Below are 57671 nucleotides of genomic sequence, written 5' to 3' on the forward strand. Positions count from 1 at the left end.
TGGATTAATCCAATCTTATTCCTTGGTAGGGAATTAGATACGGATGAAGTCCATGTGCTCAACTTTTGGCTTGAACGCGTGACGTTGAACGTCTTGTGGCTTAACCTTAACTTCTGCGCCGTCAATCAATAGAGTGATTGCTTCGTAGAATTCAGGCTTATCCATTTGGTTGATCACGTCAGCGTGAACAAGTTCGATAGCTACAGCTTCAGCTTCGCCACCGTAGATTACAGCTGGGAATTTACCAGCGTGACGTAGGCGGCGGCTCGCACCTTTACCTAGTTCAGTACGTACTACTGCTTCAAATTTCATAGTTTTACTCTCAAATTAGTAAAAATTAACTTCACACCTCAATGCGACCTTGAGTGTGTGGTAATGCTTAAACATAAAAGTTCATGCTTAAGCGAGCGCGGATACTAACATCACATTCCAATATGAGCAAGTCAGAAGCCCATCTCAAAGTGAATTTCCTTCGATAATGGGTTCGTTTGGAGATAAAACGTTCGCTAACGCTTGTTTAGCGCATTTTAAACCCTTTTACATCGCCATTCTTATCTATTTATATCACCGCTAAATCATCAAGTTAATGAACGGAAAATGAATGTTTGCCTAAGACTTGGTTAAGGCTTAGTTCGTTAATCTTAGTGTTAATTAAACAGCAGAATGAATAGGTGAAAATATGGAACCGGTAAGCATTGTCGTAATTACGCTAAACGAAGAGAAACGCATTAGCCGCTTAATGGAAGAGTTGAGCGTGCAAACCCACCAAGAGTTTGAAGTGATTGTTGTCGACTCGAACAGTGAAGATAACACAAGAGAAGTGGCGCAAGCTTATGAAAACGCGCTGCCAAAATTAACTGTTCATCATATGGAAAACCGTGGTGTGAGCCTTGGCCGAAATACAGGTGCGTCATTAGCGCAATACAACCGGATCCTTTTCCTAGATGCCGATGTGAGCTTGCCTCGAAACTTCCTTGCGAAAGCGCTTTATGAACTAGAAGAGAAGAAGCTTGAAGTGGCGGGTGTGTACATGAGCTCGAAAGGTTTGCCGCTTGTACACAAGTTTGGTTACGGGCTATTTAACGCAGGCTTGTTTACTACTCAGTTCTTTTTCCCGACGGCGATTGGCGCATGTATTTTCTCGACTAAACGGGCGCATGATGAGATCGGCGGTTTTGATGAAGAGATCGTCCTGTGTGAAGACTGTGACTACGTAAAACGTGCGAGCAAAACATGGCGATTTAGATTCCTAAATATGACTTTTGGTTTTGACCCACGTCGTTTAGACCAAGACGGCGTTGTGAAGACAGGCTCTACTTATCTTAAAGCCAATGTAAGACGCTTCTTTAAAGGCGAAATGCGTAACAACGAGATGAACTACAAGTTTGGTCACTACAAAGAACAGTAAGCATTGAGGTTGTTATGTTTGATGGACTAGGGCTATTTCTGGGAGCATTGGGTGATGCTCTCATTGGCCCAAACCTATTTGTACCGGGAGAGCCCTTTTTTATCGCAGCGGGCTTTCAACTGTATTCAGGTGCATGGATGGCGTTGGTTTTGGTAATGCTAGGTGGTTTGCTTGGCGACCAACTCAGTTATTTCATTGGTTATAGATACGGTGCTAAGGCGCAACGAAGGCTTATTAAGTTTCGCCCTAAAACCAAGAGACTAATTGCGCGCTGCCGCTATTTGGTTGCTCGTAAAGGTACATACATCATTCTTTTTGCTCGCTTATTAGGGCCTATCGCTTGGGTAGTGCCATTTATAGCGGGTTCGCATCGTGTACCGTGGCACAATTTCAGTGTGTTGGCGCTTATCGGTTTGGCTCTTGGTGGAGGGCAGTTCATTGCTTGGGGTATGTTATTGGCGCACGGCGTTGAAAACTTTCCGTGGCTTAATCGCCTTAAGATATTTATCTCTGAGCATAATAGTTTGATCGTCGGGGTATTCGTGGTATTGGTTTTCACCATTATCGGTTATCGAATGAACTGGAGACGCTTGGTACTTAAGTCGAGTGCGCTGTTGTTAGCGTGGGTATTGTTTGCGAACTACGCCCACTTTTTTTGGAAAGCGGATGATTTTCAAACTCAGCAAGAGACGGCTCAAATAAACAAAGTAGACTGGAACTCGGTTACCTATAAAGCATTCCCAGGGAAATCGTCATTCTACTCAGCGCAAGCGATCAACGTGATTTATGTTGGAGCAACCCCAAGAGATTTAATGAAGCAATTAGGCTGGATAGAGAATCAAACCTTCTCTCGAAATGAGATTGAATGGGCTGGTTATCTTGCATTGCTTAGAGACAAAACGCCGCCAGTGTCTGATTTGTATTGGAGAGACAAGCCACAAGATATGGCGTTTCAATTGCCGGGTAATTTGATGAAGCGCAGCCATATTCGCTGGTGGCGCGCAGGTGTTGATATTAAAACTAACCAGCCTCAGTGGTTAGGTGCAATTAGCTATGATGATGGCCTTAAGGTCACCCCTTATTCAGGCATTGTGACCGTACTTCATAACATTGACCCTAACGTTGATGAAGAGCGAGATAGGCTCGCTAATCAGATACGAACGTCACTACCAGACATCGAGTTAGTTAAGCACCCATTAGCAACGGTGGAAGTGATCAATGACGATCATGACTATTATACTGATGGCCGGGTATTAATGATTGGAGCAACGACCCTTAGTGATAATTCACAAACTTTAGATGTCGCGGTGAACGATATTCAGAGTGATATATAAGGTCGAATCAACGAAACCTTTCTTCGTAGTGCTCTGGTTTTTCTTAGATATCAACAAACTCAAGCCTTGTTTGAATCCTCAATCAAACAAGGCTTTTCAATGTCTGCTTGCCATGTTTATCCAAACACCACCTTCTCTCACGCAATGCCTCGGCTATAACTTGTTCTACTTTGACTATGCTCATTAAGGGCGAGTAAGCGGCGAAAGCTAAGGACAACGTTATGCAAATGAATCCGATTGGTTGGTTTGAAATTTATGTTGATGATATGTCGAGAGCAAAAGCTTTCTACGAGTCAGTATTTAAAGTGACGCTGGAAAAGTTGAACAATGAAACGGGAATCGATGTTGAGATGTGGGTATTCCCTTGCGAGATGGAGAGTTATGGTGCCACAGGTGCTTTATGTAAGATGTCCGATGTAAAAGCGGGAGGAAACAGCACCATGGTTTACTTCTCTTGCGAAGACTGTGCGACAGAAGCAAGTTTGGCTGCGGCCAATGGCGGCAGGTTACAAGTGCCAAAAATGGATATTGGTGAGCATGGTTTTATTAGCGTAGTTAGCGATACAGAAGGCAATATGATTGGGCTACATTCGATGGGCTAATTATGTTGAAGTGAGCAGTGTTTCGTTGAACCGAGATAAAACTCAGCCCTAGCATTACGTTAGGGCTTATTAGTTTCACTTTTACTTAGCTTGTTCAGCCTTTACTTATTTTAAGCACCAGAGAAGCTTTTAAGCCGCCCATTGAGCTCTTGCTGAGCGTTAGGCTGCCTCGGTAACTGTGTGCCATTTCATTTACGATATTAAGCCCTAAGCCTGTTCCTGGAGTGGTTTCATCAAGTCGAACGCCACGTTTGGTCACTTGCTCAAGCTTCTCTTCAGGAATGCCTTGGCCATCATCTTCAATCACCAACTCAATGTTGCCATCGTCGAGTTCATTTGCATGGACACGAATAATGCTGCCCGCCCACTTGTAACTGTTCTCGAGTAGGTTACCGACCATTTCATCAAGATCGGTTTTTTCTACCGCCACTTCAATCTCAGAGTCTAGCTCGTTAATCATGGTGACTTCATTGGCGGCATAAACTTTATCAAACGCCATTGAGATCGCTTCGACACGCTCACAAGGTGAAGACTTCACCGAAAGAATGTTCATTGCGCCCGCCATGCGCGCGCGGCCAAGGTGATAATCGATTTGGCTTTGAATCTGATGAATGGGCTGTTGCAGCAGTGCTTTGTCTTCCTCTGGAAGTCGCTCTATCTCATTTTTCAGAACTGAAAGTGGTGTTTTCAACGCGTGAGATAAGTTGCCCGCGTGGTTACGAGCTCGCTCTAATAGCTCTTGATAATGAAAGAGCAGGGCATTGAGGTCAGAGACTAATGGAGAAACTTCTTTTGGGTAGTTATCGCTTAAGCCTTGTTGCTCGCCGTTTCTTAGCATCACCAGTTCGCGTTGCATCTTGCTAAGCGGTAATAGCGACCAACTGACTTGAATACCGATCAACATCAACACGCCAACAAACAGCAGCATTAGGATCAACCAGACTTGACCAGTCAGTTCGGTTAGTGTCGATTCTAGCGGATCTTCATCAATACCAATGGTGATCGTGACAGGGTCGCTCAGTTCTGGCAGGTAGATATCTTGCTCTATGTAAATCAGCTTTTCTTTCTCAGGCCCTTTGACTGATGTGTGAATCGGCGAACGCTTGATGGTGAGGTCTTTATCCCATAGCGAGCGCGATCGAATGATCTGCTCTTGGGTAGCGGCGCGCCAATAAATACCACTGTAGGGCTGGTTGAACCTAGGATCAGACAGACGCTCTGCCATGATCAGGTTACCACTGTCATTGGTTTCGATATTGGCAGTTAACTCATCCATGGTTAAGCCAAGCTGCTGCTTCATGTCATCGACGAGGTAGTCGTTAACCAGCTTCGGAATCCCGACACCTGCCGCTAATATCATCGCACCTAGCCAAAAAGCCGCAGCAAGGAGCAAGCGGCTTTTTAGACTGATGTTTTTAAGTGTTCGTTTCTTTAGATTCATGCATTTCCAGCCTGCCTTTGCTCATCGTGACTTAACGTATTGCGATGATCAGAACAGGCTATCCACTTAATTGATGGTTGCTCTTGGCGTGACTGACGACTGAGCTATTCAGCATTCAGTTGGTAGCCAAGGCCACGAACGGTTTTGATGATCTTTGGTGCGATTTTTTTGCGAATACGACCAATGAACACCTCAACCGTGTTTGAGTCGCGATCGAAGTCTTGTTTATAGATGTGTTCAACCAGCTCTGTGCGTGAGATAACCTTGTTTTGGTTATGCATGAAGTACGCAACAACTTTATATTCGAGTGCAGTTAGGCTAACCGCTTGGCCTTGCCACAATACTTTAGAACTGCGTGTGTCTAGGCTTAGATCGCCGATTTGAAGTATCGGAGCAGCACTGCCTGACGCTCGGCGCAGTTGAGCACGGATACGGGCAATGAGCTCGACCATCTCAAATGGCTTAGTTAGGTAGTCATCAGCACCTGCGTTCAAGCCCTCAACACGTTGAGTTAGCGTGTCACGAGCACTTAAGATAATCACTGGTGTGTTGATGTTTTCGTCTCGAATGCCTTTTAATACGGTTAGGCCGTCAAGCTTAGGTAGACCTAAATCGAGGACAATCGCGTCCCATTCTTCTGACGTTGCACGGTAGAGTGCGTCGATCCCATCTTGAGAAAGCTCTGGAACCCAGTCGGCTCCCTCAAGTGTTTCAATAATTTGTTGGCCCAAACGAGGCTCATCTTCAACGACTAAAATTTTCATAATTGTTCTTCTTAATTCTTGTAATGACTGTTCGTCGTGCTTAGCTCTTCGTCGTACGTAACTAGTCGCCGTGTTTAATTGCGTCTTTAAAGTTGCGGCCTTTGATCATAAGCATTTCTAACGTCTCAGCGTTGTATTCGACTTTGATGATGTTGTTTTGGTAATTGATTTTTAGTTCATACACCCAAATGTCGTCATCTTCTTCTAGTTCGACTTTAATGATTCTGCCATGAAGATCGTTTTCAACCGCGGCATACATTTCTGAGAAAGGGCGAATGTAGCCTTCTCGTACGGCTTCATAGACTTCGTCTTGATCTTCTTCAAATTCGATGCTGGTTCCTGCTTTGTGAACGTCCTGCACTAATTCATGACCATTATGATGTGAGTCAGCCCATGCACCAGCAGAAACAAATAAGCCTAAGCTTATAGAAAACAAAGAAATCATAGCTTTACTAAACATAGCGAATCCTAGAGAAGGTTGATAGCGTTCAGTATAAAAAAGTAATTCTGAACAGAAAGTGAACCTGATTAATAATGATAATTTGATACCGAAAAACTTAACGCTTAACTGGCGTAGGCTTTAATACATAACACTAACTGCCGAGTGTTAAGAACGTAAGACTTACCTTAATTCTTAACCTTAACGCTGCTGTAGTTCGTCTTCGAATATCTTGTCTCTCATTTTCCAAAAGCGACCGACTTTACGTGCAATGACGAATTGAGGTGGGCGGAATCTGTGTTGGTGAGCAACCACTTTCGTTGGTGACGCTTCTTCAAAAGGGCGGTGTCTGTCTGCAAGGTGAGGGCGAACAAACTGGTCTTTGAAGTTTTGCTTCTGCTTTTTGGTGGTTAATGACCAAAACTCATGCACTTGCGCTTGGTTTTCCCCGCGATAGGTGACCTTAAGTTGTGATTTACCTTTCTCGTCCTTAAGCACGTTGAGGTCCATTTCTAAACATTCAAATACCAAGGCATCTTTTAGGTTCAGCGCTTCTTTCAGCTTTTTGTCTGGGTCGACTAAGGTTGCATCGCATTCATGACAAATGCGCGCGGCAATGTCGTTGTCCGCACCACATTCACCGCAATATTTCGCTCGGAAGCGATAATTACAGTGTTCGCGTTCGCCCGTGTCTTCATCGGTAAAGTAGCCTTGGCATTTACGACCAAAGTGCTCAAGTAAGAAGCCATTGCTGTCTAGTTTGCCCCAAAAGTTATTATTGAAGCCGCACGCCGGGCAGGGGATGGTGATGATTTCACTGTCTGAATCGGGTTTAGGGTCGCCGACCTCTGGTTGGTAAAGGTCGTAACTGTTGCCCGCATAGTCGAGCACTAAACACTCTTTCTTACCTGGGGATAGGCGTAAGCCACGGCCAACGATTTGTTGATACAAACTGATGGACTCTGTCGGGCGCAAAATCGCGATTAAATCGACATGCGGCGCATCAAAGCCTGTGGTCAATACTGATACGTTAACTAAGAATTTGATTTTGCGTTCTTTGAAGTCGCTGATTATTTGGTCACGCTCGATCGTCGGCGTATCGCCAATCACAATTGAAGCTTCACCTGCTGGCAATAGGCCGAGGATCTCTTGCGCGTGTCTGACGGTCGCAGCGAATACCATGATGCCTAGCTTGTCTTGGGCTAGATGAATAATCTGGTCGACAATCTGCGGAGTCGCGCGTTTCGATTGCTCAATAACCATGTCGAGTTCTGCTTCTTTGTAACGACCAGTGCTCGCTGGTTTTAACTGGGAGAAGTCGTAGCTCAACACGGGTGCATCGATCATACGTGCAGGAGTTAGGAAGCCTTCGTCGAGCAGATAACGAATCGGCAGCTCAAAAATACAGTCGCGGAAGAAGCGTGGCTCATCTGAACGTACTTGACCGCGAGTGTGGTATTGATAAATCCAACCCATCCCAAGACGATATGGGGTCGCTGTTAATCCAAGCACCTTGATGCCCGAATTATTCTCGCGTAAGTGAGTGATGACTTTCTGATAACTACTGGTCTTTTCATCGGGAACACGGTGGCATTCGTCGATAACCAACAGCGAAAATTGGTTAGAGAATGAATCGAGATTTCGCACCACAGATTGCACCGAAGCAAACACGACTTGTTGGTCGGTCTCTTTGCGTCCTAAACCCGCAGAGAAAATCGAGCCTTTCAGCCCGTAACCTTCATACTTTTCATGGTTCTGTTCAACCAACTCTTTTACGTGAGCAAGTACCAACACTCGACCTTTCGCAAGCCTTGCCAGCTCTGCAATCACAAGGCTTTTTCCTGCCCCCGTCGGAAGCACGAGAACAGCCGGAGTTTGGTGTTTTCTGAAGTAATGAATCACTGATTTTACAGAATCAGCTTGGTACGGGCGGAGTGTATACATATCGCGTCTTGTAAGAAGGAAAACAAATAGTGTGAAATAGCTCAACTAATTGAGCAAAGGTGACTATAATACCCGACTTAGATTAGTTGAGGTATTCATGCGTTTAGATAAATTTCTGTGCGATGCATTAGGCGTCACTCGAAGAGAAGCAACACACTTATTAAAATCCAAGGCAGTGACAGTAAATGATGTCATTCAAAAAAGCGGTTCACTCAAGGTAACTGAAGAGTGCGTTGTGAAATGGCAAGGCAATGAACTGAATGTTCACGGCCCACGTTACATCATGCTTTATAAGCCAGAAGGCTTTGTTTGTTCGCATGAAGATGGCGCAAATCGTATCGCGTTTGAATTACTTGATGAAATCAAAATGGACAAGCTGCACTTTGCTGGCCGTCTAGATATTGATACAACAGGTCTTGTGTTGATTACCGACGATGGTAAGTGGTCTCACCGTATCACTTCGCCAAAGCACAAGTGCGAGAAGACGTACCGTGTGTGGTTGGTTGAACCTGTTGAAGACGATTACGTTGAAAAATTCAAAGAGGGCATACAGCTTAAGAGCGAAGATGGCCTAACACTTCCTGCACACCTAGAAGTTCGTGCAGAGCGCGAAGTGCTGCTAACGATTCACGAAGGCAAATACCACCAAGTTAAACGTATGTTTGCTGCTCTTGGTAACAAGGTAGAAGCACTACACCGTGAACGTATTGGCGAAATTGAGATGGACGAATCTTTAGAGTTAGGTGAATACCGTTACCTAACGCAAGAAGAAGTCGATTCAATCTGGAAGTAGTCCTTAGCTAGAAGTGCTCTTAATAAGAAATTGTTCTTAACAAGAGGTAACTTTTGCTGGAAATAGCCCTTTCGTTGTAAAGCCGACCATGGATAGCGTCGGCTGATGATGTTGACTGGTACTAGGAAAGTCTCAGCCAATCTTTGACTCGCGTACTCACGCTAGTCCCTAGCTCTATCAGTTGAACATTCGGAGAACCATGCAAACATCGACCTCACAGAGCCCAAGCTCCCAACCAGAAACACCTCAATTAGGCTTAGTGCTGTTTTTGATTCTAGGTGCGATTGGTGCACTTACTCCGCTAGCCATTGATATGTATCTGCCAGCGATGCCGACCATTGCTAAAGATCTTGGTGTGACGGCGGGTGAGGTACAAATCACGCTAACAGCTTATACCGCAGGTTTCGCGTTGGGGCAGTTGCTGCATGGCCCGTTGGCGGATAGCTATGGTCGCAAGCCTGTATTGCTTATTGGTGTGTTCTTGTTTGCTATCGCTTCGATGGTGAGTGCGACAACACACGGTATTGAAGCGCTGACTTACATCCGTACCGCTCAAGGTTTTGCTGGTGCTGCGGCGGCCGTTATCATCCAAGCGGTGGTAAGAGACATGTTCGATCGTGAAGATTTCGCAAGAACTATGTCTTTCGTTACTTTGGTGATGACAGTTGCGCCATTGGTTGCTCCGATGATTGGCGGTTACTTAGCGTTGTGGTTCGGCTGGCGCTCAATTTTCTGGGTACTGGCTATTTTTGCGGTGATCGTGATTCTAGCGGTATCGATGAAGATCCCAGAAACGCTTCCTGCAGAAAACCGACAACCATTGCGCTTTAAAACAACGATTCGTAACTATGCTCGATTGTGTAAGAACCCAACAGCGATGGGCCTTATTTTCTCTGGCGCATTCTCATTCTCAGGGATGTTTGCGTTCTTAACGGCGGGTTCTTTCGTTTACATCGATATCTATGGGGTTCGCCCTGATCTGTTTGGCTACCTGTTCGGCTTGAATATTGTTGCTATGATCTTGATGACGAGCATCAACGGTCGAATCGTCAAGAAAGTGGGCTCTCACGCTATGCTTAGAGTCGGCTTAACCATTCAACTGTTTGCGGGCTTAGGCCTGTTAGTTGGTTGGATGTTAGATATCGGTTTGTGGGGTATTGTGCCATTCGTGATGCTGTTTATCGGCACACTGTCTACCATTGGTAGTAACTCAATGGCACTGCTTTTAAGCGGATACCCGAATATGGCCGGCACAGCTTCTTCGCTTGCGGGCACGTTAAGATTTGGTACTGGTTCTGTGGTGGGGGCAATTGTTGCCATGCTACCAAGTGACACTGCAGGGCCAATGGCTATGATGATGGCAGCATGTGCAATACTGTCAGCATTACTATATTGGACATTAGGAAAGAAGGCATAATGTCAAAATACTATATTGAAATTCAGAAGTTAGTGAACGATGCGCTGGGTGAGCTGTATGCTCTGCATAAGTCTGGCAAAGCGATCGACGCACCTATCGCGAACAACCTTTATCTTGTTCGTTGGGTAACAAAAGCGATTAAATCTCAAGCTTATGATCGCGTGATTGTGCCTGACTTAGTGCGCTGGCAGAAACAGGGTCGCTCAAAAGGCAACAACTCTGATTTAACTTTTACCTTTAAACGTATTTCTGCGTTTTACGGACGTTTTTTCCCTGAAGGCGAAGAGCCTAAAGCACTAAAAGACAGTGATGTTGAAGCGTTCATGGACAAAATGTACGAGATGGGTTGGAGCGTATCGAGTGAAGATGAGCTAACGACTGGCGGTAAGATTCAATTCTTCACCAATGGCGAGCACTCTTTTGCTTTGTGTGGCAAACAGTGTGACGACTCTTTCGACGGTGAGTTGATGGTGAAGCCGATGAACTGGTTTGTTCGTGGTAACCACGCCGAGTTCATCCAAGCGGCGATGGAAGCGGGTTTCATGCTTCACAAAGTAACGGACTATAAGTCTGCGGTGAAGTATCACGGTGAATACATCGTTTACCCTGCTAACCAAGGCAACCAACTGGCCGAGATCCCAATTAGCGTTATCGGCTAGTAGCAGATTCGGGATACGAAGAGCGGAATTATCCGCTCTTTTTTGCTTCTCATAGCGCGTGTCGCTAATTTGCTGTTAAGTCTTTTCTCATCTCGTTACCCAAATCCTGCCTCTGCTTTTAATCGCTTCGCATCCCGTCACTCGAATCTCGCATCTGCTTTTATTCTTTTCGCATCTCGTTACTCGAATCCCGCATCTGCTTTTAGTTTTTCGCATCCCGTTACTCTAATGCCGTATCCGCTTTTAACCTTTTCGCATCCCGTTACTCTAATGCCGTATCCGCTTTTAACCTTTTCGCATCACGTTACTCTAATCCCATATCCGCTTTTAATCTTTTCTCATCTCGACACTCGAATCCCGCATCTGCTTTTAATCTTTTCGCATCTCGTTACTCGAATCCCGTATCTGCTTTTAATCCTGTTCTTTAGCTTGCTTCTCAATCGCCTTCACCATGCCTTTAAAAATAAACAGGTGGGCAGGCATCATCGCAAACCAATACAGTAATCCTAGAAAGCCCTTTGGATGCCACCAAGCCGAGATGTTTAGCTCGCGAGAATCACCGTGGTCAGAGACGGTAATCTCGAGTCGCCCTAAACCGGGGCCTTTCATTCCAAATAGTAGAGATAAAAACTGGTTTTCTTCACAACGAATAACCTTCCAAGAGTCGACCTTATCACCGACTTTTAGATTGGGTCCTTCTGGCATTTGACGAACCGGTACGCCGCCACCGAAAAGAACATCCAACCATTCGCGTGTGCGCCATAAAGCGTTAGCGAAGAAGTAACCTTGCTTCGGGCTTCCGATTTGTTGAGCCACGTGCCAGAGCGATTCCAGTGAAGCGCTTGAAGTGATACTTGCGCCTGTTTTCTTCGGGTAATAGCCGTATCCCGCTTGCCAGCGCTTGAAAGCGGTTTTATCAAAGCCCCACACATTGCTTTTGACAAAGTTTCCTTCAGCGTGAATGGCTTGTTCAACCATATTTTCGAACGAGATAAGCTTCTGAGGGTACTTTTCTCTGATGGTGGTCGAACTGGCGATGAAGTCGTGCTTTAAGCCTGCAAGCAGTGCTCTGCCTATGTTGGACGGTACAGAAGTCACCACGCCTAACCAATATGAAGCAATCTTTGGTGTCAGTAGCGATGTCGCCCACAGCCTGAGTGGACGATCGGCAGTTTTGGCAATATGAGCAAACTGGTTTCGGTAAGAGACAATATCCGGCCCACCAACCTCAAAGGTTTGGCTTTCGTTTGGCGTGTCTTGTGCGAGTTTTAGTAAATAATGGTTCAGGTTCTGCAAGGCAATTGGGTTGGCTTTAGAGTCAACCCACTTTGGCGCAATCATGATAGGCAAGTTGTATACGAAATCTCGCATGATCTCGAATGCCGCAGATCCTGGTCCAATGATCACGCCAGCTTGAAGTTCGGTAACTGGTACTGATCCTTTACGAAGCAGTTCGCCGGTTTTCTTTCTCGCTTGAAGGTGTTCTGAATCGCCAGTCTGAGGCTGTAAAGAACTCAGGTAGATGACGTGTTGATTCTTTGGGCCAAGAGCAGAAGCAAAGTTACGGGCTAAGTTCAGCTCATAATCGATAAAGTCGTGGCCTTCTGCCATGCCATGGACGAGAAAGAAGATAAGATCAAAGTCAGGGACTAAGGCTTGTGTCGCAGCTTGATCGGCCAGGTCAAGATACTCAAGTGATAAGTTTTCGTGAGGCTCGGTCCTAGCCTTTAAATAGTCGATATGCCTTGCTGCTGCCGTGACTTGATAACCTTGCTCAAGCAGGAGAGGGAGGAGTTGCGAACCAACATATCCAGAAGCGCCTAAAACCAGTACTTTCTTCATTGTTACTCCATTTATATCTGTGGTTAAAAACCGAACATTGATATAATAGCGCGATATTTATCTTTATTCATCAATACGTTCCGTTTAGGTCTCTCTCTATGTTGCTCTCTTCAATTATTCATCACACACGAGGTGATTTTGTTCGCAGGCTTATTGCGATTGCACTGCCCATCACCTTGCAGAGCATTATGTTTTCAAGCCGAGGCTTGGTGGATGTGTTGATGTTGGGCCAACTTGGCGAAGCAGACATAGCGGCTGTGGGTGTTGCGAGCCGAGCGATGTTCGTGACGACCATTATGCTGGTGGGTGTCACTACAGGCGGCGCTCTTCTTACTGCTCAATATTGGGGCGCGGGTAACAGACAAGGTGTGAGAGAAAGCACTGCACTGACGTGGCTAGTTTCGACACTGTTTGCTTTACTGACCATTGCGTTTTTCGTTTCATTTCCTGCACAAATCATGGGCGTGACGACTGACTCTCAAGAGGTCATTAACCTAGGCGTTGAATACATTGTCATTACCTCATTTAGCATGCTAGCGGTATCGTGTGTCAGCAGTATGGCTGTAGGTTTGAGAGCGATGCATAAACCCGGGCTAAGTACCTTCTTTAGCGGTATCGGCATCCTGTCTAACGTGTTCTTAAACTGGGTGCTGATCTTCGGTAACCTCGGCTTTCCTGCGCTTGGAATCAAAGGTGCGGCGATTGCGACGGTACTGAGTGGCGCGATTGAAGTCGCGACTTTGTTTGGTTATCTCTATTTCTCTAAGCATTTATTGGCTTTTAAGTTCTGTGATATTAAAGCCGCAGCTTCGATTGATAAGGTGGTTCGCTTCTTGAAGCTGTCTCTGCCGACCACGTTTAATTTCTTAGCATGGGCGGGTGGTTTGTTTGCTTATCACGCGATCATGGGGCAATCGGGCGTTCAGGGTCTGGCTGCGCTTTCAGTAATGACGCCGGTTGAGTCTATCTCATTGAGTTTATTGATTGGCCTTTCGAACGCGGCAGCGGTTCTAGTGGGTAACCAGCTTGGCGCGAAAAATAATGAAGCGGTTTACTATCAAGCACTTGGCTTAACAATTCTGTGTTTCTTAACCAGTATCGTTGTGGCCGTTTTTCTCTATTTCGTTCAAACGCCAATACTCAATGCCTTCAGCGCATTGACGGAAGAAACCAGAGCCCTCTCAGAGAAATTCATCCTGATCCTCAGTGTGGGTATTGTCATTCGCTCGGTACCATTGACGGTGATCGTTGGTGTGTTGAGAGCGGGTGGTGATGTGAAGTTCTGCCTCTACCAAGATTTGATTGCTCAGTGGGTGATCGGTATCCCATTGGCAGCCATCGCGGCTATCTATTTTAAGTTTCCACCTGAGTGGGTATATCTGCTTTTCCTAACGGAAGAAGTCCTCAAGTGGGGTGGGTCGCTATATCGCATGAAAACAAGAAAATGGATTAAAAACTTGATAGGAAGTTGAAGTAGGGCGCACCAATCGCATCACTTTATCGTTGGCGTGTGATCTATCTTTCAAAATACTTCCTCCTAACAGGGAATTAGTGTAGATTCTCCTTCCAAATTCTAACTAATGCGAGCTGTTTAATGTTAAAGCTGTCAGACCTATGTAAAGGCTATGTCGATGGGGGGGAGTTTCACCCTGTTTTGCAAGGTGCTGAATTAACATTAAACCAAGGTGACCAGTTGGCATTAATGGGAGAAAGCGGTTCAGGTAAAAGTACGTTACTGAATCTTATCGCGGGTTTAGACCTAGCGGATTCAGGTGAAATTGCTTTCCCTCACTTCAATATGCACGACTCAACCGAGCGTGATCGTACCGCTTATCGCAGAAACAACATTGGCCATATTTTTCAGCAGTTCAACTTACTGCCAACGCTAAATATTGCTGATAACATCCGCTTTTGCCGCCAGTTAAAAGGCTTGCCTGAAGACAAAGGTCTCTGGAGACAGATTCTCTCTGCTTTAGATCTTATGCCTTTACTTGGCCGTTACCCTGAAGAAGCGTCTGGTGGCCAACAACAACGTGCGGCCATTGCGCGTGCGCTGTATATGGAACCAAAAATCTTGTTGGCCGATGAGCCGACCGGAAGTTTAGATGAGCGTAATGCAGAAGCGGTAATGCGTTTGCTGACCTCTTTGGCTCGTCAATTAGAATGTACGTTGCTGTTGGTAACGCACAGTGAAAAAGTAGCTCTGCACATGGATGGCAGGATCCGTCTACAAGGAGGGCAACTGCATGTTATGGCCCGTAGTTAAGGCACTACTCGGTCACTATCGACGTTACCCACTGCAAATTATTTTGGTATGGCTTGGTTTAACCCTCGGCGTATCACTTTTGGTTGGTGTTACTGCTATCAACCAACACGCCAAGCAAAGCTACGCACATGGCGAAAAACTCTTTTCGAATCCTCTTCCTTACCGTATTCGACCAAAACACAACGCCAATAAAATCCCGCAAGGCTTTTATATCCACCTTCGCCGTGAAGGCTTTCAACAGTGCTCTCCTCTGGATCACCATCGTATCACTGATGAAAATGGCGCAAACTTCATGCTTGTCGGCATAGACCCTGTTTCTATGCTTCAGTTACAACCTGGTATTGCTTTAAAAGATCTCACCGCTTTGAACCTCATGAAGCCACCATACCCAATCCTTGTCAGTGATGATCTTGCTGAACACATGGAATGGCACAACGGTGATTACATCCCTTTGGTGGATGGCTCTGAACTTGGTCCTGTGGTTGTCGATCAAAATAACCTGATTAATGGTACAAGGCTGATTGCGGATATCTCCTTGCTCCGAATGCTAAAACGCAGTGCAGGGCTTTCTGTAATTGCGTGTTCAGACATGTCCACTGAGAAGTTTGAACGTCTCAAAAACATGCTACCTAATGGTTTGACGATCTCTCGTAGCTCTAAGGCAGAGCTTGAGTCGCTAACCAGTGCGTTCCACTTAAACCTAAAAGCGATGGGTATGCTGTCGTTTGTGGTTGGCTTATTCATTTTCTATCAGGCGATGTCGTTGTCGTTTATCCAGCGCCAACCGTTAGTCGGAATCTTAAGACAAACAGGTGTATCGGGCTGGCAATTGGCTAAAGCGCTGTGCTTAGAATTGCTGATATTGGTCGTACTGAGCTGGATCTGCGGTAATGTATTTGGGGTCATGTTGGCCAACCAATTATTACCAGCGGTATCTTCAAGCTTAGGCGACTTATACGACGCCAACGTTGGCTTAACGATTGACTGGAATTGGCGATGGAGCGGCTACAGCTTATTGATGGCGTTACTGGGTGCGTTCTTAGCATGTGCTTGGCCATTGGTGCGCTTGCTTAGATCACAACCGATTCGTTTGACCTCTCGCTTATCTTTGATGCGCTTTGCGGGTACGGAGTTTACTTGGCAAGCATTGATTGGCTGTGGTTTCTTGGTTGCCGCTGTCGCTGTGTATCAAGCCCCTCAGACTCAAGAAACGGGTTTTGCGATTATCGCGCTAATGCTGATCAGTGTGGCTCTATTTACCCCGTTTTTGATGTGGAAGTTATTTAACAGCCTCTCTTATTCATTGCGCTGGGTTCGTGCTCGCTGGTTCTTTGCTGATGCAGCGTCAAGTATGAGTTACCGTGGCGTAGCGACCATGGCCTTTATGTTGGCCTTAACAGCCAATATTGGTGTAGAAACCATGGTGGGCAGCTTTAGAGATACCACTGATAAATGGCTAACGCAGCGTTTGGCTGCCGATCTTTATATCTACCCAACCAACAATGCCGCTGCTCGTATGAGTAATTGGTTATCTGACCAACCTGAAGTGGATTCGGTTTGGTGGCGTTGGGAGAAAGATGTTGCGTCTCCAGTTGGTAGCATTCAGGTGGTCAGTACAGGTCCTTCTGAAGGTGAGCTAGAAGCGCTGACAATTAAATTAGGTATTCCGAATTACTGGTATCACTTGCATCACTCTAAAGGTGTGTTGATCAGTGAATCGATGTCTCTCAAGTTGGGGATTCGCCCTGGCGACTACATTGACCTCTATGACAGTCTCGGCTCTGGTTGGCAGGTTGTCGGTGTTTATTATGATTATGGTAACCCTTACCATCAAGTCATGATGTCGCATCGAAACTGGCTGTATGGGTTTGCAGGGCGGGGTAATGTCGGTCTTGGCGTAATACTCAAAGACGATGTGAATTCACTAGGGCTTCGCGGCCGATTAGAAAGCGTATTTAGACTTGGCTCTGAGCGTGTTTTCGATAACAACAATATTCACAGTCAAGCGATGCGAGTGTTTGATAGGACGTTCGCGATTGCAGATACATTAGGCAATATCACCTTGGTTATTGCCGTCTTCGGTATCTTCTTCGCGACGGTTGCGGGAGAAGTGTCTCGCCAAAGGCATATTTCCTTGCAGCGCTGTTTGGGTGTCTCGGCGAAAGAGCTGATCCTGACAGGTAGTTTGCAGTTGTTTGTGTTTGGGCTTATTTCCTCCTTAATTGCGATTCCGCTCGGATTGGCGTTAGCGAGCCTAATTGTTGATATCGTGATAAAGCAGTCTTTTGGGTGGTCACTCGAGTTACAAGTGATTCCTTGGGACTATTTGCAGACATTTGCATGGGCCATGGCAGCATTGATGCTAGCTGGTGCTTTACCAGTGATGAGAATGATTCGGAACACTCCGATGAAGTCACTGAGGGATGCGCTTTAGTATGTTTTTACGGAATACTTCAACTAAGTTAAGACAACGAATTCTGTCTTCTCTGTTATTAATCAGTTTCTTCGGCATCTTTTTAAGTGTTTGGGGTTATTACTCCTATTTCATCGATCCTGGTGAAAAGGGCGTGAATGAAGTTAACTCAATATTGGTCAATGAACACTTCAATGTGTTCGAACCTGTTTTGCCAGACCGTAATGTTTCGCTACCACAAGATTTTAAGTTCCACCCAGAGTTTCAGCACGAGTGGTGGCATTACTTTGCATCTTTGAAAGGTGATGATGGTAAAGACTATTCGGTCCAGTGGAGCTTTTTCCGTATCGCAACGGACGAACGTGAAACACCAGGGTGGCAAAGCCCTCAAGTCTATATCTCAAATGTAGTGGTCTCTTCTAAGTCCAAAGTATGGAAAGAACAGCGCATGGCTCGTGGCGGCATTGGCCAAGCGGGAATGACTAATCGTCCATTCAGGCTTTGGATTGATAACTGGAACTGGCGTGCACTCGGCAACACCCCATTCCCAGGACGCCTTCAAGTGCAAACAGACACGTTTGGACTTGAACTCGACACCATTGCAAAAGGGCCCTATGTGCTCAACGGCGATAACGGTTATCAGAAAAAGCACGACTTATTGCCTGTCGCGTCTTATAACTTCAGCGCTCCATTTTTATCGTTGAGTGGTGTGTTGAACCTAGACGGCGTTACCAAGGAAGTGGAAGGCACAGCGTGGGTACATAAAGAGTGGGGCAGTGGCTTACTTGGAGTGGGCCAACAAGGTTGGGATTGGTTTGTATTTAACCTCGATGACGGCACTGCGCTGAGCATTAACCGTTATCGTCATAACCAACAGCTGCCTTACGTATTCGGTACATTAGCAACACGCTCAGGCAAAGTATACCAATTAACGGAATCCGAAATTTCCATTCAACCATTGCAAAATACAACGTTGATGAATGGAAGACGGATGCCTTTACAGTGGATCATCAACGTCCCTAAGCATGATATCAACCTCACGACGCGTATTATACGCAGGGATATGTGGCTTCCATTTGTCATACCATATTGGGAAGGGCCAATAAGGGCGAGCGGGAGTCATGAAGCGACAGGCTTTATGCAGTTAACTGGCTACTAAAAAACACCTAAGGCTATCATTTTATAGCCTTTTTTTATGCCTGCGACTTTTAGCCGCCCCCAATGAATTGTGCATACAGGTTCGATGATCTCATCTATACTTAATTCATGGTGCATAACAACATTATGGAATATACGACGTATTGTTTAGTATTTGTAGGAAAAACCGAAGTTAAACATCCGAAGAAGTGATTATCTATCAATTAAACTTGGATATAAACTCGTGGTTATTCTTTGTTATTCGTTTATTTAAATAATAAATATAAGGGCGAAATCATGACCGACGTCATCCGTGACTTCTTTAAAATGGAATCTGCTGGCGGCATCATACTAGTCATCGCTGCGGCGATCGCAATGTTTGTAGCAAACTCACCACTGAACGAAATGTACCAAGGTGTACTTCACAGTTACGTTCTTGGTATGTCTGTGTCTCACTGGATTAACGATGGCTTAATGGCTGTCTTCTTCCTTCTAATCGGCTTAGAAGTTAAGCGCGAACTTTTAGAAGGCGCATTAAAGTCTAAAGAGACAGCAATCTTCCCAGCTATCGCAGCTGTGGGTGGTATGCTAGCTCCTGCACTTATTTACGTGCTATTTAACTCAAGTAACCCTGAAGCGCTTCAAGGTTGGGCTATCCCAGCAGCGACTGATATCGCATTCGCATTGGGTATCATGGCTCTTCTTGGTAACCGTGTACCGGTAAGCTTGAAGGTATTCCTGCTAGCACTGGCAATTATCGATGACCTAGGTGTTGTTGTTATCATTGCTCTGTTCTACTCAGGCGACCTATCAACACTTGCACTTACAGTTGGCTTCATCGCGACTGGTGTGTTGTTCATGCTAAACAACAAGCATGTGACTAAGCTGAGTGTTTATCTCATTGTTGGTGCAATTCTGTGGTTCGCAGTATTGAAGTCTGGTGTTCACGCAACATTGGCAGGTGTAGTAATTGGTTTTGCTATCCCACTGAAAGGTAATAAAGGGGAGCGTTCTCCGCTGAAACACTTAGAGCATGCTCTGCACCCATACGTCGCTTTTGCAATTTTGCCAATCTTCGCATTTGCAAACGCAGGTATCTCACTAGAAGGCATCTCAATTTCAAACCTTACAGGCATGCTACCGCTTGGTATTGCTATGGGTCTATTGGTTGGTAAGCCACTGGGTATCTTCCTATTCAGCTGGGGTGCTGTGAAAACCGGCGTAGCTAAGCTTCCTGAAGGTGTGAACTTCATGAACATCTTCGCGGTATCTGTGTTGTGTGGTATTGGCTTTACGATGTCTATCTTTATCTCGTCACTGGCATTTGGTCCAACGAACGCAGATTTTGATACGCTTGCTCGATTAGGTATCCTGATGGGCTCAACGACGGCAGCTATCTTAGGTTACTTCCTGCTAAGTATTTCTCTACCGAAAACTAAGCATCAAGAAGTAAAACTATAATCGGTAGTAGGCTCGCTTAATAGGGAGCCTACTCACTGAGTAACAAGTCAACTTCTGAGTAGCAAGAAGAGTCACAGAGTCTCCCTCGACTCATGTGACGATAAAGAACAAAAAAGCCGTGATGGGCAACCCTATCACGGCTTTATTGATCTTATAACTAAGCTGCTGTTGTTCGAACACTCGCTCTTGCTCTATATCATAGCTATATTTACATCATCGAAATCCACAGTGACAATGTCACGCTATTTTTCAAGCGTGGTGAATATGGTCCACTCCTCGACGATTTGTTCACTTAACCCTACCACAGTCGCTGTTACCTTACGGTTCAATGCGTGTGAAGTAGGGTCGTCGCCATCGCTTTCTAGGCGCTCTTCACCATAGCCGACAATTCGCACTCGCTCTGGTTCGATACCATTCGACAGTAACTCGTCTTGAACATTGTTTGCTCGTTTCTTTGATAGGTCTAAGTTGTACTCGTTAGAACCCACTTTACTCGCATAGCCTTGTATTTCAATCGAGGCACTTTTGTAGGTTTCAAGAAACTCTGCCATCGTACTGATCTGGTCTGAGAAGATCGGGTTCACTTCAAATGAGTCATGAGCAAAGAGTATTTTTAGCTGTCTGACTTCTTCCGCACGAATCGTTTCTCCACAACCATCATTGTCGACTTGTGATGTCTCAGGCGTACCTGGACAGATATCACGAGCGTTCACCACACCATCTCTATCATCGTCTTGCAGGTCTGCAATCTGTTCTGCTTCAGGTGTCTCGATATAGGCCTCTTCCTGCTGGTTTGAACAGGCAAATAAAGTCATCGTTAACACGGGAAGTAATAAGTAAGGTATTTTCATCATTAATACTCCACGGGCGTAGTCCACTCTTCTGGAATGTCGACCAGTAGAGCGTTCAATAAAGAACCTGTAGCGTTCATCACACGGTACTTAGCGTACTGCTCTGAATAGTGGGCATCTAGGTAATCTTTACGGGCTTCAAATAGTTCGTTCTCAGTGTTGAGTAAGTCAAGTAGAGTACGTTTGCCTATTCGGTATTGTTTTTCATATGCGATAACAGTTTCCGAAGCTGAGTCAACATGGTCGGATAGAAAGTTCTTTTGTTGTAACGTTAGATCCAATGCACTCCACGAGAGGCGAAGACCTTCTTCCACCTGACGATAAGCTCGATCTCTCAGATCTTTTGCTTTGTTCAGTTGGTATGCCGCAGCTTCTGAATTAGCACTGTCTGTTCCGCCGTTGTACAAGTTATATCTCATGCGAAGCATCGCGAGGGTCTCTTGACTAGAGCCTTCATCGCCACCTGCATCATCACGCCATGACTGAGATGCTTCAATAGAGAAGGTAGGGTAGTTCACGCCCTTTGACTGTTTGTATTGGAAGTGGGCTGAATCGACATCTGCGTTTGCAACTTTGATCACTGGGTGTTGGTCTAATGCATCAACAATGGCGTCCGTTAACGACAAAGGAATTTGAGAAATATCGGCTCTTGGGTAAATCAAGCCTAAAGGTTCTTGACCAACCACTCGTCTAAATTGGGTGTGTGTATCGATCAAATTATTCTGTGCGGCCAATAAGTTACCGTGAGCTTTTGCTATCCTAGCTTCAACTTGCGACACATCCGCAGTTGAACCTATTCCGGAGTTAGCCCGTTTCTTAATGTCTTTATAGATTTTTTTGTGTATTGAAAGGTTACTTTCAGACAGTGCCAGCACTTCAGTGGCCTTCACTGCATCTAGATAGATTTGGGTCACCTCCAAGGCTTTGTCTTCGGCATCCGCAATCAATTGCAAGCGAACCGACTCAGCTTCTGCGGCGGTACGATCAATGTCGTACAGAGTCGCGGAACCATCCCACAGCAATTGAGTGAGGGAAATCGTCGCTTCCTTTCTTGTTAGATCGGTATCGGGACCGTTGTTTGGTGCAGGGTTTATACCTTCGTAACCAATACCGGCGTCAAGGTCGATACTTGGCTTGTATGCTCCTCCTGAGGCATCGTTACGTTTTCGCACGCTCACATATTCGTTGAAGATGCTTTTTATCTCTGGATTCGTTGCCAAAGTAATAGCAACAGACTGTTCCAGAGTCTGAGCGGCGAGTGGTGTTGCAGCAACTAAGCAGCATAAGATGGATAATTTAAACAATTTCAAAGTAGCTCTCCTTCTACTTTCAATGTCTCATCCGTTTCCCAACCTACGTTTATCGCTGAATTGAGAGAAGGGTATTAAACGAAGCTTAGGACATTTGCAAAAAAATGCGAAGTTTGTAGGTTTTTTTTTGAATGTAAGTCGCTATTGCTATTGACTAATTTAAAAAGCACCAGATTTACCAACTTTTAGTGAGTTGATTATCAATAGCGCCACTACTAGATTTATTGTAGGAAATAGCCACAGCGCAGGGTGGGATTGGTTCCGCGTTTGGCGTGTTCTGGGCAGAAGTGGGAATATGGATATGGGAAATATCAACCTAAGTATACTAGGCCTTGTTAGCGGGAGTGTAGTACTCGACGCTCAAGGGCAAGTTAGACGTTTGTCTCCGGGCGAACAACCAGCTGCTAGTGACGTAATTATCAGTTTTGGGAATAGTGAAGAGAGCGTGCCAAGCGTATCTGCACGTTTTGTAGATAATCAAGGCCAACAGAATGCACTAGATACTGATGATGCGATCGCTCAAGTTCAGCGTGCTATTGAAGAAGGATTTGATCCAACGGAATTAGGAGATGAGTTTGATACTGCAGCTGGTGAGCAAGGCTCTAGTTTGACCAACAGCGGTAGGATTGAACGTACCGGCGCCGAAACTCAAGCTGCCACAAATTTTGAAACTGATGGGTTTGAGTCTCAAGGTTTGTCCGAAACTCAAAGTCTTGCTCTTTTTGATATCATCGCTTTTGCGCTTATTTCAGGTGAAACTAATGTTATTGAGTTTGAGCAGGATGAACCTATTGAAACTGGGGGCGCTTTAACGAGTGAAGACCCAGACGTTACCTTTATTGTTAAAGAGGTCGCTGGGGATAATGATCTCGGTACTTTTGTTGTAAACGAAGATGGTACTTGGACCTTCGTGGCCAACAGTCCTTATGATGAGCTTGCGGATGGTGAGCAAATTCAAGACTCGACGACAGTACAATCCTCCGATGGAGGCGAACAAGTCATTACAGTAACGATAATTGGTACTGATGATGCGGCTGTGGCTACTGATGACTCGGGCAGTGTGACTGAGGACATTGATGTAGATGAAATCACCAATCAATTAGTGACGTCTGGTCAGATTGTGATTACAGATGTAGACAGCGACACTCCTACTTTTTCAGCTGACGGTGAGTTTAACCTCGTAGGTTCAACAAACGAATCACAGCTAGGTGTATTGAGCATCGACCCTGATGGTGCTTGGACTTACGTAGTTAACAACGATGACGTTCAGTACTTGGATGACGATGAGTTCGTTACTGAAGTTTATACTGTGACAGCAAGTGACGGTACTACGAGTGAGGTAATCATCACTATTAACGGTGCCGATGACCCATCTGATATAACCGTAGGTGAAGGTGATTCAGATACTGGTGAAGTGACTGAAGATGTGGATGTAGACCTAGAGAGTAACAACTTAATTACTTCTGGGACACTAACGATCACCGATGTCGACGATAACGATGTCGCTGCTTTTCAACCAAACGGTGTGTTTAATCCTGAAGGATCAACCAATGATACCGCGTTAGGCATGTTGACCATTACCGACGATGGTGAATGGACTTACACCGTAGACAACGACGATGTGCAATATCTTGATGACGATGAGTTCGTTACCGAGGTTTACACAGTTACTGCGATTGACGGAAGCACAAGTGAAGTGACTATCACCATCAACGGTGCCGATGATCCGTCTGAGATTACTGTTGGTGAAGGTGATTCTGACATGGGTGAAGTGACGGAAGATGTCGATGTCGATCCTGAAAGCAATGACTTGATGGCGACAGGAACATTGACGATCACTGATGTTGATGCCAATGATGTCGCGGCTTTTGAACCCAACGGAACGTTTAACCCGGAAGGTTCGACCAATGAGACCGCATTGGGTATGTTGACCATAACCGATGATGGAGCATGGACTTACGTCGTAGACAACGACGATGTGCAATATCTTGATGACGATGAGTTCGTCACTGAGGTTTACACGGTTACTGCGATTGACGGAACCACAAGTGAAGTGACCATCACCATCAACGGTGCCGATGATCCATCGGAGATCACCGTTGGAGAAGGTGACTCTGATATGGGTGAGGTGACAGAAGATGTCGATGTCGATCCTGAAAGCAATGACTTGATGGCGACGGGAACACTGACGATTACTGATGTAGATGCCAATGATGTTGCGGCCTTTGAACCGAACGGAACGTTTAATCCAGAAGGTTCGACCAATGATACCGCGTTAGGTATGTTGACCATAACCGATGATGGCGAATGGACGTACGTTGTAGATAACGGTGATGTGCAATATCTTGATGACGATGAGTTCGTTACTGAGGTTTACACGGTTACTGCGATTGACGGAACCACAAGCGAAGTGACGATTACCATCAATGGTGCCGATGATCCATCTGAGATTACCGTTGGTGAAGGTGATTCTGACATGGGTGAGGTGACGGAAGATGTTAATGTCGATCCTGATACCAACGAACTTTCAGCGTCAGGTACTTTAACGATTACTGATGTCGACACGAGTGACATGCCCGCCTTTAAACCTAATGGTGTGTTTACCCCTATTGGGTCTACTTATGCACTTGCTTTGGGTATGTTAACGATTACTCCAGAGGGCGCATGGAGTTATGTCGTTGATAACGATGCGGTTCAATACTTGAATGATGATGACACGGTTATTGAAAGATATGTGGTAACCGCGATTGATGGTGTAGAGCATGTTATCGAGATAACAATCAATGGTGTCAATGACGCACCTGAAGCGACCAGCTTTACGGTCGTTAATGATGAGGACGCGATTATACCTATTCTCTTTGATTCTGAAGATGGCGGCATGCCAGATTATATCTCGGATATAGAAGATGACCATGACGACATTCCGCTTAATATTCGAATCGAAAGTTTGCCAACCAACGGCAGCCTTTTGTATACCGATGAAAATGGCGTCACGAGAGAAATCGTACAGTCTGATGTTGATAACGGTGAGTTGTTTGTTCCGAACAATATCAGTTTTGTAGCTGGGCCTGGAGAAATGTTTGAAATGGGCTTTAGTGGCGATCCTGAGGATATGCCAGAGCTTGTTGATGGTTTCTATAATTGGGGGGTGGAAGTTTCACCAACAGAGAGACTTATTACGCTAGATAACGGTAATACGATTACAATAACGATCGAAGATAACAATAATAAACCGTTGAAGCAGTATCAAGGCGAACAATCTCATGTTGGTTTTGGTATTGGTGATACCGATGGTAGAGGTATGAACAAACAGGAGACCTTGGTCCTCGACTTTACTAATAATCCATTAGAGGTTGTTGATTTTGGTTTAGATGGGTTGGGTGGTTCATTTAACACTGATAGTAATGTTTATGTTGAAGTGCTCTATACCTTTGCTGATGGCACTACTCAGACGGAGCAATATCAAAAAGATCCAGGAGATACAGGGAATAGCCAAATTCTGTATGATTTTAGTTATTCTTCACCAGACAATCCGATTGTTGGGATGGAGCTGTCATCGACAGGGGGCAGTTGGGAGTTACGCTATGTCCAAGGTAACGAGGCGGTAACTGAAGACCCGCAGTTTGATTATGTCGCGGTCGACTCTAATGGTGCGGAAAGCACGGTAGAGACGGTCACAATAGATATCGAAGAACCGCAGCAATATAACGTTATTAGTGCTGCGAGTAATGAACCTTTGTATGCCGAGTCAGGCAACGATCTGCTTATTGGAGATAGCGGAGACAACATCTTCACTTGGCTAGACTCTGCGCTCGACAACGGTACTGATATTATTAAAGATTTCGAGCTTTATACAGGTGGTTCTGGGGATCTGATTGACCTCAATGATTTGGTCGAAGACCCTCAAGATGAGACTCAAATGGCCGAGCTACTTGATGCGATTGAGGTCTCTGTCGACGGAGAAGATATCGCGTTGTCCATTCCAATCAATGGAGGGGATGATGTCCAAACTATAGTTGTTGAGGGGATTGCGACTGAACTGGGTGGTTCGGTTGACCTAGGTAATGACCTAGCCGTGCTGGGAGAGCTGATAAAAAATGATGCTGCTTAATTAGATAATGTGAAAGGTTCTAACGCTTAACGTAAGAAAAGCCCTCGATTTCGGGGGCTTTTTTGTGTCGAGTACCCGCTAAAGAAAAGGTATCGGAACAACACACAAAAAAAAGCCCAAACCAACGTGGTTTGGGCGGATACAAGTATAGGAGTTAATAAGGAAAATGCAGTAATTAAGAAAGCAGTGAGAAGAACAAGTTTGACGGCCTGTTAAACTTCTAAATACGCTGTTTTCTACCTAATTTATGACTCTCCATTTCTATTTCAGTTCCAAGAAAATTCATTATTTTTTTCTTTTTTTGTAAACACACAGCGATTCAATCGGTTAGTGCTGAGTTTTATTAACTGGTACGACCAATTTGTGAAAATGTGATGTTGCTTGCTTGTTAAATAAATGTACTAAGCGTATATTTCAAACAGTTGTTTAATACGAGTGATTGAAATGGCACCAAGAAGTACAACCAAAGACAAAATCTTAGATGTGGCTGAAGGCTTATTTGCTGAGCACGGTTTTAATGACACCTCTTTACGTACGATTACGAGTAAAGCGAATGTCAACTTAGCTTCAGTGAACTATCACTTTGGCGATAAGAAGACTCTGGTTCGTGCGGTACTCAATCGTTACTTAGAAGCATTTATGCCAGCACTGCAAGATGCATTAGTGAACTTAAACTTGAACGAAACGTATTCTATGAGTGACGTGTTTGAGTCGTTAAGACAGCCACTAAGAGCACTTAATGATGTTAGGCCAAATGGTACCAGCCGATTCATGTTACTCATCGGAAGAGGCTATACGGATGTACAAGGGCACTTGCGTTGGTTCATTACCACTCGTTATAGCGAAGTACTTTCTTTGTTTACGACGTCGGTAATGAAGGCGAATCCGAACCTCACTCAAGAACAGTTATTTTGGCGATTACACTTCACCCTAGGGACTTGTGTATTCACCATGGCATCAAGTCAGGCTCTGGTAGAAATTGCAGAGAATGACTATGACAGAAAGATAGATGCTAAGGCAGTGGTCGATATTCTTATTCCATATTTAGCCGCTGGCATGTCAGCAGAAGAATAAAACAATAAAAAGCGAAACATTCACAACCAATATAGTGAACAAAAGGATCTGAACTATGAGCTCTCTAAGACAAAAATGGGTAAGTGACCCAGCTTTTAAACTCTTTAAAAAAGTACTACCACCACTATCTAGCACCGAGAAAGAAGCGATGGAAGCGGGTAGCGTGTGGTGGGACGGAGAGCTGTTTTCTGGCAAACCAGATTTCACTAAGCTGCACCAATACCCAAAACCTCAGCTGACAGCAGAAGAGCAATCGTTCATGGATAATGAGCTTGAAACCTTGCTCGCTATGCTTGATGACCACCAAATTGTAAAAGAAGATCGAGACCTTCCTGAAGAGGTGTGGAACTTCTTACGTAAAGAGCGTTTCTTTTCGCTAATTATTGCGAAAGAGTATGGCGGTCGTGAATTCTCAGCACACGCTAACTCAACTATCGTAACTAAGATTGCGACGCGTAGTATCAGTACTGCGGTTTCAGTAATGGTTCCAAACTCTCTTGGTCCTGGTGAGCTGCTGTCTCACTACGGTACTCAAGATCAGAAAGGCTACTGGTTGCCTCGTCTTGCTGACGGTACAGATATCCCATGTTTCGCACTGACAGGCCCAGAAGCGGGTTCTGATGCGGGCGGTATCCCTGATGTCGGTACTGTGTGTATGGGAATGCACGAAGGCAAAGAGACACTAGGTATCAAGCTTAACTGGAACAAACGCTATATTACGCTAGCACCAGTGGCGACGGTACTTGGTCTGGCTTTCAAACTGCACGATCCAGAAAAGCTACTGGGTGACAAAGAAGACATCGGTATCACTTGTGCGCTTATCCCAGCAGATCACGAAGGTGTTGTGATTGGTGAACGTCATGACCCACTTGGTCTTGCATTCATGAATGGTCCAACGCGCGGTCACGATGTGTTTATCCCTATGGAGTGGCTAATCGGTGGCGCAGATTACGCAGGTAAAGGCTGGCGTATGCTGGTGGAATGTCTGTCGGCAGGTCGTGGTATTTCACTACCAGCACTGGGTACAGCAATGGGCCACCTAACTGCGAGAACAACTGGCGCATACGCGTATGTACGTAAGCAGTTTGGTATGTCGATTGGTAAGTTTGAAGGTGTTGCAGAGAGTTTAGGCCGTATTGGTGGCTTAACGTATCTACTAGAAGCGACTCGTACACTGACAACTACTTCACTTGATATGAAAGAGAAGCCGGGTATCGTCACGGCTATCGCGAAATATCATATGACAGAGATGGCGCGTACTATTCTGAATGATTCAATGGATATCCACTCAGGTCGTGCAATTCAAGATGGTCCAATGAACTACTTGGCTGCCCCTTACCTAGGTATTCCAGTGGCTATCACAGTAGAAGGTGCGAACATCCTGACTCGTAACCTGATGATCTTTGGTCAAGGTGCGACACGTTGTCACCCATACGTATTAAGCGAAATGGAAGCGGCAGCAAACCCAGATGAGAAGCAAGGTGCGAAAGACTTTGATAGCTTGCTGTTCAAGCATATCTCTCACGCAACTAAGAACACGTTCGGCGCGTTTGGCGCAGCACTAACTGGCTCTAAGTTCATTAAAGCCGACATGAGCGGTCCAACTAAGCCTTACTACCAAGATTTGACTCGTTTGAGCCGTGCGCTTGCAGTAAGTGCGGATTTCGCAATGCTAACGCTAGGTGGTGAACTGAAGCGTAAAGAGCTTATATCAGCACGTTTGGGTGATGGTCTAAGTTACTTATACATGGCGTCTGCAGCGCTTAAGAAATATGAAGACGAAGGTCGTCAACAAGCTGACCTGGATTACGTGCACTACGCGGTTCAACACTGTTTCCACAACGCGGCTAAATCGCTACAAGAAGCGTACAGAAACTTCCCGAACAAGATGGTGGGTAAAGTACTTAAAGGTCTAGTTTTCCCTGTCGGTAACCACTTCGAAAAACCAAGTGATAACCTGACAGTGCAACTAGCAGAAAGCTTGATGACTCCGGGCGCACACCGTGAACGTCTGACTCACCTTTGCTACATCGGCAAGGAAGAAGAGGACAGTGTTGGCCTAATGGAGAACGCGTTCAATGCGATGTACAGCATCAAGCCATTAGAGCGTAAGATCTTCAAAGCAGTGAAAGAGGGCAAAGTGGCTCGTAAAGGCTTACTGCAAGACAAACTTGCTCAAGCACTTGCTGCTGATGTGCTAACGCAAGAAGAAGTCGACCAAATTGTGGCTGCCGATAAACTGCGTTACGCTGCGATTCAAGTTGACCACTTCAGTCATGACTTTAGTGAAACTTTGACGCGAAAAGAGTTAAAACCTAAGCTAAATAGCGTTGCTTAGATAAAGAAACGATAAAAGGCACCTAATTAGGTGCCTTTTTTGTTTTTGTCGTAGAAGTCGCAATAGATGCGTTAACAAATGGTGACTTAGTCAGCAAATATCAGCTGAGTGCTCCAACCACTTGCATTTTCACCACATTTTTACAGAAATTAGATGCCATTTGCGTACGAAACTTTTATCCTTAACCTGATTTTTTAAGGAAGTTGAATATGATCATCAAACCTCGAATTCGCGGATTCATCTGTACTACAACACATCCAGTCGGTTGTGAAGCTAATGTAAAAGAACAAATTGCTTACACAAAAGCTCAAGGCCCAATCGCAAACGCACCTAAACGTGTACTAGTTGTTGGCTCTTCAAGTGGCTACGGCTTGTCTTCACGTATTGCGGCTGCATTTGGTGGCGGCGCTTCAACTATCGGTGTTTTCTTTGAGAAAGCCGGTACTGAGAAAAAACCGGGCACAGCTGGTTTTTACAACTCAGCAGCGTTCGATAAGCTAGCTAAAGAAGAAGGCCTGTATTCAAAAAGCCTGAACGGCGATGCTTTCTCTAACGAAGCGAAACAGAAAACGATTGACCTGATCAAAGAAGATCTAGGCCAAATCGATATGGTTGTGTACTCACTGGCATCTCCAGTGCGTAAAATGCCAGAGACTGGCGAAGTGATTCGTTCAGCTCTAAAACCTATCGGTGAAACGTACACATCAACGGCTGTTGATACCAACAAAGACATGATCATCGAAGCAAGCGTTGAGCCTGCATCTGAAGAAGAGATCAAAGACACTGTTACTGTAATGGGCGGTGAAGATTGGGAACTTTGGATCAACGCTCTATCTGAAGCGGGTGTTCTAGCTGACGGTTGTAAAACTGTTGCTTACAGCTACATCGGTACTGAACTAACGTGGCCAATCTACTGGGATGGCGCGCTAGGTAAAGCTAAGATGGATCTAGACCGTGCAGCGTCAGCGCTTAACGAGAAACTAGGCCAAACTGGCGGTACTGCAAACGTTGCTGTTCTTAAGTCTGTTGTGACTCAAGCAAGCTCTGCAATCCCTGTAATGCCTCTTTACATCGCTATGGTGTTCAAGAAGATGCGTGAAGAAGGTATTCACGAAGGTTGTATGGAACAGATCTTCCGTATGTTTAGCCAACGCCTATACAAAGAAGATGGCAGCGCAGCAGAAGTGGATGAAGTGAACCGTCTACGTCTAGATGATCTAGAACTTCGCGAAGACATTCAAGATCACTGTCGTAACCTATGGCCTCAAATCACAACCGAGAACCTAAAAGAACTGACTGACTACGTAGAGTACAAAGAAGAGTTCTTGAAGCTATTCGGTTTCGGTGTTGAAGGTGTTGATTACGAAGCTGAGGTTAACCCAGCTGTTGAATTTGATGTAGCTGACATCTAATTCAAACAATCGAATCAAAACGAAATAGGCGCTCATTGAGCGCCTATTTTTTTGCTCAAAAGTAGATGAGGGATTCGAGTGGCGAGATGCGAAGAGCTTAAGAGCAGATACGAGTGACGAGATTCTAGATGCGAAGAGATTTAAGAGCAGATATGGGATTCGAGGTTCGATGATCTCTAAGAATAAGTGAGAGAAAAGAAGCCATAAAAAATGCACTAATCCAAACATGAACTAGTGCATTTAAAATATCTAATCTAAAGCGCGATAACGCTGAATAAGCTAGCTAATTATGATGATGAAAGTACCTGCTAAGGTCATCAATATATTGGCTATTGCGTAAGTACCTGCGTAACCCAGAGCTGGAATGGTTGAGCGAGCGTGGTCATTAACGATGTCCATCGCTGGAGCGCAAGTTCGCGCGCCAATGATCGCACCAAACAACAGAGCTCGGTTCATCTTCAATACGTAAGCGCCAACTAAGTACGCGAAGAATACTGGCAAGACACTGACGACCAGAGCGATACCAATGACCTGCGGACCAACTTGAGTCAAGTGCTCAAATATCTTACCACCGGCGCTTAAGCCGATACCGACCATAAAGAACATCAAACCGAGGTCTTTGACCATGTTCAGCGCTCCTTGAGGTACATAACCGAAAGTAGGGTGGTTCGCCCGTAGGAAACCAAGCATGATGCCTGACAGAAGTAGACCAACCGCGTTACCGAGTCCAAACGACACCTGACCGAATGTCATGGTGATCAACCCAAACAAAATACCCAAAATGAAGAAGCTACAGAAGGCCATCAAATCCGCCATTTGGCTGTGGATTGAGATGAAACCAATTTTCTCTGCTAGGCCGTGCACACGACTCTTTTCGCCACTCACCTGCAGTACATCACCCTTAGAAAGTACGATGTTTAAGTCCATCGGCATTTCAATCTGAGCACGCACTACGCGGTTAAGGAAACAGCCATATTCAGACAGGTTTAAGTCTGAAAGGCGCTTACCTGCGATGCTGTCACTTTTAACGACGATCTCTTCTTCCACGATACGCAGGTCGAGAAGGTTACGGTCGAAAACCTCTTTACCGTTACGGAAGCTTGGGTCTAGACGAGCGTGGCTGTCTGGGAAACCAACCAATGCGATCTCATCACCTTCTTGCAGAATTGCATCACCATCTGGGTGGGCAAGAATACCATTACGTCGAATACGCTCAATGTAACAGCCTGTTTGGCGATAGATGCCTAGTTCACGCAGGTTCTTACCGTCAGTCCAAGAGATAAGCTCTGGACCCACTCGATAAGCACGAATAATGGGTAGGTAAACCTTACGCTGACCTGAAGCGCCTAAACCACGCTCTTGGGCGATTTGCTCTGCCGAGTCGTGTAGGTTCACTTTTTGAAGCTTTGGAATCAAGCGGGCAAACATAATCATACTGATTAAGCCAACCAAGTAAGCCATAGCGTAACCCACTGATAGGTTTTCGATAATCAGGCTCAAATCCATATTTCTTGGTAATTCTGCAAGCCCAGAATTCAGAGCATCTTGAGCACCTACCAATATCGGCGTTGCTGTTAAGGCACCCGCCATCATGCCTGCGGATAAACCAAACCCGAGGCCAAGGTAATGACTACTGAAATAGGTTAAAGCAATTGCGGTAGAGAGAACCACAAGGCTCAGAATGAGGTAGTGCTTACCATCTCTGAAGAAGATACCGAAGAAGTTTGGTCCAGCTTCAATGCCAACACAGTAGATGAACAGCATGAAGCCAATGGTGAGCGCATCTGCGTTAAAAGAAAAGCCAAGATGTCCCATGATAAGGGAAGTAATCAAAACACCGATTGAATTACCAAGTTGGAGGCTACCGAAACGAATTTTACCAATGGCTAATCCAATCGATAAAACAACAAAGATGAGGAGAATGGGGTTTTGTTCTAACAGAAAAACAACGTCGATATTCACGGTGGTCGCTCAATAATTGGCGTGGAACACAGGGTAAGTTTGAGATGTGAATTGTATCTAAATATAAATAAATTATAAGCAATATTTTGCTAATTTACTTGATTTTGACCTTATTCTTATTCCGTATGAAAACTGGTCATAAAAAAAGCCCGCTACAGTGAGCGGGCTTTCTATAAATCGTACAGTCTAACGCCTAAATGGGTCAGCTGTTTAAGGCTTTAGCCTCGATTCTCGTTTGAGAAACCTTAGCTTAGTCGAAAAGACCTAGGTTTTCTTTTGCGTATGCTTCAAATTCTGTGCAGCCGCCGATGTGGTCTTGGTCGATGAAGATTTGTGGCACTGTGTCTACAGGTTTACCAACAGTCTTCTCTAGATCAGCTTTGCTGATGCCTTCAGCGTGGATGTCAACGTAACGGTAGTTGAAGTCATCGCGTTTAGCTTTAAGAGTTTCAGCATGCTCTTTTGCACGAACACAGAATGGGCAAGCAGGGCGACCAAAAATAACTACAAACATTTAATTTCTCCTAAATACGGGATGAGGCTCGTTAACTCGATTATGTTAACTATTCTTTAGTGAATGCCACTCAAAATTTCTTAAAACCAACTATGCCTCAATGCTATGGGGAAATAAAGATGGAATTACCTCTTAATACAATAGGTTTTGTCTATCAGAGCAAATAATGGTCACAAAAAGGATCCATGCTGATTTCTGACGGATATCTAGATTGATTACCCTTAACTTAAGAGTGTGAATTACCCCTAAGAATACGACTTTAATTCATCTTTAATGCGACAAGTTGCACCTCGTCAAAAAAAGCGCATACAGAACGAGGCATCTTAATACTGATGCACGATATAAAAGCTAAATTCCAATAACCAAGAGTTCGCAGTTTTGTTCGGTCATAGGCGCAGGAGGCACCATGTTTCAATTTATGACATCTACAAAGATCATCTTTGGTGATGGAGCACTTTCCGCTTCATTGTCTCTCTTTAATCAATATGGCTACAGCGTGCTATTGGTTACAGGCAATACATTAGAGCGCACTTCAATTGTTACTGACTATCTTGATGCGCAGAGTATGCGTTATCAGCACATTGCCGTTTCCGGTGAACCTAATATCAAAATGGTTGAAGAGGCGGCTATTTCTGCACGTCGATTTAAGCCAGATATGGTCGTCGCGATGGGTGGTGGCAGTGCCATCGACATGGGCAAAGCGTTAGCCGCGGTTTTACCTAATCAAGGCAATTTATATGACTATGTTGAAGTGGTCGGGCGTAATGTTCCTCTTAAAACCAAACCACTGCCGTTTATCGCTATTCCAACCACGGCGAGTACCGGCGCCGAGGTTACTAAAAACGCGGTGCTGAAATCAGGCCAAGACCAAGTGAAAATCAGCCTTAGAAGCCCAGATATGCTGGCTGACGTTGCGATTGTCGACCCAATCCTAACTCATGGAACTAATTTGTATCTATCTGGACGAGGTGCGATGGATGCCTTTACTCATCTAATGGAAGCCTACGTGTGTGGTGAACCGAATCCGTTAACCGATATGATTTGTGAAGAAGGGCTGCGTAAGTTGAGTGGTTCTGTGGTTAAAGCGTGTGTTTATGATGAGCCTCAAGCGCGTTCTGATCTTGCTTTCGCTTCTATGCTCGGTGGTATGGCGATAACTAATGCCAAGCTTGGCGCAGCCCATGGTTTAGCCTCCGCACTAGGAGGTAAGATTTCTGCGCCTCATAGTGTGATTACCGCGCGTTTAGCGCCGTTTGTGATGTTGGAGAACATAGCCGTTGCAAAAGAGCAGCAAAGAAGCGACATCCTAGCGCGTTATCAGCGAATCGCTCAGATAGTAACAGGTAACGTAGAAGCAGTAGAAGATGAGGCAATTTCTTGGTTATCTGAAGTGCTTGATACGCTTAAGTTACCCAACTTGTTGGAGTTTGGTGTCTGTGAAGCCCAGTTTGATGAGGTGTCTGCCGATGCGCTCAAGTCAGTGGCGATTAAAGGAAACCCTTTGCCATTGAACCAAGAGAGGCTCGTGCATATTTTAAAGCAGGTATGCGAGAAGTGCAGCTGTGGAGAAGGGCATCATGAGGGGACCTCAATGAATCAAATTGACGATGAACCTGCTGTCGAGTCGAGTTTTACCATTATCAACTCTTATGCGTCCGAGAATAGCGTGGTTGAGAAGGGCAATAGCTGGACTATCTAATAATCTCAATCTGTTCACTGTATAAACCATTTTAAACAGGCAAATAAAAACGGAGCGCTAGGCTCCGTTTTTTAATTTCGCTTGTTCTCTGGTCATCTGTTTTTAGTTCATGATTAAGCAGATTAGAACTGAGAGTACTTCTCGTAACGTGAATCACGAAGTGACTCTTTGACGCGTTTTAGGTTCTCTCTGAAACCAGATCCACGACGTAGCGTAAAGCCTGTCGCTAGCACATCGATAACCGTCATCTGAACAACGCGACTTGCCATTGGCATGTAAACGTCAGTGTCTTCCGGTACATCTAATGAGATAGACAGCGAGCTCGCTTTATCCAGTGGAGAATCTTTTGCTGTGATAGCAATAACTGTCGCACCGTTTTCACGCGCTAAGTTTGCAATCTCTACCTGGCTTTTAGTGCGACCAGTGTGAGAGATAAGAACAATAACGTCGTTATCACTGCAGTTAATGCAGCTCATTCGTTGCATCACGATGTCTTCGAAACATGTGATTGGGATATTAAAACGAATGAACTTGTTTTGAGCATCTTTGGCGACAGCAGAAGAGGCACCCAGTCCGAAGAATGAAATGCGTTTTGCTTGAGTCAGCAAGTCAACCGCACGGTTTACTTGCATCGCATCTAGACTGTTTTTAGCAACGTCTAGACAAGCCATAGTTGATTCGAAAATCTTATGCGTATAAGCATCTGGACCATCATCTTCTTCAACATTACGGTTCACGTAAGGTGTACCATTCGCCAAGCTTTGAGCTAGGTGAAGTTTGAAGTCAGGGAAGCCCTTTGTGTCTAATCGACGACAGAAGCGGTTAACTGTAGGCTCACTCACGTCAGCCATTTTAGCTAAGGTAGCAATGCTAGAATGAATTGCAGTTTGAGGGGAAGCCATAATTACTTCGGCTACCTTACGCTCAGACTTGCTGAAATTTTCCAGGTTTTTTTGTATTTTTTCTAATGTATTCATAGTGTTCACAAGGGTATAGAGAACAACTTGCTAGTTAATATCTTTTACCAGGGGGTATGGCTGAAGCAAATATCAGTAAACACAAAGCCAAATGTATATTCGGTATCGTAAATACTGCTGCGTCAAATAGATATCAAGCTAACTAGCACCATAGAGTCAGTATAAACCCAACATACTATTTACTAATACAAAAACAGGGCATGAATGCTTAAGAATATGACAAACCTCAACAAAATTTTAGAAAACTACAGAATTGGAAGAGAGTTTGAGCAAAAAGAATGCAAAATGAGTATGAACTGACAGCTTAGTTACATCAAAAAGAAAGAAATTTTCAATTTGATGCAACTAAAATTGAATGACTATGCGTTGATTTGCGTAACCAGTTTGTTGATTTTGCCCATCAAGTTTGGTGCTAGTTTAGAGATCTCACGCTGTTCTTCAAGCACTGATGAAAGAATGTCATTGCCTGTTAGTGGGTTTGCTAACACCACGCGGAAAACGATGATCGGCTGATGTGCCCATGCTTCAGGGTTTAAGCGTGTACGGGACACGAAAGACTTACCTGTTTCACGCTGCTTCTTCTGAATAAACTTAGTCAGCTCATTGAGCAATTCATTCAGTTCGATACGATGTTCAGGCTCAGCTTTAAGCAGTGCAGCTTTGACTGATTCAGGTACATAGCGATAAGTCAGTAGGCAAAGCTCAGGTTCTGAAACCAGTTCGAAGTCGGTCTGATCTTTAATTAGGTCGGCAAAGTAGCGCGCTTTGTTGATGCTTTGGTCGATCAGCAGTTCATAACCTGGGCGGCTAATGATATGCATTGCGGCATAAACCAGCATTGCCATACCTGAACGAGAGCCTTCTAACGTATGGCTACCTAAATCTTTTGAGCCTTTACGAAGAATGTATTGAGCATGATGTTCAATCGCTGTCATCGCATCTGGCTTCTTAAACAGAACCATGCCCGCACCCATAGGGATATAAAGCTGTTTATGCGCATCAATCGTGACTGAATCCGCCAGTTCAATACCATCAAGCAGGTGACGATGATTGTTAGACATCAGAGTCGCACCGCCCCAAGCAGCATCAACGTGGAAATGACAATCGGATTCGGCACACACCTCAGCAATGTCTCTTAGCGGGTCGATGTTACCGGTTTCGGTTGTACCAGCCACACCAATGACGGCGAAAGGTTTGATCTTGTTCTGCTTGAGCTGCTCGATCTTGAGCCTTAAATCATCAGTACAAATACGGTTGTCGTTATCTGTTTTAACAGACACTAGACCTTCTTGACCAATACCAAGGACATCCGCGGCTTTTTTCAGAGAGTAGTGGCCACGTTCAGAGACTAAGATGGCAAGGCCTTCGTAGTCGTAGTGCTTCATGGCTTTAAACAAGCCCTCTTTTTCCACACCTTTGAACGAACCTTGCGCTTTTAGTGCGTTGTTACGTGCGACCCAAAGCGCCGTAATGTTCGCGATGGTACCGCCAGAACAAAACGCACCTAAAGAGTGGTTTGCGCTGTGCATCCAACGAGAATAAAACTGGTCACTATCTTGATAAATCAGGCGATGTAACATGCCCAGAACTTGACGTTCTAGGGGAGTGAAAGCTTTTGAGGTCTCGATTTTTACTAGATTCTGATTCAACGCAATCATGATTTTTGAAAGCGGCATCAGGAAGTACGGCAACGCAGAGGTCATGTGGCCAATAAAACTTGGCGAAGACGTGTGAACCGAATGAGACACAAGAGAATCGAGGAGATGCTCAGTATGTTCAGAAACAAACTCAGGCTGCTCTGGGATATGAGCATTTGAAAAATCTTTCTCAATTTCACGCAGTGGCTTTTCTTCAGCCACAATATGTTCACGTAAGAATTGATTCAGGTTTCGTGAAAGTTTGTCTTCAATTTGAGTGAGTGTTGAATCTGGGCCTTCAGGTACCGTGAAGATACGTAGAAGACTGTCGAAGCTAACATCTGCTGTTTTTTGTTCCGTAACCATAGCAAGCGAGTTATTTTTCTAATATTGACGCGAGCGGGACAATCTAAACGAAAACGGGAACAATGTCCCGTCTTAATTATGAAATCCAACTTCTCAAAAAAGCATATTAAATGAGGGGTTATTTACACTTAATCGCTTCAAGTTTACTGATCGACTGGTTGTAACGCTGTAGCGCTGAGTCGATTTGCTTAGGGTGACTAAGCAGCTCTGCAAAGGCAGAACGTAGCTCGTAGTTTTGAGCGTGAGGCGTTGATTGGCGGTCATCGAACGTTGTTTTCGCGATTTTACCAAGCTCATCATCACGTGTTGATAGCGTTTTAATGTCGTGTTGCTCGAGTTGCAACCAACCTTCTACAGGCTGCTCTGTTGCCACTTTGCTTGAATCGTTCACAAGGTAGTAGTTAACCGCAGCACGGTTAAGCTCAAAGTGGTGCTTACGACCTTCTAGGAACCACTCACTCACTTCTGTTAGCTCTGGGTATTGCTCAGAGGTTAATGCAGCAAGGTCGGCATACCAATTCAAAGAAGCGTCGATGTACGCATCATATTTTTTTGCTTGGCACTGGTTTGTCTCAGACATTGAATCTGCTGCAAAAGAGAAAGTAGAAGTTGAAGCTAGCAGTAATGCGACGCAAAGGCGTTTCATAGTGGTTCCTTTTGTAAGTTTATTCTTTTTATAACTTTGTCGTTACAGGTTACCGTGATCGTTATTTGTTGAGCAATGACACTTAGTGTCTTTTTATTTCGGTAACTGTATCGGTGTCTTGGGCATTGGTATTCGAGTTGCATTCTAATCTAAAACAAACGCTATTCCTGCGATCTAGTTAGCAAGAGATACAAAGAACAACATCAATATCGGAACAAGCAAGCTGAGGATAAAGCCACTGACGATAGCGATAGGCACACATCGAACGCCGCCTGTTGTTTGAATGACCGGTAAGGTGAAGTCCATCGCAGTCGCACCAGCATAACCAATGGAAGTGCATGGGTAGCTGCGAATCAGCACTGGAATCAGTACCAAGGCAACTAACTCTCTTAACAGCTCGAGCATGAAAGAAGCGCCACCATAGACAGGGCCAAAGGCGTCACCCATTAAAATACCAGCCAGAGAGTACCAACCAAATCCAGAAGACATTGCCAAGGCTTTGAACAGAGGGATATCTAGGATGTAAGCCGCGATGACACCACCCAACATTGAGGTGATGATAATAGTGATTGCGATAACCATGCCGTGCTTGTTGAGTAAGATCTGACGAAGTGTGAGTCCGCTATTACGCAGCTGAATGCCGATAAAGAATAGAAGAACAAACAGAATCCATTCGCTTGCGGTATCAACCCAATCAAGGCCAATAGGCAGCACTAAGCCAGCGATTAGCCCTGAACCCACCACTAAGATGAGTTTGGCAGATTCCATCGCCATCGAAGAAAGGGGAAGCTTCTTCTTGCTACTGTCGGTTTTGAGTGGCAATAACTTATCAATAGCGGGCAGTGCCATTAGGTTACAAACGCTTAAGCAGACAAAGAAAGTGACGGTATATAGAAGGATTGTCTGCAGATTACTGCCTAGGTTATCGAGGGCGGCTAAGCTTAGTCCCATCAACGCCAGAATCACGTAGATCAACCGCGATGTTGAGCGGTTGATAAATTCTAATGTCTGAGCGTTCGAAATTGCAAAAAGATACCCCACGACGAGTGGCGCAAATATAAAGATCATCCCTGTAAACATGCTTTCCCCATTGCATTTACTTCATATTACACTTACTTGTAATTTAACAGTGACTTAGAAGCCGCTAGTATTGATCACGTCGCTTAGCTTTGCATTAAAATCATGCTTGCTCAAGTTGCTTAATTTATAAAGCACCTCTGCACCAGTCACGTTAAGTTCAACTTCGTGATCATCGATGTTCTCATCCTTGTTTCTGAACATCAGCAGGTGGTTAGCGATTCGAGCGATATCCAAGTAAGACACTTCACGTTGTTCATGGTTATTGATGGTATTGCTACACACATCAATGAAGTCGCTGTCGAAACCCCAACGGTTAAGCACCAATTTACTGGTAGCGGAACATTGGCCTTGGAAGATTTGTAGAGCGATGTCGTGATCTAAGTAATTGCCATTTTCGAGGTAGAGGTGGTATTCGCTAACCAAACAGAACAATCCAATGTCAGCCAGTAATCCAACAAGCAGTGATTTTTCATGTTCAAGGTAACGGTATTCAGTAGGGGAGAGCTCTTTGAAGCTGTTGGTAACAAGCACCATAGTAGCGCCTAGCTCTTTTGATACAGAAGCGCTCTGAACCAATAACTTATTACACTCTTTACTGAGGTTGACTGAGTGTTTGAGTTGCTCAATAGCCTGAGCCGTCACGATGTCACGTACTCTTAATATGCCAAGGCGCGACACAGCCGTCATAATATCAACACAAGTAATATTGCGTCGGTTAAATACGACAGAGTTAGCCACACGAATGACAATAGCAGCGAGGCCTGGGTCTTCGAGTAAGCACTCGGCAACTTCAGCAATCCCAGTTGATTCAAGGGTACAAAGCGATTGAATCTTCAGTACAACGTTAGGAATAGGAGGAAGTGTTATTTTTCCCGCTGAGATAGAATGTCCAACAAGTTGGGCAAACTCTGATTCTAGACCCTTTAAGAGAAGAGCCTTATTTTGAGGTAGCCAGAAAAACGATAAATGATTCATATAAAAAGTAAAAACATGTATGTCTTGCCATTTTACAAGCCGCGATGCTGCGAGGCAATACTCATCCGTCCACATAACCTTTAATAATTTGAACCGGTGTATCACTAGGTGTCCAAATTCAAGCATGGTTTGGTAGTTTACTGTGACGTCAATCATGAAAAACCAGAATACTCAATTGATTGATGTGAACTAAGTCCAGACTTATTTTTCTTTTCGAAGTATGATTTATTTAAAGGTGAAAAACGAAACCATAATATTCACCTATAGAATAACAAAATAGATTTAAAATTTTTCGCATAACAAGCTGCTTGTCTGGTGATCAACCTAATCGGGGTAATTTGATTAAGGATCAATGGATATGACCGAGACAGCATTTATTAATTACGTGAATCAATTTGGTGAGCATCAAAAACGTTCTATGTTCGGAGGTATTGGCCTCTTTCAAAATGACGCTATGTTCGCTTTATTGAGTGAAGGTTGTTTATTCATTAGAGGTGGAAAATCATTAGATAAAAAACTGACCGATCTTGATTGTGAAAAGTATCGTCATGTAAAGAAGCAGACAACAGCAACCGTAAACTATTACGACATTACGGATCTGTTTACCTGTGAACATCCTGAATTGGATAGTATTATTCGTACTTCAATCGATAATTCAATTCAGCAGCGTAGCTTCAAGAAGTCATCAGCTAGCCGTAGATTAAGAGATCTACCAAACATGCAGCTTACGTTAGAGCGCATGGTTAAAAAGGCGGGTGTGGATGATGTTTCAATGTTTATGCAGTTGGGCGCGCCTGAAGTGTTTAATAAGGTTCGCGAAGCGTATGGAAACGATGTTGACCTAAAACTACTTTGGAAATTTGCGGGTGCAATTGATGGTATTCACTGGAAACTATTACAAGAGCCACGCAAGCAGCAATTACTAAAGAGCTGCCACTAAAGAAGTTTGCCTTATATGCTTAAGATTACTGTTAATAAATAAAAACCGAGGAATGTCCTCGGTTTTTTTGTTTCTGTCTTAGCCGGATTTCTTAAAAGACTAAGTATCAAAAGGCTAAGTGCTCGTTAAGAGCTAGCTGGGCTTTAAGTATTAGTACTTGAAGCGAGCAGTGAACATAAGTTGGTCACCGTAGAAGTCGTTAATACGAGCTTCAGCGCCTAGAGAGAAAAGCTCTGTAGAGTGGAAACGCGCGTAAACAGAACCTGTCCAATCATCGTTGTCATCGATAGAAACGTAACCACCTTTACCACCAACTTCTAGTTGTGGACCAAGCCATTGGCGAACACCAACGTTGATTTCCATACCGATATCAGTAGAGCTTGAGTTCTCAGGCTGAACGATACGAGCTAGCATTTCACCTGTTAGATCTGCCCAGTTGTTTAATGGAGCATGGAAACCAAGACCTACAGCTGAGTCGTAATCGCCTTCAAATTCTGAATCGATACGTGCTATAGCGTGAGCGTTCGGGTGAATGGACTTACTGAACGCACCACCAAATGTTACTGGGCTAGCACCGATACGTGCTTCAAAGTAATCATAGTTAAAGTTGCTCATTACCTGTGGTTGTTCATCAACAGCTAGTGCTTGACCAGAAGCCAATAGCATAGCGGTAGTAAGTAGAATTTTGCGCATAACGACCGTAAACCTATATTAGTGTTAATTCCTTTGGTTTGAGACAAATCGGCAAACCATAAACATTGAGACAGTTTAATCTAACTCACGGAAAAGTAATCCTTTAAAATGTAAAACCTTACTCATTTAGTTAAAAAACAAGCAAATTAAGGATCAGTATGTAACGGAGATCTCATGTTTTAGGGCGAATGAGAAAAATAGACGAGCGAATTATCCGAAATTTGTATGTGTTCGGACGGCTCTTATATCGGATGCCGCTTTTCTCCGTATCCATTAACCAATCAGTGCTATTCACCAAAACTGGTGCGTTTATCCGCCATTGAAGTCAGTATGCGCTCGGTATCTAAGATCGAAGTCCAGTTAAGCAATTGCTTGTCGTTGGCAATGACATAGTCAGTCAATTGTTGAGTAATCGTGTCTCTCAGTTGATCGCCTTGCCAAGGTTTTGAAATATAGAAATCAAGTGCAGCGTTGTTAATGGCCGTGACAGTATCTTCCAGCCCTGCTTGCCCGGTTAGCAGCAGCTTACGCGTTGGTTTAGTCGCGTCGTGTTGGTTGAGTTCGATCAGAAAATCGATGCCCGTCTTTTCTGGCATGATGTGGTCGCACAAGATTAACGCGAGCTTAATACCTTCTTGTCCCATTTCTTTGATGACTTGCTTGGCTTCATCGACCGACTCAGCACCTTCAACCAGAAAGTTCTCTTCAAATATCGCCAAGTCCTGAAGGACACTATTGAGAACTTCAGGTTCATCATCGACACATAAAATTAGGTACTTATTCATGAGGTGCTCCTTCTTGTTTGAATGGAAGCCACACTTGCATGTTTGTATGACTGCCTACCTCTGACTCCACCAAAATAACCCCTTGATGAGCCGAAACGATTTGTTGAGAAATGGATAACCCAATCCCTAAGCCAAAGTTGCCTTCTTTTTTGGTCGTGAAATTAGGGTTGAAAATGGTGTTGATGTCTTCTTTGGCAATGCCGTGGCCAGTATCGGAGATTTGCACCACAAGAAACGTGTCGTCGCCTTTTGTCTGTTGAGAAGTGGTGATGGACACTTTGCCTCGCTCTGAAAGAGCATCAAGTGCATTAGAGAGAAGGTTGGTCCACACTTGTTGCAGCGAGAGCGACTGGCACAATAGAGGCGGCAAGTCGGTGTCGTAATGCTTCTCTAGTTGGTGGTGTTTGAGCCTGTTTTCAAAGATCACTAAGGTATCTTCAAGCCCTTCGTGGATATCTGTGTAGTGGCGGACCTCTTCATCTTCTCGGGCATAGCTTTTTAGGCTTTTGACCATATCGGCAATACGTTTGCTGCAAACTTGAATTGAGCGGATAGAGTTTCCAACATAGTGGTAATGCTCTAAGTCATTGAGTAGCTCTTTGCCTGCGACAGGGGAGTCTTTTAAGGTATCTAAAACCGCAGAGTCTTGGCTCAGGTTCAGTCTTACGGCTTTTTTAGCTAACGCACGGTCATCAATAGTCGACGCCAGATGCTTTACGAGCTGTCTTTCTTGAGCTGTTGATAGTGGCTTAGCCAACTTTGAATGTGCTAGCACGTCAGTCCCTTTATTGGACTCTGGAACGGATAGGTTTGCCAATATCTGGTCGAGATGGTCTGACAAAGTTTCGATGCTTCTTAATATGGCTGCAATCGGGTTATTCAGCTCATGTGCGACTCCCGCGACAAGCTGCCCGAGCATCGCCATTTTCTCTTTTTCGATCAGTTGTTGATGTGCAGACTCTAATGATTCTAGTGTTTGCTGCAGTTTGATCTTATTGGTGATGCTGCGTTGCAAACGTCGATTAAAATGACGGAGCAATAGATTGGTAAATAAAGGCAGCAGGGTATTGTTTGAATGCATCACCTGAGCAAAGCTATCTTTATCCAGCTTGATAACGCGTGTTTGCGTTAGGGTGATCGCGGTAGAAAACGAAGGTTCACCTGTTACAAATGACATCCCGCCAACAATGTTCCCTTTGGAGTGACGTACCACTTCCCGCTGTTGCCCCAACTCATCTTTTTTATAGAGAGCTGCTTCACCCTCAATGATCAGCCATAAAAAGCGATTGTCTTCACCTTCTACAGTGAGCAGATGTTCGGGCGAGTAGTCTCGAATAGCCTTGGTTTTGTCATCTTTTGAAAACACATCTTGTAATGCACTGACGACACGCTCTGCAAGGGCATTATCCGAAAGCTGGTGGTAATCGTGAATGAAACCCGATTGGAAAGAGTGAATCTTTTGCTCAATGTGCGCTCTGAGTAAGCGCTGTTGATCCAATGCATTACTGTAAGAGAGCAGGTTTTCTGAGTCGTATTGGATGACAAAAGACGTTAGCTCTTTTTGCGCTGATTTGAACAGAACCTGATCTTGAACCGGTTTGGTTAAACAGTGGTTGAGCCTGCCTTCATTCACAGCGGTCAGAATGGATTGAATGTCTGACGAAGCGCTGACTAATATCGTTCTTGCGGTATTACTATGGGGCAGCTGTTCAAGTTCAATCAGAAATTGCACGCCATTAAATTCAGAATGATGATGAGTGATCACCAAGGCAACGGTTTGGTTGTGATCATGAATATCTTCTAATGCGTGATGAGCATCTTCTATGTTCTCGGCAGTATAAATATCGAATACAGAAGCCAACGGAGCCAGCTCCGAACGTATTCTTTCAATGCTAACCGGATTATTGTCCAAACAGATAACAGCGTATTGATTCACAGCTCAACCTTAATAGTAGCGACGTCTCTAGCCTAGCAAGAACCGCCGAATAAGGATGAGAGCTAGCCGTTAATTTATTGAGGCAATCGAAGTATCGAGCAATAGACTGATTTAACTCAATGTTTCTTGTTTGCTACTGATGGGTTAGACTAAAAAAAACAGACACGTGTAGAAAGAGAACTCATGGAACAGTTAAGAAAAATTGGTGCAATTGGCGGCGCAATCTCATTGGCTCTTTGCTGGCCTTTAGCGGTTGGCCAAATTGGACAAAATGCGATTACTGATGGCGTTGCAAAGCTTAACAATTCAAGCATTCAAGCTGAGATCGTGGAATACGATAGAGGTTACCTGTCTTCCAACGTAACCACTCGTCTAACTGTGACGGATGAAAACCTGAAAGAGCAACTTGCGATTGATGGTCTGCCGAGTGAGTTTGTCATCAATAGTGCGGTTAGCCACGGTTTGGTGAGCCTAAATGCACTGTCGACGTTTGAGAATACCGATATTCTGCCTCTAACTTTGACAACTAGCACTGAGCTAAACGGCAACACTGACTTTAACTTCGAGTTAAGCCAGTTCAATCATCAAGGTTCTGATGAGAATGGGACTTCGGTCTCGATCACTAAATCGAATCTTTCTGGCCATGCGACTGTTTTAGGCCAAGTTGATTACGAGCTTTCAATCCCTTCAGTTCAAATTGATTTTGAAACCGGTGAAGAGGTAACGCTGTCTAATCTGAAAGGTGTGGGTTCAGGCCAACAAGCGAAAGGTTACTGGTTAGGTACTCAGAATTTTACTATCGATAGCTTTTTGGTTTCAGATTCTGCAATGCAGCCTTTCATGACCATTGAAAACTCTAAGTACGATTTTGAATCACATCTAGATGAAGCTACTAAGCGTCTGCGCAGCAACCTCAAGCTGGATATCGCAAACATCGAGACCAGTGAAGGCCAGTTGAACAACCTAAACGTCGATTTTGAAATGTCGAAGTTGGATAGCGAGTCGTTTGAGAAAATCTTTGAGATTTACCAATCTAATCCTGTGATGACGCAAGAAGACGTTGCAGCGATCATTCCATTTATCGATATCCTGTTTGCTAAAGGCTTCGACCTTTCAATGAACAACATGTCGCTAGAGTTAGGTAAGGGGCAGTTCGAATCTAAGTGGTTGGTGAGCGTACCGGAAGGGACCGAAAACATCAGTAGCAACCCTTCGATGATCATGCCTGCATTAACGGGCAACGTTCACTCTAGCTTCTCAAATGAACTTGTTGAAGAGTACCCATTCATCCGTGAAGGTATCGATGAATTGCTTGTGATGGAAATGATCAAGGAAACAGAAAGTGGTTATGAAATCAGCGCTGACTTAGAAAATGGAAACCTAGTGTTCGAAAATGGACAAGAAATTCCATTAATCGCTCTACTTATGCCGGTTTTTGTTCAATAAACAGAGCAGGCTTGAATACTGATAGGGTGATTTAGCAGGTTAAGCTTAAACATTTTATACGGTACAAAACAAAAGAGGTCTTAAGACCTCTTTTGTTGTTTTTATGTTGGGTAAAACATGGTATTACTTGCATAGTTATTATTTAGCAGGAGCAATCATCCCCATGGAACTTACATTAGATAACGTATTCAACTTCAGTGCTGGCCCAGCTGCACTGCCTAAACCGGTAATGAAACAAGCGCAAGCGGACTTTATTGATTGGAATGGTTTAGGGACTTCCGTGATGGAAATCAGCCATCGCAGCAAGGAATTTATTCAAGTTGCTGACGAGTCCGAACAGGACCTGCGTGATCTTCTGAACATCCCAGACAACTACAAAGTTCTTTTCTGTCAGGGGGGCGCTCGTGCTCAATTCGCTGCTGTTCCTCTAAACCTTTTAGGTGACGCGACGAAAGCGACTTACATTGATGCGGGTTACTGGGCAGAAAGCGCAGTGACTGAAGCGAGCAAATATTGCGAAATCGATGTATTCAACGCGAAGACGTCAATTGATGGCAAAGCAGCGGTTGTTCCAGCTAAAGATTGGAAAATTGACCCGGAAGCGGCGTATGTACATTTCTGTCCAAACGAAACCATCGACGGTATTGAAATCAGCGAACTTCCTCAAACGGATAAGCCAATCGTAGCGGATATGTCATCTAACATTCTGTCTCGTAAGATCGACGTGTCTCAGTACGGTGTTATCTACGCGGGCGCGCAAAAGAATATTGGCCCAGCGGGTATCTGCATTGCAATCGTACGTGATGATCTACTCGAACTCGCAAACGACGTGTTGCCGAGTATTCTGAACTACAAAGTGCTTGCTGAAAAAGACTCAATGTTCAACACACCACCAACGTACGCTTGGTACCTATCAGGCCTTGTGTTCAAGTGGCTGAAAGCTCAAGGTGGCGTTGAGGCGATGGAGTTGGTGAACAAAGAGAAAGCAGCGCAGCTTTACGATGCAATCGATAGCTCAGCTTTCTACAAAAACGATGTTCACACTGCAAACCGTTCTAGAATGAACGTGCCGTTCCAACTGGCCAAACCTGAGTTAGATGGCAAGTTCCTAGAATTGGCTGATGCTGCAGGTCTGAAATCGCTAAAAGGTCATAGAGCAGTAGGTGGAATGAGAGCTTCACTTTACAACGCAATGTCTCTGGAAGGCGTTCAAGCTCTGGTTAGCTTCATGAAAGATTTCGAAGAGAAGTACGCTTAATCGATGACAGGGCTTTGACCGATAAATTGCTTATTTGATTTTTTATAGTGTCGAATGCACCGAACGAGATAAATGCCGCTTTTGCGGCATTTTTTTTGTCGTTAATAATAAAGGGTATGGTATGTTGATTTATTGTAAGAACAGTCATCCAGAGATATGACGGATGTATCGGAATGAGCAGACCTTTCTCTTAAAGCGAGAGTACCAACTGTTTTTTAGACACTTTTTACTATATAACGTGTCGCCCAAAACTGAATCTCTAATCATGAGCTGCGAGCGATAAGCCGCATCGCCCGGTTTATTGATGGGCAATTAAAATCCAACGTCTAATTTTTACCACAAGGAATCAAGTGTGAGGTTATTGAGTCTATTTGCGATGCTATTTCCAGCCGTTGCTTGTTCGTCCACACTTGAAATATGGGCTGGTATTAATTATGAAACGGCCGATTATGTAAAAGAACATATCGAAACGATGACTGATCATCGTGTAGAAATTCGTTCGTTTGACGTCAACAGTATTCGTTCTGAACTTCTTGTTGCTGACCCTAGAGACAATACTTTTCCCGACGCCATTTGGGTTCCTTCTGACTTCTTAGGTCTAACTGAATATATCGAATTAGCGACACTTCCCGAGGCTTGGGTCGATACCCAACGCTATGAGAAAAAAGCGCTCGATGCGGTGGTCATTAACGGTGAGCTTAAGGCGTTACCGGTTGGTATTGGAAACCAGGTCGTTCTTTATTCGAGCAAGCCTCAAGCGCAAGTTGTGACATGGGAGAGCCTAATTGAACGCTCTGCTCAGTCCGATCAAGTGAGTGTGCTTTTTCCCAATCCAAACATGTACTTCTATTTGGCTTTCTATCAGCTTTTCTCTGAAGACTTATTATCGTCGAAGAATGTTAACGGTGAAGGGCTAGTTGCTATCTTTGAATTCATCGATATGTTGCAGCAGAAAAAAGTCATCGAATCATCGTGCAGTGATATTTGCGCGAGGCAGAGATTCATCAATGGAGAAGTCGAGTTTTTGATTGACGGCGACTGGGCGTTCAGCGAACTCGATGCCGCTTTTGGTCGAGATTTGTACATCAATTCGTTGCCGACCTACCGTGGCGAAAGTATGTCTTCATTTAGTGGTGCGAAGATTTTTGCTGTCACGGAAAAAGGCATGCAAAACCCAGATAAGAAATTAGCTTTGAAAGAAGTCGTTCAATACCTGCAATCAAACAGTTTCACCTATTTAGCTCACTCGAGTGCCATGGTGTCGCCGTTTTATGAGGTTAATCAACGCCGTGTTGAGGAAGGCAACCAGACCTTTTCAAATATGTATGATGAGTTCCAAGCGTCGCAAATGATGTCGAGTGACTACAAGATGGCGATCGTTTGGGAGGCATCGGCTCGGGCGTATCAGCGTTACAAGTCAGGGATGCCAAAGAGTGAACTGCATAAGTTTTACAATGATTTTGTTCAATATTACTCGGCGAATATGAGGGTAAGAGATTGAAGCTATCATTAAAATACACCATGGGCTTGGTGTTGCTGGCTTGCTCAATGCTCCCTGTTTACCTCGCGGGGCAGTTGATTCTCAATAAACAAAACCAAAGTTCTTTAGAGCAAAAAGAAACCAAGCTGGACAACTCTACGACCGGTATTCGTCAAACCGTACAAGAGCAAATTAAGCTGACGGCGAGCCTAACCCAATGGTATTCGCAAGACCGATCATTGATTAAAGCGGGTGGTAATATCTTTTTCTCTAGTGTTGTTTGGGACAAGATGGATAGCTTCAATGCGCTAGCGGAGAGTGTGTCCGCGACTTATATTCTGGACCAAAACTGGAAGCCCATTTATGACAGCAAAGGCAGCTTGTACCATTTTGAGCAGAGCCAGTTATTAGAAAGCTTGAAGCGTCCTCAATCGGTTTATGAGCAAGGGAAATTGTTCCATACCGAGTTTACCGAAACGGAAGTGGCGGATAATGCCACTGCCGGTATTGCTTTTGTCGCGCCGATTTTACCTTATCGTTTGATAGAAGGTTCTACATACACGCCGCAGGGTTATCTTGTGGTTCTTATGGGGTATGACAGACTTAACACTAAAGTGACGCCTTTCCTTTATCAAAATGAGTCGGTTGAGTTTAACTATGTTGATTTAACGGATGCTCAGTCTTCTGAACAAAGTGCGAACATTATCTCTATCGACAGTAAATTCTTTACCGACAAATTGGTGCTGAACGTCAAACATCATATTTCCGACAGTGCGCGCTTATTAGAGATGCAACAAGCTCAGGTGGTCTTTGTCAGAATATTGGTGGCGACGCTTGCCATCGCGATTGTGTTTGCTCTGTTCCTAAGCCGCTGGTTCTCAGGGCAGTTAAACCTGTTGGCTGAATCTGTTACGTCGTATTCGCATAACCAGTCACCGACTCATAGTGTGGATGAACATCGTTTTACAGAGTTCGTCACGCTGAGTCGTTTATTGGAAACCATGTGGGGTCGCATACAGTACCAAGTCCGTGAGCTTACCGAAAGCAACGATAAACTCGAAAGATTTAATGTTCAGCTAGAGGACTTAGTTGAAGAGAAAACCAGCAAGTTAACGTATTCGCTCGCGCGTGAAGAATCCCAGAAGCATCGTATTTTAAAGATCGTGCAGTTTGCATCGTCGAGACAGGCGGCTGAGTATCGGTTGATTCCTCAAATGGTCGATCAAGAGTTAAAGACACTACTTGCTCAACATTCAATTCAGTTTCATTTTAACCGAACTGGCGAGGCTGACTTGATACTCTGTGACTCACAGGGGACGGCAATCGGGTATTTTTGTTCAAGTTCATTTGATCTACTCAGTGAAGAAGATCTTCTGATTTTTGACATGTACCAAAAACAGTTAGCAGGTTGGCTAGAGCTCGAAAATATTACACGGATTAACATGCCGACTGGCTGTTTGAATCGTAAAGCTTTTAATGAAGATCTTGAATTCAGTAAACGCAGCATTAACGACAATCAAAATCAGATTTCTTTGATCATTATTGATATCAATGGCTTGAAAACGACGAATGATGTTCATGGGCATGAAGTCGGGGATGAGCTGATACAGCGCTGTGTCGACGTAATCAGCCACGAATTGACACCTGCCAGTAATCTATATCGTTTGGGTGGAGATGAATTTTCGGTGCTTACCTTAACGTCTGGAGAGTCGAATTCGCTCAATGTCGCAGAGATGGCTGAGCAGTTGTACATTGCTCAGGAGCAACAGGCAATCGAGACTAAAGCGGGTATCTCTATTCCTGTCAGATTCTCGATTGGTGCAGCCTCTAGTGATTCAACAGACGTTGAGCAATTGTTCTCAGTCGCTGATGATAATATGTATCAGCAAAAGCGTCGTTATTACCAAACGTTGTCTGTGGTTGAGAAGTAATGCCAATCACGCTGACAAATAGCTATCACGATTTTCGACGCCCATTAGAGCGAAACTGCTGCGGCGTGACATTAAAATAAGCTTTAAACGCTTTGATGTACGAAGAGTCGTTTTGATAGCCAACTTGGTCAGCAATACGTTGGATCGAGAGCTCTTCATCAAGCAAAGATAACGAATAAATCAGTCGGATTTGTTGTCTCCACAACTGAAATGACGTGTTGAACTCTTTTGAGAACAAGCGTGATAACGTTCGCTCCGATGCGCCGACTTTTTCTCCCCAATCTTTTAGCGAATAATCTAATCTTGGTGTGTCTGTCAACGCTTCGAATATCAGCTTCAAGCGCCTGTCTTCGGGTAGCAATAATTGAAAGGTTTGCACATTATCTTTCATTATTTGGTCGTGCAGAACGGCGAGCAAACGCGACACCTCATCATCACTCACCAATCCTTCGCACTGCCTTCGGATCTCTTGCAATAGTTCATTTAGAAATGGCGTGAGGGTAATGGTTCGCACTTCAGGTTCATATTCACTGCCAAACGTAGGGTTAAGGTAGATGCCGACAAACGTCGTATGGCTCAATGCGATAGATTCATGTTGAATACCCGCAGGTACCAACAGCGCAGAAGTGTGCGGAACAAGATGCTGGTAGTGCTCGGTCTTAGTTTGCAATAAACCTTTGATTGGAAAGATCACTTGATGCCAAGTATGTTGGTGCATTGCATCGATGAAACCTTTAGGCATGTCGATGGTCTTTACTAGTGCTGGTGAGTTGGGGTTGGCAGCCATCATCTCGTTGGAAGTCATGACATCGGAGTGAGAATCTATTTGGCGGGTTGGCATTGTTAGTTGTCCTTACATCTCTACTCTGACATTGGCTTGTTAGGCTATCATGCTCGGCATAGTGAATGAAGTCGAGTGTGATGCCGTCTTACCTCATACAGTTCAGCAAGTATGTTTTCAGTAAGAAAGTTTCCATTAATAAGGAAGGGATATGAAGAAGTTAGGTGTAATCAACAGCGTATTGGTAGGTAAAACCGTTGCCTTTGCTCACGGTACACAGAGTGCCATCAACAAACAGGTTTTATCGGAACGTCAACACGCTACAGAGCTTGGTTTTACCAATGACGAACAAGGTGACCCTCGTTTTCATGGTGGCATTCAAAAAGCCCTTCATATCTACCCAAGCGAACACTACCCAGTTTGGGAAAAGGACTTGGGCAGCAAAACCATCTTCCAATCTGCAGGCGCATTTGGCGAGAATCTAAGCTCAAGTGGAGTGACTGAAGCGTCCATTTGTTTAAACGATAAGATTCGGATTGGTTCAACATTGTTGGAAGTTTCGCAAGGGCGTATGCCTTGTTGGAAGCTCAATGTGCGATTCGAGCAAAACGATATGGCAAGAAGACTGCAAGACACACTTCGAACTGGCTGGTATTTTCGAGTATTGGAAGAGGGCGATATTGGCGCAGGTGACGAGATTACTCTGTGTGAAAGATCATACCCTGATTGGTCGCTCGCGCGCATTATGGGCGCTGTCTTTACCGGAAGCCTAGATAGAGAAGAACTGAGTCAGATGGCTGAACTTCCTTTGGTCGAGTCTTGGGGGAAACTGGTTGAACGTCGTCTCGAAACGGGCGAAGTTGAAGATTGGGAGATGCGTTTGGTTGGGCCAACTGCCGTATAAACTCAGACGATAAAAATGATAAAGCCCACTTGTAAAAATAGTGGGCTTTAAAATGTGTAGGTTCTACTGAACGTCAGTTAGAGCCAGAAACTCTTCAGAGGCATCTCAGCGTCAAAGTGATGAGCAATTTGCGCTTGGAGAAGCTCGGCGGTCGCAATAGCGTCAGTTAATGCATGATGTGGCGTGTAGTCGGGTAGGTGGTATCGACGACGACTCTGACCTAGTCTGACTGAAGCTGGCTTCTTACCTTTTAGCTTATTCCACAAGCCACCAGCCAGTTTATTTTGGATCTGAGATTCAATCTCCAGTGTGTCGAGGACTGGGAACTCAATGCCTTCACCGAGTCGCACTTTCAATGCATTGTCCAAAAAGTCACGTTCGATACGACGATAGTGAACCACTGGGATATGTCCCGCCATTGACTCTAAGATCTCGCCCAACACTTCACTAAGGTCTGGCGCATCAATGATGTCATTGTGCGTGATGCCATGAATCACGACAGACTCTTCTTCTAACTTCTGTTTTGGTCTTAGCGTCCAGTGTTTGGCTTGTCGCAAGTAGATGCGATTGAGCGTAAATGGCACTAAACCAATGGTGATGATGCCGTCTTTGTTTGGGTTTAAACCCGTCGTTTCAAAGTCGACAGCCAAGAACATCACTTCTGAAAGTGGCGTATCAGGCGCAGGAAGAGGCTGGCTATAAAAGTGCTTTAAGCGTTCGTCTCTCGCTCGTTCCAGCTTCTGAGCAAACTTAAATGGCCAATCGACCGCAGGTGATCTGAATAGTTTGTTCATAGGCCCTACTTAAACTTGTTGCTGGCTTGATAACGGAACTTAAGGAAGTTTTGTGCATTACTTAATATTTGGAATGCATCCTTTAGATTACGTCGTTCGAAGTCAGACAGGTTCTCTGGCTCGATGTTGTTATCAGGCTCGATGTTGTTGTCGACATCGTGTGCTTGGTGACGAATACGAACCAGAGAGATAAACTCCATCGCATCTTTCAAATCTTGAGCTCGGCCTTTTGGCAGAATACCTGCGTCAATAATGTCATCTAAGCGTTCGAAAGAGTTCTTGGAGCGAGACGCTACCGCGAGCGAGTGAACACGAATCAAATCGGCCAGTGGCGCAGTACCACGACGCTTAAGGTTGATTGAGTTGTTGTGGCGGCCATCTTTCTCCATCACGAAATCTTTGAAGAAACCGAGCGGCGGTGTACGGTTGAGTGCGTTACGTGCAAGACACGCCAAGAAGCGATTGTTCTTACGTGCGCGTCGAACAATAAAGCTGTTCAATTGCTCAGCCCATTTCAGACGACCATAAACGCCATCTAAGTCGAAGAAGATTGAAGCATTCAACAGTGCTTTCGGGTTTGGATCATCAATCCAATCGGCAAAGCACTCTTCCCATTGACGACGAGTCATACGCCACGTTGGGTTAGTCGCCATGATGTCGCCAGTACAGTACACATAGCCACACTGGTCTAAGCCATCACAAATAAAGGTCGACAGCTCCTCAAAGTACTTACCGTGCTTTTTCTCGTCGTAGGTATCATCAAGAATAATTGCGTTATCTTGGTCAGTAACCAGCAGTTGTTCATCACGTCCCATTGAGCCGAGTGCGAGGAAACAGTAAGGAATAGGCGCCTTGCCCAATTTCTCTTCGCCCAGTTCGATAATTCGCTGCTTAAAGCTACGACCAATTACCGACATTGCGGTACCCACCATGTGGGCATTCGCATCTTCGTTAACTAAGCGCACAAAGCTGTCTTTCACTTGCTCGGAAAGCACCTTCAGATCTTCAATGCTTTGTTGTTGGAAGATACTACTTACCAATAACAGCGAGTTTTGAGACTCATAACGAACAATATCGGTCGCTTCGATAATCCCAATTGGCTTCTTATCTTTGAGTACTGGCAAATGGTGCACGTTGTAGCGAAGCATGGTCATCATGGCTTCGTATACATAGGCGTTGTGGTCGAGTGAGATAACCTCGGGTGTCATCACGCTGGATACTTCATCCGATGGGTCGAGACCTTCGGCGAGGACACGCGTACATAAATCTCGGTCGGTGATGATGCCAATCACGGGTGTTGAGTCATCTTCATCATCTTCAACGATATCTGGGTCGATGATCAGCAAAGAGGAAACATTATCTTGTGCCATCATGGTCGCGGCTTGCTGAATGGTGCGCGTTTTTTCGATCATTGGCGCTTCACTGGTCAGCAGCGTTTTAACCTTGGATGTTGTTAGGTCGTTAGCGTCATTGCTGTCTGAGTTGGCTTGGCGCAGTCGTGCATTATCTTCTACTTCTACGAAATCGGCAAAAGAGTCGTAGTTGTCGTAGAGCTCTTGGAAGATAGGCTCAGGAATGCAGTAGAGCAGGGTATCTTCGGTCGCTTTAACAGGGAAACGCACCTTGTTGTTGGTCAGTAGGCCCATTTGACCGAACAAGTGGCCTTCATCCAGGCGGTTATAGAGCTCGCCTTTACGACGGTAGACTTCGACTTCGCCACTTCGAACGATGTATAAGTCATGAATTTGATCACCAAAGTGAATGATAGGGGTATCTTGGCGGTAATAAGAAATTTCCACGCTACTGGTCACTTTCGCCAACATCTCCTCAGGGAGTTCTGTGAAAGGGGGGTATTGTGCCAGAAAGTTTTGAATCTCTAATAACTCAGCATCCATAATGATCATCCATTGGTTTATATGATTTCATGGTACAACATTTGATAATATTTTGCCGTCACAAATCAATCTGTGAGCTAAAACCTTTTTAAAGTCTTATGGATAGACTAACCTTTCAATTAATGGAGTGACAGTTTAAGGATGATAGGAATGTCGAAGTGGAAGCTTAGTTTTGTATCTGCGGTTTTTGTGTTTTCTCCAAGTTTGTGGGCTGACACTAACGCGGTGGATATTTTGGATTACGACCATATTTATGCCACGGCGCATTCGGGCAGTTTAAATGAAGATGCAGGCAGTAATAACAATGCCTCGTCGTATGGATTAGGCGTCAGTTACGCGATGACGGATGATTGGTTGTTGCTGGGAGACTACAGCGCACGCTTTATTCACCCTGATGACACCACAACTCGAATTGATACGCTGATGCCAGGTGTTGGTTACCGTTACAGCATTAAGAAAGATTTAGATATAGTGGCTTACTACCTGCTTGGTATTACTAAAGGTAAGGTTGAAGATAATGACACTAACCGAACTGAATCTTCAGACACTGAGTTCATCCAAGGGGTAAAAGCTGAGCTTAACTATGGCTTTGCGAAACGTTGGATAGCTAACGGGAGTGTGCAAGTGAATCGAAGTGACCTGTTTGATGAAGAAATTTATCACTTAGGTTTACGCTATCTAGTGACCAACAAGTTTGCGATTGGTGGGTCATACCAACATCGAGATGGTGAAGGTAAAATTCGTAGCGAACGAACCAATGAGTTGGGCGTGGAGTTTTTCTTAGAGTATTAACTTACAAAGCATCTAAACCTGAAAGTCGAGACACAAAAAAGCCAGCTTAATTGCTGGCTTTTGCATATCTATTGGTCTGCAAGTGCAGGTTTCACTTTACGATTAAAGAACCGCAGCGATACCTTTACATAGAGGACCCATGTTTGACTTAGTCATACCAGCAACACTGATACGGCCAGAACCAACAATGTAGATTGCGAATTCGTCTTTTAGGCGAGTTACTTGCTCTTTGCTTAGACCAGAGAAAGAGAACATGCCGTTTTGACGTTCGATGAATGTGAAGTCTGCATCAACACCTTCAGATTTCAGTGTTGTTACGAATAGTTCACGCATCTCTTGGATACGGTCACGCATTTCTGCTACTTCTGCTTCCCATTCAGCACGTAGGTCAGCATCACCAAGGATGTGAGTAACGACAGCACTGCCGTGTGCTGGTGGGTTAGAGTAGATAGAGCGGATAATGCTCTTAACTTGAGAGAATGCTGTTGTTGCTACGTCTGCTGATTCTGCAACCAGAGTGAATGCGCCAACACGCTCGTTGTACAAGCCGAAGTTCTTAGAGAACGAGCTAGCAACAAGGATCTCTTTGTTGTATTGAGCAAAAATACGTAGGCCAGCAGCATCTTCTTCAACGCCTTTTGCAAAACCTTGGTAAGCAAAATCGAATAGAGGAAGTAGTTTCTTCTCAGCAACCAGTTTAGCTAGAACTTCCCACTCTTCAGTTGTTGGGTCGATACCTGTTGGGTTGTGACAGCAGCCGTGAAGAAGAACGATATCGCCTTCAGAAGCTTTCTCTAGGTCAGCAACCATGCCAGCGAAGTCTTTGTCTTTAGTTTCGGCGTTGTAGTAGCTGTATTGAGCAGTTTCGATACCCGCAGCAGCGAAAACGCCGTTGTGGTTCGCCCAAGTCGGGTTACTGATCCAGATTTTTACGTCGCCCAGTTGGCGCTTGATGAATTCACCCGCTACGCGAAGTGCACCTGTACCACCTGGAGCTTGTGCTGTTTTAGCGCGTTGAGATGCAACGATCTCTGCGTCTGCACCGAAAAGAAGTTTCTGAACCGCTAGACCGTATTCAGCCGTACCTTCAATCGTTAGGTAAGATTTGGTTTTTTCGTTTTCAAGAAGTGCAGCTTCTGCTTTCTTTACTGTTTTAAGTACAGG

45 protein-coding genes (1 of these 45 running past the window's edge) are annotated in these 57671 nt (G+C 44.6%); 23 read left to right on the forward strand and 22 right to left on the reverse strand.

The features are described 5' to 3' along the window. Positions 1 to 33 precede the first annotated feature (33 nt). Positions 34 to 312: a 50S ribosomal protein L25 gene (rplY, locus tag AB4484_RS17725; protein ID WP_017060373.1), complete on the reverse strand. Its 279-nt coding sequence runs from the start codon at positions 310 to 312 to the stop codon at positions 34 to 36. 367 nt (positions 313 to 679) lie between these two features. Here rplY and AB4484_RS17730 point away from each other — a divergent pair, with 367 nt between their 5' ends. The 3 genes from AB4484_RS17730 to AB4484_RS17740 all read left to right on the forward strand — a co-directional run bounded on the left by AB4484_RS17730 (position 680) and on the right by AB4484_RS17740 (position 3344). After that, positions 680 to 1408: a glycosyltransferase gene (locus AB4484_RS17730; protein WP_017079049.1), complete on the forward strand. Its 729-nt coding sequence runs from the start codon at positions 680 to 682 to the stop codon at positions 1406 to 1408. 14 nt (positions 1409 to 1422) lie between these two features. Next, positions 1423 to 2742: an LssY C-terminal domain-containing protein gene (locus tag AB4484_RS17735; RefSeq protein WP_372079551.1), complete on the forward strand. Its 1320-nt coding sequence runs from the start codon at positions 1423 to 1425 to the stop codon at positions 2740 to 2742. A gap of 221 nt (positions 2743 to 2963) precedes the next feature. Further along, complete coding sequence (locus AB4484_RS17740) at positions 2964 to 3344, forward strand: VOC family protein (protein WP_061039226.1); 381 nt, start codon at positions 2964 to 2966, stop codon at positions 3342 to 3344. Between the two features lie 94 nt (positions 3345 to 3438). On the opposite strand, the gene AB4484_RS17745 is transcribed toward AB4484_RS17740, so the two are convergent. From AB4484_RS17745 to AB4484_RS17760, 4 genes are all read right to left on the reverse strand, one after another. Further along, positions 3439 to 4785, reverse strand: coding sequence for an ATP-binding protein (locus AB4484_RS17745; RefSeq protein ID WP_372079553.1), 1347 nt, complete (start codon positions 4783 to 4785; stop codon positions 3439 to 3441). Between the two features lie 104 nt (positions 4786 to 4889). After that, a complete protein-coding gene (locus AB4484_RS17750; protein ID WP_017060377.1) occupies positions 4890 to 5549 on the reverse strand; it encodes a response regulator transcription factor in 660 nt (219 codons plus the stop codon). A gap of 61 nt (positions 5550 to 5610) precedes the next feature. Continuing rightward, positions 5611 to 6009 (reverse strand): PepSY domain-containing protein, encoded by a 399-nt coding sequence (locus AB4484_RS17755; RefSeq protein ID WP_017066076.1) that lies wholly within the window; start codon positions 6007 to 6009, stop codon positions 5611 to 5613. Between the two features lie 180 nt (positions 6010 to 6189). After that, complete coding sequence (locus tag AB4484_RS17760; RefSeq protein WP_372079555.1) at positions 6190 to 7932, reverse strand: DEAD/DEAH box helicase; 1743 nt, start codon at positions 7930 to 7932, stop codon at positions 6190 to 6192. Positions 7933 to 8029: 97 nt separating this feature from the next. Here AB4484_RS17760 and rsuA point away from each other — a divergent pair, with 97 nt between their 5' ends. The 3 genes from rsuA to AB4484_RS17775 all read left to right on the forward strand — a co-directional run bounded on the left by rsuA (position 8030) and on the right by AB4484_RS17775 (position 10801). Continuing rightward, positions 8030 to 8725, forward strand: coding sequence for a 16S rRNA pseudouridine(516) synthase RsuA (gene rsuA / locus AB4484_RS17765; protein WP_372079557.1), 696 nt, complete (start codon positions 8030 to 8032; stop codon positions 8723 to 8725). Between the two features lie 199 nt (positions 8726 to 8924). Beyond that, positions 8925 to 10142, forward strand: a complete 1218-nt coding sequence (locus tag AB4484_RS17770) for a Bcr/CflA family multidrug efflux MFS transporter (protein ID WP_050645746.1) — start codon at positions 8925 to 8927, stop codon at positions 10140 to 10142. Next, a complete protein-coding gene (locus AB4484_RS17775; RefSeq protein WP_372079559.1) occupies positions 10142 to 10801 on the forward strand; it encodes a DUF2913 family protein in 660 nt (219 codons plus the stop codon). Before AB4484_RS17770 ends, AB4484_RS17775 begins: the two co-directional genes overlap by 1 nt. A 411-nt stretch (positions 10802 to 11212) precedes the next feature. On the opposite strand, the gene AB4484_RS17780 is transcribed toward AB4484_RS17775, so the two are convergent. Next, positions 11213 to 12643: a DUF2867 domain-containing protein gene (locus tag AB4484_RS17780; RefSeq protein WP_372079561.1), complete on the reverse strand. Its 1431-nt coding sequence runs from the start codon at positions 12641 to 12643 to the stop codon at positions 11213 to 11215. Positions 12644 to 12741: 98 nt separating this feature from the next. Between AB4484_RS17780 and AB4484_RS17785 the strand changes: the two genes are divergently transcribed. The 5 genes from AB4484_RS17785 (at position 12742) to nhaA (ending at position 19920) form a co-directional block, all read left to right on the forward strand. Next, entirely contained in the window at positions 12742 to 14115 is a 1374-nt protein-coding gene (locus tag AB4484_RS17785) for an MATE family efflux transporter (protein WP_048617525.1), read from the forward strand. A gap of 122 nt (positions 14116 to 14237) precedes the next feature. Next, positions 14238 to 14909, forward strand: a complete 672-nt coding sequence (locus AB4484_RS17790; protein ID WP_017060385.1) for an ABC transporter ATP-binding protein — start codon at positions 14238 to 14240, stop codon at positions 14907 to 14909. Beyond that, positions 14890 to 17343: an ABC transporter permease gene (locus AB4484_RS17795; protein ID WP_372079563.1), complete on the forward strand. Its 2454-nt coding sequence runs from the start codon at positions 14890 to 14892 to the stop codon at positions 17341 to 17343. Before AB4484_RS17790 ends, AB4484_RS17795 begins: the two co-directional genes overlap by 20 nt. Further along, positions 17333 to 18481: a lipocalin-like domain-containing protein gene (locus AB4484_RS17800; RefSeq protein WP_081228722.1), complete on the forward strand. Its 1149-nt coding sequence runs from the start codon at positions 17333 to 17335 to the stop codon at positions 18479 to 18481. Before AB4484_RS17795 ends, AB4484_RS17800 begins: the two co-directional genes overlap by 11 nt. 275 nt (positions 18482 to 18756) lie before the next feature. Continuing rightward, on the forward strand, positions 18757 to 19920 hold the full coding sequence (nhaA, locus tag AB4484_RS17805; protein ID WP_048609224.1) for a Na+/H+ antiporter NhaA: 1164 nt from the start codon (positions 18757 to 18759) through the stop codon (positions 19918 to 19920). Positions 19921 to 20162: 242 nt separating this feature from the next. Here the strand turns inward: nhaA and AB4484_RS17810 are convergent, their stop codons facing one another. Both AB4484_RS17810 and AB4484_RS17815 read right to left on the reverse strand, forming a co-directional pair. Further along, entirely contained in the window at positions 20163 to 20774 is a 612-nt protein-coding gene (locus AB4484_RS17810; RefSeq protein WP_048609223.1) for an OmpA family protein, read from the reverse strand. Continuing rightward, positions 20774 to 22081, reverse strand: coding sequence for a TolC family outer membrane protein (locus tag AB4484_RS17815; protein WP_048609222.1), 1308 nt, complete (start codon positions 22079 to 22081; stop codon positions 20774 to 20776). The genes AB4484_RS17810 and AB4484_RS17815 overlap by 1 nt, the downstream gene beginning before the upstream one ends. Before the next feature lie 301 nt (positions 22082 to 22382). On the opposite strand from AB4484_RS17815, the gene AB4484_RS17820 reads away from it, so the two are divergent. The 4 genes from AB4484_RS17820 to fabV all read left to right on the forward strand — a co-directional run bounded on the left by AB4484_RS17820 (position 22383) and on the right by fabV (position 31016). Further along, positions 22383 to 26192, forward strand: a complete 3810-nt coding sequence (locus tag AB4484_RS17820) for a VCBS domain-containing protein (protein WP_372079565.1) — start codon at positions 22383 to 22385, stop codon at positions 26190 to 26192. 444 nt (positions 26193 to 26636) lie between these two features. Then, a complete protein-coding gene (locus tag AB4484_RS17825; RefSeq protein WP_017065403.1) occupies positions 26637 to 27266 on the forward strand; it encodes a TetR/AcrR family transcriptional regulator in 630 nt (209 codons plus the stop codon). A gap of 55 nt (positions 27267 to 27321) precedes the next feature. After that, positions 27322 to 29604 (forward strand): acyl-CoA dehydrogenase, encoded by a 2283-nt coding sequence (locus AB4484_RS17830; RefSeq protein ID WP_372079566.1) that lies wholly within the window; start codon positions 27322 to 27324, stop codon positions 29602 to 29604. Between the two features lie 209 nt (positions 29605 to 29813). Then, positions 29814 to 31016, forward strand: a complete 1203-nt coding sequence (gene fabV, locus AB4484_RS17835; RefSeq protein ID WP_029405477.1) for an enoyl-ACP reductase FabV — start codon at positions 29814 to 29816, stop codon at positions 31014 to 31016. 279 nt (positions 31017 to 31295) lie between these two features. Here the strand turns inward: fabV and AB4484_RS17840 are convergent, their stop codons facing one another. Continuing rightward, on the reverse strand, positions 31296 to 32978 hold the full coding sequence (locus AB4484_RS17840) for an aspartate:alanine antiporter (RefSeq protein ID WP_017060395.1): 1683 nt from the start codon (positions 32976 to 32978) through the stop codon (positions 31296 to 31298). A gap of 250 nt (positions 32979 to 33228) precedes the next feature. Further along, the gene (locus tag AB4484_RS17845) at positions 33229 to 33492 is read right to left on the reverse strand and encodes a GrxA family glutaredoxin (protein WP_009847069.1); all 264 of its coding nucleotides are present in this window, start codon (positions 33490 to 33492) and stop codon (positions 33229 to 33231) included. 406 nt (positions 33493 to 33898) lie between these two features. Between AB4484_RS17845 and AB4484_RS17850 the strand changes: the two genes are divergently transcribed. Then, the gene (locus tag AB4484_RS17850; RefSeq protein WP_372079567.1) at positions 33899 to 35191 is read left to right on the forward strand and encodes an iron-containing alcohol dehydrogenase; all 1293 of its coding nucleotides are present in this window, start codon (positions 33899 to 33901) and stop codon (positions 35189 to 35191) included. A 122-nt stretch (positions 35192 to 35313) separates the two neighbouring features. On the opposite strand, the gene AB4484_RS17855 is transcribed toward AB4484_RS17850, so the two are convergent. The 5 genes from AB4484_RS17855 to AB4484_RS17875 form a co-directional block, all read right to left on the reverse strand. Further along, positions 35314 to 36168, reverse strand: a complete 855-nt coding sequence (locus AB4484_RS17855; protein ID WP_004734686.1) for a MurR/RpiR family transcriptional regulator — start codon at positions 36166 to 36168, stop codon at positions 35314 to 35316. Positions 36169 to 36527: 359 nt separating this feature from the next. Then, positions 36528 to 38171 carry a pyridoxal-dependent aspartate 1-decarboxylase PanP gene (gene panP / locus AB4484_RS17860; RefSeq protein WP_193842242.1) on the reverse strand — a complete coding sequence of 548 codons (1644 nt, stop codon included), beginning with the start codon at positions 38169 to 38171 and terminating at the stop codon, positions 36528 to 36530. 118 nt (positions 38172 to 38289) lie between these two features. Beyond that, positions 38290 to 38817, reverse strand: a complete 528-nt coding sequence (locus AB4484_RS17865) for a hypothetical protein (RefSeq protein ID WP_017065407.1) — start codon at positions 38815 to 38817, stop codon at positions 38290 to 38292. 174 nt (positions 38818 to 38991) lie between these two features. Then, the gene (locus AB4484_RS17870; protein ID WP_017071961.1) at positions 38992 to 39897 is read right to left on the reverse strand and encodes a lysine exporter LysO family protein; all 906 of its coding nucleotides are present in this window, start codon (positions 39895 to 39897) and stop codon (positions 38992 to 38994) included. A gap of 54 nt (positions 39898 to 39951) precedes the next feature. Further along, positions 39952 to 40872: an HDOD domain-containing protein gene (locus tag AB4484_RS17875; protein ID WP_050643191.1), complete on the reverse strand. Its 921-nt coding sequence runs from the start codon at positions 40870 to 40872 to the stop codon at positions 39952 to 39954. Positions 40873 to 41230: 358 nt separating this feature from the next. On the opposite strand from AB4484_RS17875, the gene AB4484_RS17880 reads away from it, so the two are divergent. Further along, positions 41231 to 41812, forward strand: a complete 582-nt coding sequence (locus AB4484_RS17880; protein ID WP_017060401.1) for a TfoX/Sxy family DNA transformation protein — start codon at positions 41231 to 41233, stop codon at positions 41810 to 41812. A 150-nt stretch (positions 41813 to 41962) separates the two neighbouring features. On the opposite strand, the gene AB4484_RS17885 is transcribed toward AB4484_RS17880, so the two are convergent. The 3 genes from AB4484_RS17885 to AB4484_RS17895 form a co-directional block, all read right to left on the reverse strand. Continuing rightward, complete coding sequence (locus AB4484_RS17885; protein WP_048609214.1) at positions 41963 to 42505, reverse strand: hypothetical protein; 543 nt, start codon at positions 42503 to 42505, stop codon at positions 41963 to 41965. 287 nt (positions 42506 to 42792) lie between these two features. After that, positions 42793 to 43290, reverse strand: coding sequence for a response regulator (locus AB4484_RS17890; RefSeq protein ID WP_268670837.1), 498 nt, complete (start codon positions 43288 to 43290; stop codon positions 42793 to 42795). Further along, complete coding sequence (locus AB4484_RS17895) at positions 43283 to 45226, reverse strand: ATP-binding protein (RefSeq protein WP_268670836.1); 1944 nt, start codon at positions 45224 to 45226, stop codon at positions 43283 to 43285. Before AB4484_RS17895 ends, AB4484_RS17890 begins: the two co-directional genes overlap by 8 nt. Before the next feature lie 183 nt (positions 45227 to 45409). Between AB4484_RS17895 and AB4484_RS17900 the strand changes: the two genes are divergently transcribed. The 4 genes from AB4484_RS17900 to AB4484_RS17915 all read left to right on the forward strand — a co-directional run bounded on the left by AB4484_RS17900 (position 45410) and on the right by AB4484_RS17915 (position 51341). Beyond that, the gene (locus tag AB4484_RS17900) at positions 45410 to 46672 is read left to right on the forward strand and encodes a DUF945 family protein (RefSeq protein WP_372079570.1); all 1263 of its coding nucleotides are present in this window, start codon (positions 45410 to 45412) and stop codon (positions 46670 to 46672) included. Positions 46673 to 46835: 163 nt separating this feature from the next. Next, a complete protein-coding gene (gene serC / locus AB4484_RS17905; RefSeq protein ID WP_372079572.1) occupies positions 46836 to 47930 on the forward strand; it encodes a 3-phosphoserine/phosphohydroxythreonine transaminase in 1095 nt (364 codons plus the stop codon). Between the two features lie 352 nt (positions 47931 to 48282). Next, entirely contained in the window at positions 48283 to 49431 is a 1149-nt protein-coding gene (locus AB4484_RS17910) for an extracellular solute-binding protein (protein WP_372079574.1), read from the forward strand. 20 nt (positions 49432 to 49451) lie between these two features. Beyond that, on the forward strand, positions 49452 to 51341 hold the full coding sequence (locus AB4484_RS17915; RefSeq protein ID WP_372079613.1) for a diguanylate cyclase: 1890 nt from the start codon (positions 49452 to 49454) through the stop codon (positions 51339 to 51341). 25 nt (positions 51342 to 51366) lie between these two features. On the opposite strand, the gene AB4484_RS17920 is transcribed toward AB4484_RS17915, so the two are convergent. Then, positions 51367 to 52182 carry a helix-turn-helix domain-containing protein gene (locus AB4484_RS17920; protein WP_210455812.1) on the reverse strand — a complete coding sequence of 272 codons (816 nt, stop codon included), beginning with the start codon at positions 52180 to 52182 and terminating at the stop codon, positions 51367 to 51369. A gap of 151 nt (positions 52183 to 52333) precedes the next feature. Here AB4484_RS17920 and AB4484_RS17925 point away from each other — a divergent pair, with 151 nt between their 5' ends. Then, positions 52334 to 53026: an MOSC domain-containing protein gene (locus AB4484_RS17925; protein WP_193842238.1), complete on the forward strand. Its 693-nt coding sequence runs from the start codon at positions 52334 to 52336 to the stop codon at positions 53024 to 53026. 77 nt (positions 53027 to 53103) lie between these two features. Here the strand turns inward: AB4484_RS17925 and AB4484_RS17930 are convergent, their stop codons facing one another. Together AB4484_RS17930 and AB4484_RS17935 are read right to left on the reverse strand one after the other, a co-directional pair. Beyond that, entirely contained in the window at positions 53104 to 53820 is a 717-nt protein-coding gene (locus tag AB4484_RS17930; protein WP_050634574.1) for a 3'-5' exonuclease, read from the reverse strand. A gap of 5 nt (positions 53821 to 53825) precedes the next feature. Further along, complete coding sequence (locus tag AB4484_RS17935; RefSeq protein WP_048609207.1) at positions 53826 to 55715, reverse strand: DUF294 nucleotidyltransferase-like domain-containing protein; 1890 nt, start codon at positions 55713 to 55715, stop codon at positions 53826 to 53828. 150 nt (positions 55716 to 55865) lie between these two features. Between AB4484_RS17935 and AB4484_RS17940 the strand changes: the two genes are divergently transcribed. Next, positions 55866 to 56507: an outer membrane beta-barrel protein gene (locus tag AB4484_RS17940; RefSeq protein WP_372079577.1), complete on the forward strand. Its 642-nt coding sequence runs from the start codon at positions 55866 to 55868 to the stop codon at positions 56505 to 56507. Between the two features lie 102 nt (positions 56508 to 56609). Here AB4484_RS17940 and AB4484_RS17945 read toward each other — a convergent pair whose 3' ends face one another. Next, a protein-coding gene (locus AB4484_RS17945) for an amino acid aminotransferase (protein WP_050650150.1) crosses the window boundary here: on the reverse strand, positions 56610 to 57671 show its 3' portion. 129 nt of this gene lie beyond the right edge of the window; 1062 of the gene's 1191 nt are visible here — the last part of the coding sequence; its start codon lies beyond the right edge, outside the window; it ends in the stop codon at positions 56610 to 56612.

The sequence above is a fragment of the Vibrio sp. 10N.261.46.A3 genome, assembly GCF_041472995.1.
Lineage (GTDB): Bacteria > Pseudomonadota > Gammaproteobacteria > Enterobacterales > Vibrionaceae > Vibrio > Vibrio coralliirubri.

What these genes read in the sequence shown, in the direction of transcription:
- rplY (WP_017060373.1), bottom strand. Translation starts at nt 312, where the DNA reads ATGAAATTTGAAGCAGTAGTACGTACTGAACTAGGTAAAGGTGCGAGC.
- AB4484_RS17730 (WP_017079049.1), top strand. Translation starts at nt 680, where the DNA reads ATGGAACCGGTAAGCATTGTCGTAATTACGCTAAACGAAGAGAAACGC.
- AB4484_RS17735 (WP_372079551.1), top strand. Translation starts at nt 1,423, where the DNA reads ATGTTTGATGGACTAGGGCTATTTCTGGGAGCATTGGGTGATGCTCTC.
- AB4484_RS17740 (WP_061039226.1), top strand. Translation starts at nt 2,964, where the DNA reads ATGCAAATGAATCCGATTGGTTGGTTTGAAATTTATGTTGATGATATG.
- AB4484_RS17745 (WP_372079553.1), bottom strand. Translation starts at nt 4,785, where the DNA reads ATGAATCTAAAGAAACGAACACTTAAAAACATCAGTCTAAAAAGCCGC.
- AB4484_RS17750 (WP_017060377.1), bottom strand. Translation starts at nt 5,549, where the DNA reads ATGAAAATTTTAGTCGTTGAAGATGAGCCTCGTTTGGGCCAACAAATT.
- AB4484_RS17755 (WP_017066076.1), bottom strand. Translation starts at nt 6,009, where the DNA reads ATGTTTAGTAAAGCTATGATTTCTTTGTTTTCTATAAGCTTAGGCTTA.
- AB4484_RS17760 (WP_372079555.1), bottom strand. Translation starts at nt 7,932, where the DNA reads ATGTATACACTCCGCCCGTACCAAGCTGATTCTGTAAAATCAGTGATT.
- rsuA (WP_372079557.1), top strand. Translation starts at nt 8,030, where the DNA reads ATGCGTTTAGATAAATTTCTGTGCGATGCATTAGGCGTCACTCGAAGA.
- AB4484_RS17770 (WP_050645746.1), top strand. Translation starts at nt 8,925, where the DNA reads ATGCAAACATCGACCTCACAGAGCCCAAGCTCCCAACCAGAAACACCT.
- AB4484_RS17775 (WP_372079559.1), top strand. Translation starts at nt 10,142, where the DNA reads ATGTCAAAATACTATATTGAAATTCAGAAGTTAGTGAACGATGCGCTG.
- AB4484_RS17780 (WP_372079561.1), bottom strand. Translation starts at nt 12,643, where the DNA reads ATGAAGAAAGTACTGGTTTTAGGCGCTTCTGGATATGTTGGTTCGCAA.
- AB4484_RS17785 (WP_048617525.1), top strand. Translation starts at nt 12,742, where the DNA reads ATGTTGCTCTCTTCAATTATTCATCACACACGAGGTGATTTTGTTCGC.
- AB4484_RS17790 (WP_017060385.1), top strand. Translation starts at nt 14,238, where the DNA reads ATGTTAAAGCTGTCAGACCTATGTAAAGGCTATGTCGATGGGGGGGAG.
- AB4484_RS17795 (WP_372079563.1), top strand. Translation starts at nt 14,890, where the DNA reads ATGTTATGGCCCGTAGTTAAGGCACTACTCGGTCACTATCGACGTTAC.
- AB4484_RS17800 (WP_081228722.1), top strand. Translation starts at nt 17,333, where the DNA reads ATGCGCTTTAGTATGTTTTTACGGAATACTTCAACTAAGTTAAGACAA.
- nhaA (WP_048609224.1), top strand. Translation starts at nt 18,757, where the DNA reads ATGACCGACGTCATCCGTGACTTCTTTAAAATGGAATCTGCTGGCGGC.
- AB4484_RS17810 (WP_048609223.1), bottom strand. Translation starts at nt 20,774, where the DNA reads ATGATGAAAATACCTTACTTATTACTTCCCGTGTTAACGATGACTTTA.
- AB4484_RS17820 (WP_372079565.1), top strand. Translation starts at nt 22,383, where the DNA reads ATGGGAAATATCAACCTAAGTATACTAGGCCTTGTTAGCGGGAGTGTA.
- AB4484_RS17825 (WP_017065403.1), top strand. Translation starts at nt 26,637, where the DNA reads ATGGCACCAAGAAGTACAACCAAAGACAAAATCTTAGATGTGGCTGAA.
- AB4484_RS17830 (WP_372079566.1), top strand. Translation starts at nt 27,322, where the DNA reads ATGAGCTCTCTAAGACAAAAATGGGTAAGTGACCCAGCTTTTAAACTC.
- fabV (WP_029405477.1), top strand. Translation starts at nt 29,814, where the DNA reads ATGATCATCAAACCTCGAATTCGCGGATTCATCTGTACTACAACACAT.
- AB4484_RS17845 (WP_009847069.1), bottom strand. Translation starts at nt 33,492, where the DNA reads ATGTTTGTAGTTATTTTTGGTCGCCCTGCTTGCCCATTCTGTGTTCGT.
- AB4484_RS17850 (WP_372079567.1), top strand. Translation starts at nt 33,899, where the DNA reads ATGTTTCAATTTATGACATCTACAAAGATCATCTTTGGTGATGGAGCA.
- AB4484_RS17855 (WP_004734686.1), bottom strand. Translation starts at nt 36,168, where the DNA reads ATGAATACATTAGAAAAAATACAAAAAAACCTGGAAAATTTCAGCAAG.
- panP (WP_193842242.1), bottom strand. Translation starts at nt 38,171, where the DNA reads ATGGTTACGGAACAAAAAACAGCAGATGTTAGCTTCGACAGTCTTCTA.
- AB4484_RS17865 (WP_017065407.1), bottom strand. Translation starts at nt 38,817, where the DNA reads ATGAAACGCCTTTGCGTCGCATTACTGCTAGCTTCAACTTCTACTTTC.
- AB4484_RS17870 (WP_017071961.1), bottom strand. Translation starts at nt 39,897, where the DNA reads ATGTTTACAGGGATGATCTTTATATTTGCGCCACTCGTCGTGGGGTAT.
- AB4484_RS17875 (WP_050643191.1), bottom strand. Translation starts at nt 40,872, where the DNA reads ATGAATCATTTATCGTTTTTCTGGCTACCTCAAAATAAGGCTCTTCTC.
- AB4484_RS17880 (WP_017060401.1), top strand. Translation starts at nt 41,231, where the DNA reads ATGACCGAGACAGCATTTATTAATTACGTGAATCAATTTGGTGAGCAT.
- AB4484_RS17885 (WP_048609214.1), bottom strand. Translation starts at nt 42,505, where the DNA reads ATGCGCAAAATTCTACTTACTACCGCTATGCTATTGGCTTCTGGTCAA.
- AB4484_RS17890 (WP_268670837.1), bottom strand. Translation starts at nt 43,290, where the DNA reads ATGAATAAGTACCTAATTTTATGTGTCGATGATGAACCTGAAGTTCTC.
- AB4484_RS17900 (WP_372079570.1), top strand. Translation starts at nt 45,410, where the DNA reads ATGGAACAGTTAAGAAAAATTGGTGCAATTGGCGGCGCAATCTCATTG.
- serC (WP_372079572.1), top strand. Translation starts at nt 46,836, where the DNA reads ATGGAACTTACATTAGATAACGTATTCAACTTCAGTGCTGGCCCAGCT.
- AB4484_RS17915 (WP_372079613.1), top strand. Translation starts at nt 49,452, where the DNA reads ATGGGCTTGGTGTTGCTGGCTTGCTCAATGCTCCCTGTTTACCTCGCG.
- AB4484_RS17920 (WP_210455812.1), bottom strand. Translation starts at nt 52,182, where the DNA reads ATGCCAACCCGCCAAATAGATTCTCACTCCGATGTCATGACTTCCAAC.
- AB4484_RS17925 (WP_193842238.1), top strand. Translation starts at nt 52,334, where the DNA reads ATGAAGAAGTTAGGTGTAATCAACAGCGTATTGGTAGGTAAAACCGTT.
- AB4484_RS17930 (WP_050634574.1), bottom strand. Translation starts at nt 53,820, where the DNA reads ATGAACAAACTATTCAGATCACCTGCGGTCGATTGGCCATTTAAGTTT.
- AB4484_RS17935 (WP_048609207.1), bottom strand. Translation starts at nt 55,715, where the DNA reads ATGGATGCTGAGTTATTAGAGATTCAAAACTTTCTGGCACAATACCCC.
- AB4484_RS17940 (WP_372079577.1), top strand. Translation starts at nt 55,866, where the DNA reads ATGTCGAAGTGGAAGCTTAGTTTTGTATCTGCGGTTTTTGTGTTTTCT.